Here is a 54900-nt window from a genome sequence, read left to right as displayed (position 1 = left end):
CCGGCACCGATGGCAGCGGCGCTTGTAACCGCCGCGGGGCGTCCATCTGAGGCAGGTCTGGCAGCTGCCCAGCGGACGGACCGGTCCCCAGCCATGGCAGCGGACGCATTCGCTGATCACCATGGGTCCCGCCGCCTCAGTTCGGCGGCAGGCCGCGGCGGGGCCCGCCACCGCGACGCGGAACCGGCCGGACCGGCCCGCCCTCCCGCTGTTCGCCGACGGCCCGCTGCTGCGGTTGCTCGCGCTGCGCCAGGTGCTGCTGAGGCTCGGCCACCATCAAGTCGGCGACCGTGCAGTCCAGGGCCGCGCAGATCTTGTCCAGGTCCTCCAGCCGGACAGTGACCGGCTTGCCCGACCACAGGGCCGCGACCTTGCTCAGGGAGGGGGTGAACCCGACCTCCCGAAACGCCACCAGCAGTTGCGTCGGCCGCCAGATGTCCCGCTGGGCCGCTACCATGCGCAAGTTCCACTTCACCGTCTCACGCCTCTCCAATCAGGCGTCGCACCGCTCGGTGCGACGCTGCCAGGCTCGCCTTCTCCGGGTCGGCCTTGACCGATCCCAGGTAGCCGACCGTGGTGGTCGGCCACTCGTGGCCGAGGATCTTCTGCACGTCCCACAACGGCATGCCCGACTCGTAGTTGTGGGTCGCGCACGCGTGCCGTAGAAGATGCGGGTGAAGCGTGGTGACCGGCCCGGTCAGATGCAGCTTCGAGGCGGCCTTCAGCGCCCGCCGGAACGCATCCGATCCGACCGGCGGGGCGATGGGGACGTTCAGTGAGGCGACCGCCGTTGGCAGCCGTTCCGAGGGCCACAGCGGCGCACACGGGTCGCAGGGATCGTCGGCGAACTCTCCGCGGATCTCCTCGATGTACCACCACAGCAGTTCGCGGCCCTCGGCGAACAGATACGCCTCCCGCTCGCGCGGGCCGGAGCCCCGGGCGCCCTTGCCCTGAACGACGAAGCGACCCCACTGGCCGAGTTCCCAGTGGACGTCGCCGATCCGCACCGAGCACAGCTCGGTCGCCCGGACGCCTGAGATGTACGCGATCTTCGCCATGACGTAGTCGCGTGCGGCCACCGGGTACTTACGAGCGTGCGGCAGATCCTTGCGCCAGGAGGCGAAGAACTCCGTCGTCGCCCGCTTCGACGGCGGGATCCGCAGCCCGAACTCCCCACGGTGCCGGGGCTGGTTGAACGGGTCGATGGGCGACTCGACGGCCGCTCCGAAACGCCGCAGGATCTCGCCCGCGTACCGCTGCTCCAGGAAGGCGAAGAAGCCGTCGATCCGGACCATCTTCTGCCGCATGGTCCTGTGCGCCCGCTTGCCGGGGCCGGCGAAGTAGCAGTCGACCTGCCGTGAGGTGAGATGCCACGGCACGGTGTCGTAGAAATCGCACACCTCGATGATCGGCTGCACCACCTGCCGCAACGTGGTCGCTGCGAGCCCGGCCACGTCCCGCGCCCACGTGTACTCGGCCACGGTGTCGTGGAAGAACGCCACCTCGTCCGCCTCGCTGGAGATAGCTGCGGCTCGCTCTTGCAGCGTCAGCACATCCGCCAGGCCCTCTTCTTGTGCTCGGGGTTCCTGCGGCGCCGGGGCCCAGGTGGTGGTACCAGCGACAGCCGACGACTTCCTGAATCCGCCATGGACCGGCAAATTACGCGGATTGCTCGCATATTCTGCCAGTTATCGCGGAGATCCCACACGAACGAGTGAGAGACCAGAACGTGCCAGCTACCTGCTGAGATGCGACAACATCAGCCAAGGGCCGCTCAGGGAACCCGTCGGAACTCCACTTATCTCCAGGACATCGGCGGCGGCCTGCGCAGTGATGTACTGCTCGCCGTCGGCCTCCTCGACGAGCTTGTCCAGATCGGCGATCAGGTAGCGGTCCGCACGCCCGGTGGCGATGCGGCCCTCGCGGCCCATGCGGGCGATGTCGCTCCAGTGCCAGCCGATCCGCTCGGCGGCCGCGTCCTGGGGCAGGCTCGCCTCGAACCACGCCACCCGTTCGGCGACGATCGTGCGCAGCAGCTCGACGTCGACTTCGCGCGCGGCCTTGGTGGAGTACAGCGGCCAGCCCTTGTACCGGTCGACCTCGGCCAGGACCTCCCGCTCCACGAGCACTTCGACGTCCGGCGCGCGGACCGGCTCGCCAGTGATCTCGGCGAGCATGTCGGCCAGCCGGTTGGTGCCCAGTGCCTCCGGCCACGTCTCGTCTTCGGGCGGCGCGGCTTGCTCGGGGACGGTCGCCTCTGCCGTCGTCGCGGTGCCCGTCATCGGTGTACCTCTGTGGTCTGCGAATCGGTGTGCGGGTGCTGCTCTTGCAGGGCGGCCATCTGCTCGATGGGGCGGATCGGTGGCGAGGGGCCGGTGGTCCCGGGGGCCTTCGCCGGCCCCCAGACCCCCGCGGCACCCACCGGCGCGGGAAGGAAGATAGGGGTTGCGCTGGGTGCGCGCCGGACGGCACCGCGGCCTGTGCCGTCCGGGGCGGGCGTGAACGGGCGTCAGTTCTTCACAGGCCGATCCCCTCGGTCGCGGCATCCTCGAACGCCTCACCCTCGTCCACGTATTCCCAGAACACGGGCGAGTTGGCCGACCAGCCGCCCTGGCGGCGCAACTTCTCGACGCGCTTGCCCTTCTTGCGGCCGGTGGTGACCAGACCCCGCCGGGCGGAGTGCCCGGTGATCCGGCGTCCGGCCAAGCCCGCGTACTGGGTCGACATCGTTGGCCTCCACAGAGTCAGGGCACGCCGCCTGCCCTCCCGCAGGGAGAGGTCGGGAGGGACGGCGCGGCCCCGCCCATGGAGCACCCCAGGGCGGGGCCGGACGCGGGTCTCTTCCGGGGGTGGAAGGGGAAACCCTGCTGATCACAGCCTTGCACGCGTTCCAGCCATGCAACAGGGGTCTGTCCGGAAATAGTTGATCGAGACACCGAGTGCCCGCCACCCTCGCCGGTGGCGGGCACTCGGTGTCCCCGAGCCTCTCCCGGCGCGGTGGTGACCGTCCTCCGCGTCCGCATCCCCTGACCGCGCCGCTCCGGCGTGGGGTCCGCGGCGCTGGACCAGGCCTCCAGCGGCGCCCATGTCAGGGATCTCCCAGCCCACCTGAAGCGCTCGCTGACCTGGGACCAGGGTGCCGAGATGGCTCACCACTACGCCTTCTCGCAGGCATCCGGCGTGCCGGTCTACTTCTGCGATGCCCGCAGCCCTTGACAGCGCGGCTCGAACGAAAACACCAACGGCCTGCTGCGGCAGTACTTCCCCAAGGGGACAAACCCTCGCCGAGCACACGCGGCGAGACCTGGAGGCCGTGGCGGCCGAACTGAACGACCGACCGCGGAAGGCGCTCGGCTGGGAGACACCAGCCGAGCGCCTTCGAAGAGTCCTGAACACCGCTCACAACGACTCACGTGTTGCGACGATTTGTTGAATCCGCCGATGTCCGGGGGCTCCGCGCGGTGTGCCAACCGGACACCGAACTCGCTCCTCGCCCGCCCTCGAGACTGGTAGGCCCGCATGTTCAGGAGTCGCGTATTCGCCGTCGCCGCCAGCCGATCGTCACCCTGTGTCAATGCTCTGCGGCATGATGACCGCCATGGACACCGAGATACTTGTACACGCCTGGCAGCGGCTTCTCGCTGACCCTCGCAAGTCGTGGGTGCTGTTCGAGCATGGCACTTGTGTCGTGCTGACCGCTCCGGAAGGGGAGCTTGCTGAACAGGCCACCGAGATCCTGAAGAAGTTCGGCCCTGCGCATGCCGGATCTTCCGCAGGAGACTTTGGGGTGATCGACCCCAAGGATGTCGAAGGATGGGTCGTCACCGGGCATCACAACGACGTCCTTACCTACGTCGGCCCCAATGAGCCTCAGGATCAGTCGCAGATCAGTGTCGGCCTGTTCGGACGTTCCAAGCGTCACCGGGACGGCACCGAGCTCCACGTCGTCCACGTTGAGGACAAACGAGGTTCAGCGGACCCAGCCTGAGTACTGCGGGCACCGTGCCGTAGATGCTGCATGGTGCACCACCATGGCGCGGACGTACGACGACACGGGCCCCGGCTCCCCTCGAAGGGGACCGCCGGGGCGCGCGGGTTATCTGGCCAAATAGACCAGGTCCGTCAGGCGGCGAAGGCGAGATAGGTGGCTGTGGTCAGCCCGGAGAGGGTGATGAGCTGGCGGGGCTTGAGGAGGGTGAAGGCGGCGTGCATGACGATGCCCGTGGCCGCCGCGTACGGCAGGGTCTGCGGAAGGAGCAGTGCTGGGGGCAGGGCGATCTCCAGGGTGATGGCAGCGGCTGCGGCCAGACGCCACAGGTGGATGTCGCGGGGGGTGAGGTTGCCGGTGCGGCGGCGGACGGCGGCGGGGACGGCGAACTGTCGGCGGTAGGGCAGTTGGTCGCGCACCTGGTGGAGGGTGTGGACCCATTGGGCGAGGTAGAGCCCGGAGCGGAACTGGTGGGAGCGCAGTTTTTGCCAGGCGGAGTTCCAGTAGATGTCGGTGGTGATGAGGACCAGCAGCACTTGGGCCCAGGTGTTGGCGGTGCTGGCGCCGTGCCGGAGGGTCAGTCCGGTGCCGAGGTCGCCGGCCAGCAGGAGGGCTGTTCCGGTGAGCAGGGTGTAGCGGACGGCGTTGGGGCTGCGAAGGTAGAGCAGCTCCATGGCGGCGCCGGCCAGGACGAGGGCGAGCGCTGGGCGCGGGGCGATGCCGAGGGTGAGGGCGAGGGCGGCGGCCGTGCGGGCGATGAGGGCGGGCCGGTAGGCGGTGGTCAGCAGGTGGGCCCTGCTGGGGCCGAAGCGCTCGGTGGCGAGGTGGGTGCTGAGTGAACCGGGGGCGAAGCGGTCCCAGCCGCCCTGGCCGAAGGAGAGGGTGAAGCGGGCGGTGAGCACGGCGCCGAACAGGATCCGGAAGCCGTGCAGGCGGGCGGGGTCGGTGGGGGTGTGGAAGCCGGAGGTGAGGGCGTCAAAGAACCACACGGCTGCGGGTCACCTCCATCGGCTGCTCGCCGCGGGCGGACAGGACGCGGCCGTGGCCGTCGATCCGGGTGTAGCGGCCGGTTGCGGTGAGGTGGTTCAAGATGGCCTGCAACTGGGGTGGGCCGAGGATGAAGCTGCCTGGGGAGAGGTGCTGCTAGACGTTGACCGGTTCGGTGCGGCCGTCGGGCCGGGTGCCGGTGAGCGTGGTGATGGTGAAGGTGGCCCGGCAGAACATCCGCCAGCGCAGCCAGCGGCCGGGCAGCGGGGTGAAGCCGGTGATCATCCACATGGTCAGGGCGGCGGTGACCGCGTACTGGACGGCGGTCGGCACGGATGGGTGCATGGCGGAGACCTCCGTGGCGGGAGGGCGAAAGGTGGAAGGCACCGGCCCCGGCGGTGGGCCGGGGGCGCGCGGGATGGTCAGCGCTCGGGCTTGGGGGGCCGCTGCATCAGCGCGGCCGCGGCTTGTTCGAGGGTGACCTTCTGCTGGAGGAGGGCGGCCATCACCTCGGTGATGGGCATCTCCACGCCGTGCGCGTGGGCCAGTTCGAGGATGGCTGCTGCGGACTTGACGCCTTCGGTGGTCTGCCGGGTGGCGGCCGTGGCCTGCTCGACGGTCATGCCCTGGCCGAGGTGGGCGCCGAAGGTGCGGTTGCGGGAAAGCGGAGAGGAGCAGGTGGCGACCAGGTCGCCGAGGCCGGCGAGCCCGGAGAAGGTGAGCGGGTCGGCGCCCATCGCCAGGCCGAGGCGGGCGGTCTCGGCGAGGCCGCGGGTGATGAGCATCGCCGCGGCGTTGTCGCCCAAGCCCATGCCGGAGGCGATGCCGACGGCGAGGGCGATGACGTTCTTCAGCGCGCCGCCGAGCTCGCAGCCAACCACGTCGGGGCTGGTGTAGGGGCGGAAGTACGGGGTGTGGCAGGCCTGCTGGAAGCGGCGGGCCGCGTCGGTGTCGGGGCAGGCGATGGTGGCTGCTGCGGGCTGACCGGCCATGATCTCGGCCGCGAGGTTGGGGCCGGAGAGGACCGCGATGCGGTCGGCGGGCACGCCGGTGGTCTGGGCGATGACCTGGCTGGCCCGCAGTCCGCTGCCCTGTTCGATGCCCTTCATCAGCGACACGATCACCGTGCGGGGGCCGATGAGCGGTGCCCAGGCGGTGAGGCTGGTGCGCAGGGACTGCGCGGGGATGGACAGCACGAGGAAGTCGGCGCCGGTCAGGGCAGCGGCCGGGTCGGTCGTCGCGGTCAGGGTGTCGGGCAGCTCGACGTCGGGGTGGTAGCCGGGGTTGCGGCGGGTGGTGTTGATGCCGTCGGCGATCTCGTGTCGGCGGGCGTGCACGGTGACCGTGGTGCCGGCGTCGGCGAGAACCTTGGCCATCGCCGTGCCCCAGGAACCGGCCGAGAGTACCGCCGCGCGGACGGGGGGGTGGGTCACGGCAGGGTCCTCTCGGGGGCGGCGGGCCGGGTGCCGGGCTCGCCGGACGCGGCCATCCTAGTGGCCGGGTCCGCTGCCACCGGAGCGCTTGGGGGGCGGCGCAGGGTGAGGAGCACCGCGCGGCGCCCGGGCAGGGTGGGCAGCACGCGGCCGGCTTCCTCCAGCATGCGGCGGGCCTGCTGCTCGCCGAGCTCGGCGTGCAGATGGTCGGCGTGGGCGATCCACAGCCGGTACAGCCGCTGCCACATGGCGGGCTCGTGGGGGCGTTCGTCGACGTGCTCGACCACCAGCCCGGCCGCCCGGGCCTGCTCGCCCCACGCCGGGGTGGTGCCCGAGCGCGTCGCGCGGGTCAGCAGCAGCCGGCCGCCGGGGGCCAGCACGCGGGCCAGCTCCCGGGTGGCGGCAGTGCGGTTGCCGGCGCGTCCGAGGGCGTCGACGCACACGATTCCGGCGGCCGCGCCGGGGGTGAGGCCGGTGTGCTCCAGGTCGGCGACGTGGAAGGCGGCGCGGGAGGAGGTCAGGCCGAAGGCGGGGCGGCGGGCGGCGGCCTGGTGAACGGCGACCGGGGACAGATCGAAGCCGACCAGGTGGCAGTTCAAAGCCCGGGCGAGCCACAGACCGATACCGCCGGCGCCGCACCCGGCGTCCACCAGGCGCCGGCCCGGGCCCAGGCGCAGTCGGGCGGCAAGCAGGCCGAGCAGGGGCCAGTCGCACGAGCTGGAGGGGGGTGGTCCCGGCCCATCGCCTCGGCGTAGAGGCGGGCGACCACCGTGGAGCGGGCGCGGGCGGCGTGGAAGGCGTCGTACTGGGCGGCCCGGGCGCCAGGCCCCGGCGCGGCGCCGGGTGCGCGGCCGGGCGCCGAGGTGGAGCTGTCCGGCGCCGGGGCCGTGCTGAGGGGTGTGGTGAGGTTCATCGCGGCATCCTCCTGACGCGGGAGCGGGCGCCGGGGCAGATCACCTGCACGGCGTGAACGGGACCGGCCGGCTCCACGGTCAGGTCCAGTGCCACCGGCTGGCGGCCGGTGACCTGCTGCACGCGGCGGGCCACCGTGCCGACCTGCTCGGCGAAGGACCCGCCGATCGGCTCCGGCCCCACGGCGGCGGCCAACGGCCACGGTGCGAGCCTGGAGGTCGCGGCCGGGCGGAAAGGGGCCCGGTCGGCGGGAGCGAGGTCGGTGGGCAGGTCGTCGCGGGTTCCGGCGATGACGGCCAGCCGGGACTGCGCCGCCTCGCTCACCGCCCGAGTCAGCGCGATGCCCGGCCGGAGGTGGCAGCCACCTCCGGCGAAGATCACCGGGTGATCCTCGGACCAGAGGTAGGCCACACACACCGGCAGGTCGTAGAGGTTTTGGACCATCGCGACTTCCAGCTCCAGCCCTGCGGCCGCGAGCCGGTCGAGCATCCAGCGGCCGTGCGGGTCGTCGACACTGGCCAGGTCGATCAGGGTGCGGTGCCGCCCGCCGGCCACGGCGTCCCGGTATAGCACGTCGCGCTCCGCCACCTCCAGCAGGCCGTGCAGCACGGCCTCGTGGTAGGTGTTGCCGGCGGCCAGGCCGGTGCTGGTGGCGCGCAGCAGGTCCGGCGCCCCTCGGGACGCTGGGCCCGGCGGCGGACCAGGTCCACCGGCAGCAACCGGACGGTACCGTCGCCAGGCCGGTCCGGATTGCGTGCGCGTGGCGCTGCGGGACCGCGCTGCGGCGCCGGGAGATCTGGGTGCCGGGCGGGAACCGGTGGCAGAACCCGAAGGACGATCTGCCGCCGCAGTCCGCCGCCGGGGGCGGGGTGGAAGTCGTCGGCGTCACCACGTGGGTGACCGCCGAAGTCCTCGTGCCGGAACCTGGACGCCCTCTGATCCCCTGGGGTGCCCCGGCTGGTCTCCAACCACCACGCCGCCACCTCTCAGGGTCCTACGATGAACGGGTGCCTAAGACGCTGCCCCCCGCGGTTGCCCTCTTCTTCGGCGTTGAGCGCCTCCAGCTCACGGAAGGGGAGGAACCGCGCCTCTCGCCCGCAGACGAAGCGGCCAGAGATCACGTGTGGGAGATGGCGGTCCAGGCCAACCCGGATCTCTTTGACGGGCCCGTGGTGGCCTGCGCTGGTCTGGAGCACATGGATCCGGGCGTCCTGAATTTGTCGTGGGCACGGGTTACCTACAGGCATTACGCCCTGCGCCGTGTCCCTGGCGCCACAGCCCTGCCGTCGCTGTTCGTGAACGTGCTTCAGCCCACCGATGGCGGCCGGGTGCTGGTGGCCAGGATGTCGTCCTCCACGGCTGCGCCTGGCCGTTGGCAGTTGCCGGGGGGCTCTGTGGAACCGCCGCGGGCGGGTGAGGGGCTGGCGGAGGCGGATTTGGCAAGACAGGCCGCGCGGGAGCTGTTCGAGGAGCTTGGGCTTGATGCCGGCGCGGAGGAGTTGAGGCTGTGGGCTGTGACCCGGGGGGAGAACGGCAGCGTCGGCCTGACGTATCGTGCCCCGGTTCTGCCGGAAGCGGCGGTACGGGACGCCTTTTCCGCTACTGCCGCCGCCGAGCGGGCTCAGGGGCGGGAGCCGGAGCTTGACGACATCGCCTTGGTGGGTTCCCCGCGGGAACTGAAGTTCCTGTCTGGTCCCCACGCGGACTACCTGGAGCCGCTGGTTCGGCGTTTCGCCGACCAGCTCAGGCGTTGACGCACAGAGTTCAGGTGCCGGCGAGGAACTCGCGACCGCGTTCGTCGAGCTCGGCCACGCACCGCAGTCCGCGGGCCCGGAACCGGGCGAGGTCGCCTCGCATCCTGGAGACGGCCTTTCGGGTCCGTACGGAGCGGACGCCGCCCATGTGGTCGATGGCGCGGTGCCAGGTGGCGCACGCCTGCTCGATGCTGCCGCGCTTGAGATGCATTTCGGCGCCCGCGACCAGGTCCAGGGCGACGATCCGCGCGTAGGTGGAGGATGGGCGTGCCGTGGCGGCCAGCGCGTACTGTTCGGCGGCGGCGCGGTGGTCGCCGATGGTCTCGTGGACCTTGGCGGTGCGGGAGTACACGGATGCGGCCGGCGGCCCCCATGCCAGCGCCCAGAACGGCACCTCGTCCCCGGGGGCGCTGGTCAGCAGGGTGCGGGCGTGGTCGGCGGCGGCCAGGGCGGCGCGGTGTTTGCCGTTCTTGGCCAGGGTGTGGGCGTGGACGACGCGGAAGAGGGCTTCGGTCTGGGCGTCGACGTGGCCCTTGGCCCGGTTCAGGCCGGTCTCCGCCAGGCCCAGGCAGTGCTCGGGGCGGTGGAGTCTGAGACCCTGCATGGCCATGGTGCGCATCACGAATCCGTCGTGCCCGCGAAGGCCCGACTCGGTGGCCAGGGCGTAGGACTGAAGGTAGTAGCGCTGAGCGAGCCCTTGTTGGCCGGCGTCGTAGGACTTCCAGCCGAGCAGGTGCACGCCTCGACTGGCGGCGGAGAGCATGTGCTGTCGGACCTCGTCGGTGCGGAACCGGGCCCGGCACAGCGGGGCGACATCGTCGCGGAGGTAGGTGACGAGCGCGCTGCGGCCGTGCTGTCCGCCGTGGCGTTCGTCCATTTCGGAGAACGCATTGATCATGTCGCGGACGGCGGCGACCTCGGCCATGCCGACGGTGTGACCGGTGCGTGCTGCGGCGGTGCGGGCGGCGATGTCCTGGACGTGGTGGAGTGGCAGGGCTGCGGCGGCGACGGAGTAGGCGGAGGCCGTCAGGAAGCGGCGGCGGTGCAACTCGTACCTCCACATGGGCAGCAGGGCGTCCAGGGGGTCGATCCCGAGGGACAGTCCGATGGTGTCACTTTCGGCCTCGGCTGTGGAGGGCAGTCCGAGGTCGGCGGGGGTCAGCAGGCGGCCCAGGCGTCGGGAGAGGGCGACCGCGAGGAAGCGGGGGGTATCCCCGCGGGGTGCGGAGCCGCCGATCCAGTGCTCGATGTTCGACTTGTTCGTGCGTAAGCGTGTGCCGCACTCGGCCGCGACGGCGCAGACGGCCTTGGCCAGCGCCTCGTAGGTGAGGCCGGATTCCGCGACGAGGGCTCTGAGCTGGTCGTTCGGCGTGCGCGTGGTCATGAGCACCTGCCTGGGATATACGCGATATACCGCTTGGCCTGCCCGCCACCGTACCGCTGTGAAGGGCACCCCGGTTGACTGTTCATCAGGCCCGAGCTCGGCGGCCGGCAGCCGTATCGACGCCGCCCCGGATCTGCTCCCGTGCCCACGTCTGCGAGCCCTACGGATGCTGCCCCATGCCCTGGGAGGACCTTCATGGATGAGCCGGATGACCGCTGGATCGCCGCCACCGCGGCGGCGCTGCTGGCTGCGGAACACGAGAGCGTACCGGTCGAGCCGCTGACCCGGCGCCGGCCCGGTCTGCCGCTGGAGACCGCCTACCACATCCAGGCGGCCACCGTGGCCCGGCACGTGGCGGCCGGTGCCCGCGTCGTCGGGTACAAGGCCGGCGCCACCTCCAAGGCCATCCAGGAGCAGGCGGGGGTCGACGAGCCGGACTCCGGTGTCCTCCTGGACGACATGGTGCTGCCCACCGGCAGCACCGTGCACCGCTCCGTGCTGATGCAGCCGCGGGTAGAGGCTGAACTGGCCTTCCGGCTCGGCAGCGACCTGTACGGGCCCGACGTCGCCCTGAAAGAGGCGCGGGCGGCGGTGAAGGAGGTGTTCCTCGCCCTGGAGGTGATCGACACCCGGTTCACCAGCTGGCAGATCACCATCGCGGACAGCATCGCCGACAACGCTTCCTGCGCGCGGGTAGTCACCGGCCCCATGGTGCCCGTGGACGAGGGCTTGGACCTGGCGGCCGAGCCACTCGTCGTGAGCGTCAACGGCACCGCCCTCGCCACCGGCGAGGGCCGGGCGGTCCTGGGCGACCCGCTGCTCGTCCTGGTCTGGCTCGCCGGACGGCTGCACCACTTCGGCGAAGGTCTGCGGGCCGGTCAGCTGGTCCTGGCCGGCGCCGTACACGCGAGCCTCCCGCTGGAGGCCGGGAGCACGGTCCGCGCCCGGTCGCTGCACCTGCCGCCGGTCGAGCTCCGCGTCCGGTGACCGGCCCGGCACCACTTCTTTGCGCACCCACCTCTCCCTTGACCGAAGGAGCGGCCGATGGCTGCTGAAGAACGAAGGCGCCGTGTCGCCGTACTCGGCGCGGGTCTGATCGGGGTCGACCTCGCTGGCAAGATCACCCGGTCGTCGAAGCTGGAGCTGGAGCTGGTGGCAGGCCGCAACCGCGACAGTCTGGGCCTGCGCCGGGCGGCACAGATGGGCCATCCCACGATCGCCGGCGGTGTCCGCGCCCTGGCGGAGGTCGAGGCGTTCGATTTCGTCTTCGACGCCACCAACGCCGACAGCCACGCCGAGCACTGGGCGGTCCTACGCCCGACCGGCACCACCTTGATCGACCTGACCCCCACGGGCCTGGGGACGGCCACCGTGCCGGGGGCCACGGGCCACAGCTCGGCAGCTCACCGGCATCTCAACCTCGTCAGCTGCGGCGGTCAGGCATCCATCCCGATCCTCCACGCCCTCGCCCAGCGCTGCACCCCGGCCTACATCGAGGTGATCTCCACGGGGGCGAGCGCGAGCGCCGGTCCGGCCACCCGCCTCAACCTCGACCAGTACATCGCCACCACCTCCGCCGCGATCCGGACCTTCACCGGCACCCGGGAAGTGAAGGTGATGGTGAACATCAGTCCCGCCCGGCCCGCCCCGCCGTTCCGGGTGGCCATGACCGTCCTCGCCGACACCTTCCGCCCGGCGCCGGTGCGTACGAGCATCGCGGCCGCCGCCGACGCCGTCCGCGCGTACGCGCCCGGGTTCAAGGTGACCTCCCTCGCGGTGGACCCCGGCCGGATCCAGGTCGTGGTGGAAGTGACCCCCTCCGGCTGCCACCTGCCCCGCCACGCCGGAAGCGTCGACATCATCAACGCCGCCGCCGTCCTGCTCGCCGAGCAGTCGGCCGCCGCCTCCCGATGAAGGGAACCACGCCCGTGAACAGCACGCCGAACGATCCTCGGCCCCCCGTCGTGATCCACGACCCGACCCTGCGCGACGGACACCACGCGGTCGGCCACCAGCTCGACGCCGACCAGCTCCGCGCCTACGCCACCGCCGCGAACGCCGCCCGGGTGCCGGTCGTGGAAGTCGGCCACGGCAACGGCCTGGGCGCCTCCAGCCTCCAGATCGGCCGCGCCCTCCTCGACGACACCACGATGCTCACCACCGTCCGCGAAGCCCTCACCTCCTCGAAGATGGGCGTCTTCATGGCCCCCGGCTGGGGCACCTCCGACGACCTGACGGCCGCCGTCCACCTCGGCGCCGACGTCGTACGCATCGCCGCGCACTGCACCGAGGCCGACGTCACCGAACGCCACCTCGGAACCGCCCGCGACATCGGCGCCGAAGCCCAGGGCGTCCTACTCATGAGCCACATGGCCAGCCCCGAACGCCTCGCCGAGCAGTGCGCCCTGATGGTGAAGTACGGCGCGCAGGCCGTCGGCATCATGGACTCCGCCGGCCACTACCTCCCCGGCGACGTCGCCGAGCGGATCCACGCCATCGCCTCGGCCGTGGATGTCCCGGTCATCTTCCACGGCCACAACAACCTGGGCCTGGCCGTCGCGAACTCGCTCGCCGCCGTGGACGCGGGGGCGTCCCTCATCGACGCGACCGCCCGCGGGTTCGGTGCCGGAGCAGGCAACACCCAGCTCGAAGCCCTCGTGGCCGTCCTCGACCGGCGCGGCTTCGACACCGGAATCGGCCTGCGCGAGATCCTGTCCGCCGCCGACATCGCCGCCGACCACCTGATGAAGGCCCCGCCCTCCATCGACTCCATCGCGGTCGCCGGCGGCCTGGCCGGAGTGTTCTCCGGGTTCAAGCGCCCCGTCCTGGAAGCCGCCCGCGCCGAAGGCGTCGACGCCATCGACCTGTTCCTCGCCCTCGGGGAGCGGCAGATCGTCGCCGGGCAGGAAGACCTGATCGGGGATGTCGCCCGGCAGATCAAGGCGGACACCCGATGACCCGGGCCGCCGTGGTCGCCGCGGCCGGCTCCGCGCTCCCTGCGTCCGTCGTCTCCAACGAGGACCTGACCGCGCGCCTGGACACCACCGACGAGTGGATCCGCTCACGGACCGGCATCACCCGCAGACACGTCGCTGGAGCGGAGCAGTCCACCGCCGACCTCGCCGTCCGGGCCGCCATGCAGGCCCTGACCAGCAACAAACCGGAGAGCGTGGACGCCCTGGTCCTCGCCACGACCACGCCGGACCGCTGTTGCCCGGCCACCGCGCCCACCGTCGCCATGCGCCTGGGCCTCACCGGGATCCCCGCCTTCGACCTGGCCGCCGGCTGCACCGGCTTCCTCTACGCCCTGGCCACCGGCGCCGGGCTCATCGCCGCCGGAACCGCGCGGACGGTCCTCGTCATCGGGGCGGACCGCCTGGCCAGCCTCCCCCGCCCCGACGACCGCACCACCGTTCCCCTGTTCGGCGACGGCGCCGGCGCCCTGCTCCTGCGGCGCGGCACCACCGACGAGCCGGGGGCGCTCGGCCCGGTCGTGCTGGGCAGCGACGGCACCGGCGCGGACCTGATCCGCGCCGACCACTCTGGCGCCCTCCACATGGACGGAGCCGACGTCTTCCGCCACGCCGTCGACCGCATGGCCGCCGCCTCCCGGCAGGCCGCCAACGCCGCCGGATGGGACCTCGGTGACGTCGACCGGCTGGTCCCGCACCAGGCCAACAGCCGCATCACGGGCTTCGTCGCCCACCAGCTCGGCGTCCCCGCCGACCGACAGCTCAGCAACGTGGGCGAGGTCGGCAACACCGGCGCGGCTTCCATCCCCCTTCTGCTGGACCGCGCCGTCGCCGACGGACACCTCAAGCCCGGCCACCGCACCCTGCTCACCGCGTTCGGCGCCGGACTGACCTGGGGCGCCCTCACCCTCACCTGGCCCGACCTCTCCCGGGCCCGCCGCCTGGAAGGACCCTCGGCATGACCGGTGACCTCGTCCGCATCCTGACCGACGACCTGGGGCTGGCCGCCGACCGGCTGGCCGACGACGCCAGCCTCGACTACGCCGGTTTCGACTCCCTCGCCGTCGTCGAGCTCTCGGTCCTCCTCACCGACCGCTATGGCATCGACGTCACCGACAGCGACATCACGAGCGCCGCCACCCTCGGCCAGCTCGACCGCCTCATCACCAGCAAGCGCACCGGAAGGTAGACCACCATGACCCACAGCAGCCGCCGGCCCGGACGGGCCTGGATCATCACCCCCGGCCTGCGCACCGACCGCTTCGAGGCCGCCCGCTCCTCCGGGGCATCCGTCGCCGTCGTCGACATCGAGGACTCCGTCGCCCTGGCCGACAAAGAGACCGCCCGCACCGCCTCCGAAGCCTTCTTCGCCCTCCCCGAACCGCCGTGCACGCTCGGGATCCGCATGAACAGCCTCACCACCCGCGACGGCATCAAGGACCTCGTCGCCCTCGCCGCCTATGCCTCCCGCCCCGACCTGATCGTGGTCCCCAAGGTGGAATCCGCCCGCGACGTCGAACTCGTGGCCGCCGCCCTGGACGCCGACGGCTACACCCCTGACATCTGGGCCCTGATCGAAACCCCCCGTGCCCTGAACGCGCTCCCCGAGATCACGCACGCGCCCCGCCTGGGCGGCGTCATCTTCGGCTCCGCCGACTACGCCGCCTCCGTCCGCTGCGCCCTGGACTGGGACTCCCTGCGCTACGCCCGCTCGGCCCTCATCAACGCCGCCACCGCCGCCAACATCCCCGCCCTCGACGCCCCCACCTGGGAAATCGACGACCCCAACGCCCTGCGTCGCGACGCCGAACGCGCCAAGGGACTCGGCTTCTACGGCAAGGGCTGCGTCCACCCCCGTCACGTGGAGGTGATCGACGACGTCTTCACCCCCACCGCCCAGGAGATCGCCGAGGCCCGCGCCATCGTCACGGCCGCCGACGCCAGCGGCGGCTCGGTCACCACCGTCGACGGCCACATGCGCGGCACCCCCTTCTTCAACGCGGCCCGCGCGCTGGTCGCCGAAGCGGACCGGACCTCATGAGCACCGCGCTGCCCCACGGATACCGGGCCATCGGCGACGACCGGATCCGGGAGAGCGTCGGCCTGTCCTATGGCGAGCTCACACCCGGCCTGGTCGTCGAGCACCGGCCCGGCCGGACCGTCACCGAACTCGACAGCCTCCTCGGCGCCGCCCTGAGCGGCAACGTCGCCCCCATCCACACCGACGCCCACTACAGCAGCCAGACCAAGTGGGGCCGGATCCTGGTCTGCTCCGGCGTCACCCTCAACCTCGTCGCCGGCATGACCGTCCGCAGCATCAGCGGGTTGACCACCGCCAACCTCGCCGTCGACCGCGTCCGCTTCACCGCCCCCGTCCACATCGGGGACACCCTCTACACCGAAACCAGGATCCTCACCCGCCGCCCCTCGGAGAGCAGCCCCGGCAACGGCGTCATCACCTGCCACACCATCGCGCGCAACCAGACGGACACCGACGTGATGGCCTTCAACCGGACCTTCCTGGTCCCCCTGGACGCCGACACCGTCCGCGACGCCACCCACTACTAGAAGGGCGGGCCCATGAACCATCAGCTGACCTTCACCGCGGCCGACGGCGGCCTGTGGGAGCAGTACGACCAGCTCGCCGCCCGCGCCTACGGACACCCGATCTCCGACGTCACCCACCTGCGCGAGCACGCCGACCTCCAGGTCGCCCTCCGCAGCGGCCGCGTCGTCGCGGGCGGCCTCGGCCTCCTCGTCGACCAGTTCTTCGGCGGCGCCCCCGTACCCAGCGCCTGCCTCGGCGACGGCTGCGTGGCCCCGGAAGAACGGGGCGAGCACCTGGCCACCGACATGGCCACCGAACGCCTGCGGTCCCTCATCGACCGCGGGGCGGTGATCTCCACCATCGTCACCTCCTCCACCGGCTACGCCCGGCGCCTCGGTTGGGAGGCCCCGGTCGACGTCCTCGCCTGGGCTGTGGCCACCGACGACCTCAAGAGGGCCTTCACCGGAGAGGACTTCGAAGTCGAGCACGGACTCACCGACGAAGCCGAAGACCTCCAGCACCAGCTCGCCCGGCAGTGGAACGGGCCCGTCCACCGCCCCGCCTGGTGGACCCGGTGGAAGCAGGAGAAGAGCAGCCTCACCACCTACCGCTTCGCCCGCCCGGGCCTGCCCACCGCCGGCCTGCTCACCCTTGCGACCAAACGGCACGAGCGCCACGGCATGAGCCTGGTCGTCCACGACTTCTGGGCCGCCAGCCAGCCCACCGCCGCCGCGATGCTCGCTTTCCTCGGCCGACACAACACCCGGGCCCGGACCATCAACTTCCGCCGCGGCGCCCTACCGCCCTACCCGACTCTGCTCCACGGCCTCCGCCATCACCGCGCAACCGCAGAGTCCTGGCACCCCTGGATGCTCCGCATCCTCGACGCACCCGAGGCCATCCGACTGCGCGGCTGGCCCGCCGACCTCACCATCACGATTTACGTCGAGATTGAGAATTTGATTGGCGACGGCTGGGACCGTTGCCTGCTCCACATCAAGGACGGGTCCGCGGAACTCACCCCCACGTCCGTACCTGGGGAAGTGACGCTCAGCCGGAGGCAGCTCGCGGTCTGGTACGCCGGCGGGTACCGCACGACCACCAGCGCCCGCCTGGCCGGATTCCAAGCCGTCTCCGAACGAGCTCTTGCGAGCATGATCCGAAGTACAACAGATCACGAGCCGTGGCTCCCGGACCACTTCTAGAACCACAAGCCCCCGTGAGCCAGTAGCGAAGGCTGCCCCTGCAACCAAACTACAGCCCTGAGTGTCCAGGATCCAGGTGGCCGATGCGGGCCCGGGAGGCGAGGGTCGCGGCGTAGACGTCGGCCTTGTTGGACGTCATCAGCAGCGCCCCTGGCGCCTCGTCGGCGACCGGGATGGCCAGGGGGTCGACTTGCCCGCGCGGGGCGCCATGATGGCGATGTAGGTATCTTCGTCGGAGCCGCGCAGCTCCACGCCGGAGGGCAGGTGGTTCGCCGAGCAGGACGCCCCGGTCGCGAGCCGGGATCTGCTTCGGCTCGGTCTCCTTCAGCGAGGCGCGCAGGCGGGCCGCGGTGCGGGCCCGCGTGCTTCGGGGTGAGGTCACGGACCTGGTGCAAGGTGGCCAGGTGGCGGGGGTTGTGGAACCAGCGCAGCGACACCCGCAGTCCCCACACGACCAGGGCGACGACGGCCACGTCGAGCAGTCCGGCGCCGATGGCGGAGGCGGTCGGGGAGCCGCTCCAGACCGCCGACCAGTCGGTGGCCATGCGGTAGATGGTCACCGGGGAGGCGGGCGCGGCGGGTTCGCCGGTCAGGACGGCGCCGGCGGCCGCTCCGGCCCAGCTGGCGGCGGACAGCGTCACCGCGCCGCCCAGCACGATGCCGCCGAAGGCCCATGCGCGGTCGTTCTCGGTCATCATCAGCGTCCACCCGGATTCCGCCTGCTTGGCCGTCGGGGTGGGGGAAGAGGAGTGATGATCTTTTGGGGAGGGCAGAGGTACATCGCCCTGGAGGAACATCAGGCAGGGGAGGGGCGTGGTGCAGGACGACTTATTGGTGGTGGGGTTCGATCTGGAGACTCGGCGGGAGGTGCACGTCGCCGAGCGCCCAGCGGAGCAGTGGAAGCGGCTCGGGTATCGCGGGACAGGTCAACTGGTGTGCTTCTACTGCTTCCATGGGTTCGAGGCCCCGGTAGGCACCCGGGTGCCGCTGGTTACGCGGGGCAGGGTGGGTGGGAAGGTTCGCCGGCACTTCGCGCACCCGCCTGGCCGAGCCCCGGCGGGAGGGCACGGCCCTGAGACGGTCTGGCACATCACGACCAAGCACGTCTTGGCGGCTTGGGCCCGCTCCCTGCCGGGCGTCGAGCGTGTGCGGCTGGAGCAGTGGACGGAGGATCGCGCCCGGCGGGCCGATGTCGAAGTGCTGCTGAAGGACGGCACGAAGGTGGCGCTGGAGGCCCAGCGCCAGCTGATGGCGGACGATGGATGGCTGGCCCGCCATCGGGACTACGCCCGGCAGCAGGTAGTTGATGTGTGGTTCTGGCGCCCGCGGGTGCACTTCCCACACATCGTGCTCCGAGAGGGACTGCCGGTGTGGTTCTACTCCGTCTCCAAGCGAGAAGCGGCGACCTCGCTGGGACTGGCGCATGCACGCGTGCACCAGTGGTGGCGGGCGCCGGACCTGTCGGTCTTCGCCCTGCATCACCCGCCGTGCCCACTCGACGCGCTGGAGAGGGTGACGATTCCGCTCGCCGTCCTGCACCTGGGCCACGGCGGCGTAGTGCTGCCGGCGGACCTCCGTACGCGGCTGCAAGAGTCTCAGCAGCAGGCGCGAAAGGAAGCGGAGCAGCGTCGGGCGAGCGAAGCACGCCATGCCCGCCAGGCCCGCGAGCGGGCCGCCCAGGCATCCCAGCAGGCGGTGCTGCCCATACCTCGGCCGCCAGTGGCGGTTGGCGACTTGCAGTGCGAGGTGTGCCACCGTCCACTGGATCCTCTCCTGGCGAGGAGCCGGCGTCACATCCTGTGCTGACGGCCCCAGGCGGAGCTCCCCTCCGTCGCTGATCTCACCCGCCTTGGCCAAGGTTGAGTCGCTTCAGTCGCTTGAGTACCTGCTCGGAGGCAGCGTCGAAGGGGCAGCGACTGAACGTCAGCGACCGGCCGGGCCTCAGTCACTTGGCAGGAACTGCAGGTCAGAAGCCTTTGGGTCGCGAACTAGCGACTCAAGCGACTCTGGGTGGGGTATATGGGCGAAACCGCATGTGCGCGTGTGCGTCATATATAGGAACCTTCAGTCGCTTCAGTCGCTGTTCGCTGTTCTATCAGCCTCTGACCTCGGCTTTACCCATGGAGACCGTGGACGGTGTTCAGACGCCCTGGGTCGCTGCTCCGCATCTTCAGTCGCTGAGAAGCCGGCTCGGCACGCCGCCGTAGGGCAGGTTGATCCGCCGAACAAGCGTTTTCGCTAGGCTGTGTCCGTCGTTGAGTCGCTTCGGTCGCTGATGGGGGAGTCGCATGCCTGCTGACCTGCGGATTTCTCCCAGCGACTCAGGATCTGTCCCGCCGGTCGCTGAGTCGCTGGCCATCGCACGGTGGTGTGTCAGCCACGGCTGGCCTGTGCACCCCCTGGCTGCGGGGAGAAAGACCCCGGCCTCGAACTGTGTGAGCTGTCAGCAGCGGGACCACAAACGCGAGACCTGCACCTGCCGTGCCGCAGGGCGCTGGTGCCACGGCTTCCACGCCGCGACCCTGGACATGACCCGCATTGGCCAATGGTGGGGCACACGCCCGCATATGGGCGTCGGTGTCTCTTGTGGGCCAGCCAACCTTGTCATCATCGACGTCGACGCCCACGCGGCCGAGCCTCCTCCCCGTGACAGGCTCCTGCCCGGCATTCCCATCGCGGCCGACATCGACGTCTCATCCATGACCACCGGCTTCCACACCCTGGCCGTCCTCGCGGCCTTGCGAGGCCAGCCCAGCCCCGCCGACGACGACACCACGCTGCGCGTACGAACGCCCTCCGGAGGCCTGCACATCTGGTACCGAGCCACCGACAGCCGCCGCTGGCAATGCTCCGCCGGCTCAGGCACCAACCGCGGCCTTGCCTGGCAAGTCGATGTCCGAGCTCACGGCGGATACATCGTCGCTCCTGGAACCCGCACTTCGGCCGGCACCTATCTGCCCGTGGGCACTGCCCGTACCCCGGCACCCTTGCCGGACTGGCTCGCCCTCGAGCTGGAGCGCACCAACCACCTGCCCGCCGCACACATCCCTGCCCCCAGACCTGTTCCCGCCCGAGCCAGGCAAGCGGTCGTAGCAGCCGGCGGCGGCCGCGACGCGGCGACCAAGACCCTGGCGACCGTTCTTGCCGAGGTCGCCGCGTGCGCCGCGGTTCCCGAAGGAGCGGCCTTCTCCGAGAAGCTCAACCGCGCAGCCTTCACCGTGGGAGGGCTTACGGCCGCCGGTCACCTCACGGAGCAGGACGCCGAACGTGTCCTGTTGGAGACAGCAGTCCTGGCCCGTCCAGGCCAGGAACGCCACTGCCTGCAGATCATCCGCAGCGGTATGCGCGCCGGTTCCCGGCGTCCCCTGAGCCCTGGGAGCCGTCTGTGAACACGCCCGTCGGCGGCGACAATGTCCTGTTCGACTTCGACCCCCAGGCCATGGCCGAGCAGATCATCGCCAAGACTGTCGCCGCCCCCGTGCCCTCCCAGGCAGCCGGCGAGGCCACCTACGGTCAGGGGCCAGCCACCGCGCATGGTCTGCTCCCCGATACTCTGACCGACCGAGGCAACGCCAAGCTGTTCGTACGGATCTACGCCTCTGACTTCCGGCACGTCCCCGGCCTTGGCTGGTACCGGTGGGACACCACCCGCTGGCAAATGGACGAGGACGACACCGTGCTCTGGGCCGCCGGCGACCTTGGCGAGCACATCGCCACCACCGACCCGCGCGGTCTCCACACCGCCGAAGCGCTCAAGAAGCACCGCAGACGAGCATTGAGCACCTCCGGCATCAACGCCATGCTCGCCCAGGCGAAATCGGCCCCCGGCATGGTCCTCAACGCAGCCCTCCTGGACGCCGACCCCTACGCCTTGTGCACCCCAGCCGGCATCGTCGACCTGCGCACCGGCCTGGTCCGCACCCCCGACCCGAACAAGGACTTCCACTCCCGCTCCACCACCACCGGCCCAGCCGCCGTCCCCACCCCGCGCTGGAACCGGTTCCTCACCGACACCTTCGGCGACGACACCGACGGCGCCGAAATGATCCGATTTCTCCAGCTCCTCCTTGGCTACTCCATCACCGGCGACGTCGGCGGGCAGGTCATGCCCTTCCTCTTCGGCGCGGGCAAGAACGGCAAGTCCGTCCTGCTCGACGTCCTGATGAAGCTCCTCGGCGACTACGCCGACGCCGCGCCCCCCGGCTTCCTCATGGCACGCCCCTACGAAGGACACCCCACCGACCTCGCCGAACTCCACGGCCGGCGCGTCATCGTCTGCTCCGAGGTCAAACCCGGCGACAAGTTCGACGAGGCCCGCGTCAAGCTCCTGACCGGCGGCGACCGCATCAAAGCCCGCCGCATGCGCCAGGACTTCTTCTCCTTCGCCCCCACCCACAAGCTCTGGCTGCTCGGAAACCACCGCCCGGAAGTTGGCACCGGAGGCTTCGCCTTCTGGCGCCGCATGCGCCTGATCCCCTTCGAACGCACCGTCTCCGACGACCGCAAGATCGACAACCTAGCCGACATCCTCGTGGCCGAAGAGGGCCCTGGCATCCTCAACTGGCTCATCGAGGGAGCACGCCGCTACCTCGGCGGCGACAAAGACCTCACCGGCCCCGACAAGGTCCGCATCGCCACCAACGCCTACGCCGAAACCGAGGACCACACCGGCCGCTTCTTCGACGAAGCCTGCATCCTGAACCCCGACGCGCGCACCGAACAGTCCAGCCTGTATGCCGCGTACAAGGCCTGGTGCCAGAGCGAAGGCTCCCCACCCGTCTCCAGCCGCGCCTTCGCCGCCCGAGCCCGGGAGCTCGTCGGCCTGTCCTCCCCAAAAGAGATGATCTTGTCCAATTCGCGGAAGTACTACCCTGGTATCGGACTGCTCGCCGACGAGGAGATGGCATGAGCGCCCTGATCAGCGACGACGAGATCAAGCACGAGACCGAACTCGTCTGGCTCGAGGACATCACCAACCTTGACTACGTGCGCCAAAGCCTCGACCGCCTGCCCACCCGCAGCGGCAAACCGGCGTACTTCCGCGACGGACGCATGGTCGGCTACGCCATCCTCGGCCCCAAAGCCAAAGCATCCCGCGCCTCCGGCACCTTCCGCCGCCGCGTCTTCTGGCTCCTGCCCCACGACCGCGACACCGCCCCCGACGGCCTCTACGCCACAGGGGCGCCGGCCGAAGCCGTCGATCCCCGAACGGTGACCGCCGGCAGCCGAGGACGGAAGACCGAACGGTCCGAAGGAGGCCCCCCTTCGGCAGCCATGCAGGAGCTGGGGATAACGCTTCCGCTCTGACTGCCGTCAAGTACGGGCGGCCGCTCAGGGCTAACCTCAGTCCAGCGGGCAACGTCGACTTGGGTGTGCACGGACCCGCACGGCCGAGCCGACGTCGAGTGAGGTAAGGCCCGTGCGCATGCCGGTGACCTCTGACAGCAGACGCTATGAGGTCGGACACCCTCGGGCTGCTTACTGCTGCTCCTCCACGTCCGTCACTTCGACGGTTAGATTCGCCGCGCTTGTTGACGTGGATAGGGACGTGGGGTGGTAGGAGACGGAGGTCTGGTTTGTCAGTTCCATGGTCTGGACGATCGATCCGTCCTCCGAGCCGCGCACCTCATAGGTAATCGCGTAAGACTTCCCCGGATCCAGCGGTAGCGCCCCGACGTAGGACACCTTCGGTTCCACAGTGACGTTACATCCGGCGGAACCGAAGCATTGCTTCGAAGTGGTTTTCAGGGTGACGCTAAAGTCTTCGGGCGTGGGAACGACGTTGTACGTTTCCTTGGGCGCATTCGGATCCTCGTGAGTCGCAGCTGCCTCCACCGGTGTGGTGCTTCCCGGAACGGAGTGCGTTGCTGTCTGAGTTTCTCCACCAGAGGGGTGAGAGTCGCCGATGGTGAGCAAAAGGATTAGCGCCACGACGGCGCTCGACGCCACGCCTAGGCCGAACCCCATCAGGAACGGGGCTCGACGCTGGCGCGGGGAAGATGGAGGGGGGATGGTGGGCATCGGAGGGATCGCACCAGTCTGCTCACTCACAGTCGACCTCTTCACCTGCTGGACATGGCGGCATGCGGTTCGTCGCACTTCATGATGCTTCAACTAAGTCGCCCGCGTGCGGCTTTCGGTGACATGGACCACCCCCTACTGCACACGAGATACCCCTCCACGGCTCGCCCACCAGGCAGGTGCACTGGACAGGGCGCCGCCCACCCAGAGCCTGTGCCGATGTGCAGGACGGCAGGGGGCGCTTGATGCTAGCCACGATGGAAGCGCCCCCCTCGCAGCAACAAGGGGGGCGACGGGCCTTCCGGACAGAAAGGCGTATCGGCGCCGAGGCACCTACTGCCTTCCATTGGAGGGGCCCCAGCCCGACGGCGCAAGCAAAACGGGGAACGTTCCGCTGACCGGTACTTTCCGCCAGGGGTGGTGCGCTACGGCGCACGGCGTACGTTGCGCGCCCCTCCTGTCGTCGGGGCGCGCGCCGGTGGAGGCGAATGTTCCCGCTTCTTGATTTCACGCGCCTGGTACTGGACGCGGACTCCATGCTGGTTCCGGCTCGCTCACATGGCGTCAGCAAACGCTGCGGGCCTTCCGGACAGACAGCAGCGAAACAGGCTGAGGACACGCATGAAGCACGGCAAGGTGATCACCGCGGTGGCGGCACTCGTGGTGATCTTCACGTTAAGCGTGGTGATGCTCGTGATGGGGCAGCCGGTTGCGGCGATCACCACCCTCATTCCTTCGATGGCCCTCGGTGTGCAGCACATCGTGCAGGCCACCGCCCCACCCGCCCCCACGCTCCCACCCGTGCTGCACCCCGCTGAGGAGCGAGAGCGGGAGCAGCACGGATGACGACACCTCCCGCCCCTCAGGGCATTCCCCCACGCGGCAAGCCCGGCCGTCGACTCGGCCCCATCCTTCCCGGCACCGGACCCGCGCACAGGGCCTGGCTCCAGCCGCTGCGCGACGCCTTCTACGCCAGCGGAATGACACTCGGGGAACTGCACCAGCGAACGGGATGGCCCAAGTCGAAGCTTTCGGAACTCCTGCGGGCCGCTGGACGCTACCCGCGCTGGTCGTTCACCCGCGACGTCATGACGGGACTGGACTGGTCCGGCATGACGTACAAGGTCGTGCGGCTGCAATGGGTCCAAGCGGCCCGTGAGGCGAACAAGCGCACAGCCTGGATCACCGCATGCCTGGCCCAGAGCGGAGACTCCACCCTGGCCGACTCCGACGCGGTCCCGCTGGACTACTACGCCTTCCGCGAGATGCACCAGGACCACTACACCGCCTACGCCCTGACCTTCCTCCGCGGCCCCGCTACCGCTGATAAGGCTGTGAGGGATGTCTTCACCCTGCTGCTGTTGCTCTGGCCGGACGCCCTTGGCAGCGAACGGCTCGAGCAGTACGCCTGGGAGCTGCTGCGGGAGACGGTCCTGGAAAGGGCACCGAAAGAAAACGGCCGACCCACGCTCGTCGATGCGGCCTTCGACACCCTCGCTTTGAAGACCAGTACAAATCCCATGCACCAGATCACCGAATCTATGACCCTCTTCCGGGCCATCAGCCACCTACCATCCCGGCAGATGGACGTCACCGTCCTCAAGCACCTGCGCGGTCTGACCGATGCCCAGGTAGCCGATGAAATGGGCCTGTCCCTCGCGGCGGTACGCTCCACAGCCCGCCACGCGAGGCGCACCCTCAACGCATTGATCTACTCCCAGCATCACCAAGGAGGGACACCCCGGTGACCTCACCCATCGACGAACTCCTCTCCCGCGCCCGCCTCATCGACCGCCCTTACGTGCCGCTGGACATCACCCACACCAGCAAGCCCTCCGCCTGCCCCCAGGTGTCCACCACCGCCCCGGGTCCAGGAGCTGGTGAAGCTGACCGTCGCGCGGCGGCCGAGGATCTGACCGCGCTCTGTGAGACCGTCGTGAGTGACGACGCGGCCGTTGCCGCTCTGGGAGAGTTCCTCACCGAGCCCTTCGGCGCCCGCGTCCTCGGCTGCATCCTGCAACTAACCGACGCCGAGGACTCCGCCCGCTTTTGGTGGCAGTACGCCGCCGGCGCCGGCGACGCCGCGGCCTCCTACTGCCTCTACCTCCACCACCTCGCCCTCGGCGAGCAGGACCAGGCCACCTGGTGGCACCAGCAAGCCGCCCCCACCCCACCACCGACCTCTGAAGAACACCAGCCGACGCAGTTCGTCGACCCCGAACGCAACATCGCCACCGACGCAAGCCTCCCCACCACCCTTCGCGTACTGAAAGCCCTCAAGATCCACACCGGCCACGCCAAGGATGAAACGCCCACCGTCGAAGCGGTCATCGACTACGTCTCCGCAGCCGTCAGCTACGTCGACGACGATGTCGAGCTGCCCCTGCCCGACCCCGACTTCACTGAACACATCCGCGCCCTGACCACCCACACATCCCACCGGCCGCCCGGCTCGCGGACAACGTCCCCTCTGCCCGCCCGCTCGCCTCGTAAGACGTCCGCGATCGCCACGGCCAGACGGCGCACACTCCGCCACCCCGACCAGTTACACCCCGCCCCCCGGACCAACCTCTGACCGGTCAGGGCTGCCGACGGGGCTGCATGGTGCCAGGGTTAGGTTCACAAGATGGATATCGATATCGAGGGGCTCGCGACGGGAGCTGGTCCGGCGATCCGTGGCATGGTAGAGGACCTGGGCGGTGACCTGGGGGCGTTCAGCGTGACCCGCTGGCGGCTGTGCCGCTCCTGGGTGACTTCGTCAGGTCCGCGTCCGGGGCGGCGCCTGGAGGGCCGTCCCCAACCCTGCCGTACCCAGGGGGTGGGCCCGTCATCGAGGTCCGCGGCGCTGACGGGCAACTGCGCCACGTGGATGTCATGTCTCTGGTGTTCGAGGAACTGCATCCGGTCCCCCAGCGGATTCCGCGCCTGGTCCCACACGCCGTGGGCTTGGCCGGCCACGCGCCGCATGCGTGAACCGGCTACAGGGCGGCCTCAGCCCCAGGTTTCGCGGCTGATGAGGGTGGGGCCGAGGTGGCGGGCGGCTACGAAAATGATGGCTGGTACGGGACCTTCTTCCCTCGCGTGCTTGTAGGTATGGACGATGCAAGTGTGTACCAGATGGACCGGTCCGCCGGGCGCCCAGCAGTCGTTGGTGGACCGGGGCCGGTTCTGTGGGCGGGTGAGGGCGAAGCGGACGAGCATGGTGCGGTGGTCTTCAACCAGGAAGTGGTCGACGATGGCCCGGTTGCCGAAGTCGAGGCGGTCGAAGACGACGGCGACGTCCTCGAGCCTGTACGGCGCCTGCTGCAGGGCTGGCAGCACGTCGAGGACCGCGTCACCGCGGGCGAGCAGCCTGGCGCGCTCGTGTGAGTTTCCCCAGGGCGGCGGGTCAGGGTTCCTGTACTTCTCAGGGACCTCTTCTGAGCACAACAGGGTGCCCACGTAGGGGCCGGTCCCATCGTGCCTGACTGCTGACGCTGCCCCAGTTCAGGCTCGCGTTGACACAGAGTTCGCCTGCCATAAGTGCCCAGGGAGTACGCACTATCCGCTCGCGCGCCAGATCGACGAACCAGACGGCCGAAGCCCTCCAGAAGCAGCAGTAGTCGCGGCTCGGCGGAGTGCGAGGACCGAGCCCCATGTGCAGGCGTTCCTTGCGATCTTTTTGATCATGCTCAGTTGCGGCACCCTGAACACCTACCGTCAAGCGCGGCGCACCCGGCTGGAGGACCCGCGCCTCCAACACGCTCTCCACTATTTTTCCGTGAGCATGTTGTTGGTCTGGGGATACGTCGTCTGCTTCGCCCCGGCCATCGTGGCTGCTGCCCTCGGCTCTCAGGCCCTCGACGGTATCGGTGTCCTCGGGGCAGGCTTCGGCTCCGCGGGTGCCCTCACCACCAGCTATGGCATGACCGGTGCTGCCGTCCATGCGTGGCTGCGGGAACGACGCGACCTCCGTGCGCTGCAACCTCTGTGGGAGTTGGTCGTCGCCGGCGTGGACCGCGATTTGGCCTTCAGCCCCACCAGCGCTTACAGCGGCCGTCTGATGAACGTCCGCTTCATGCTGCACCGCCGCGTCATCGAGATCCTCGACGGCGTCCGCACCGTGCGCCCTTGGATCGCCGAGCAGCCACTGCACACCGTCGCGGAGCTGCGCAGAAGTGGGCGATTCAAGGTCGCAGAGGAAGACCTCGAATCCATTATCACGGCCGTGTTGCTCAAGGACGCCGTCGGCGCCGTCCCGGCCGCTCGTGTCCCTTCCAGGAGAGAACACCGCGGCGGCCGACGAGCGGGCGCGGCTCATCAGCGTGTTCAGAGCGCTCAACCACCCGCTCACCCTGGCTGCTCAGCGGCTGTACTCGGCCGAGCTGCTCCCTGAGCCGACCGCTCCTGCCGGCCGGCCAGGTAGCCTCCGCTGAGGCTCTCTAAGCAATCCGGCCGTGTCCACGAGCCGGGCAACCATCGGTCTCTTGGGGAAAATGGTGCAACGGGCGATAGTTCTCGGCGGTAGCTTCGCGGGCCTTCTGGCGGCTCGCATTCTCAGCGACCACGCCGAAGAGGTCGTGATCGTGGAACCGGAAACGCCGGACGACAGCACACCCACCCGTGGTGCGCCACACCGGGCTCAGTTGCACGCCCTCCTCGCCATGGGACACACCCAACTGGAGCGCTGGCTGCCCGGACTGACCGAGGAACTCGTCGAGGGCGGAGCACTTCTGGGAGCCGGCCCAGCGGTGCGGTTCTACGTCGATGGAGTACTCAAGCCCCCGGTCGCGCGGCTCAGCATGCTCGGCGCGTCGCGTCCCTACCTCGAGGGGCACGTCCGCCGACGCGTCACCGCCCTCCCGCACGTGCGTCTCCACAGCGGCGTGGCCCGCGACCTGGTCCTCAGCGGAGACCGGGTCGCCGGCGTCAAGGTCGGCGTCACGGCTGGCGCGTCCGAGGCGATCACCGCGGACCTTGTCGTTGATGCCATGGGCCGGTCCAGCCGGCTCGGCTCGTGGCTTGAACGCCACGGATGGGGAGCAGCTCCGGTCGACCGCATGCGGGTCGACCTCGGCTACGCCACTGCCACGTTCCGGCGTGGGACGGAACTCCCCGGCACCGTGATCGCCCACTCGACACCCGGGCCGGCCAGCGACTACCAGCCCGCGATCGTCGAGCCAGGAGCGCTGGCGGCGATCGAGGGCGACCGATGGAGCGTCGTGCTGGCCGGTTACGCCCGCCACGCTCCCGGTACCAGCAAGGACGAGTTCCTTACACGTATGCGCCGCTGTGTTTCACCGTTGAGGACGGTCGCGGACTCGTGCTCCATGGACAGTGCGGTCGAGCCCTTCCACTTCCGGGAGAGCCAGCGGCGCACCTACACCGACCTCAACCGGTTCCCCGGCGGTTTGGTCGTGGTCGGTGACGCCCTTGCGTCGGTCAATCCCGTCTACGGGCAGGGGCTGACCGTTGCCGCCCTTCATGCCTCCTGCCTGTCCGCGCATCTGAACTCGGGAGCCGACCCGCATGCCCCCGCCTGGGGGTACTTCCGCCGTTCCGCAGTGATCGTGGACGCGGCATGGCGGCTGTCCACCACGGCCGACCTTGCGCAGCCGCACGTTCTCGGACCGTACCCGCGCGGATACCGGTTCCTGCGGTGGGCGGGGGACAGGATCACGGAGGCCTCCGTCGTGGACCCGGTAGTGAACGAGGTCTACATGAACGTCCTCCACATGCGAGCCCACCCCAAGGCGCTGACACGTCCGCGTCTGCTGTGGCAGACCGCACGCGCCCTGACGGCATCACGGCACGGTGCCGCCCCAGCCGGGGCAGAAGCCGGCTCGAACCGGTCCGTGGCGCGTGGTGAGCGATGACGACCAGCTGGTCACGGACCCTGGAGCGGGCGCGCATCCCGGCCGGACCGCTGCGCCGGGACTACGAGGCGCAACGCCGGACCGTGGCGCGTTTCGCCAGGGCGGAATATGTCGCGGCCCGGCTGTTCCTGCCACCTGAACTGGTACCCGACGTCCTCGCAGCCGTCGCCTTCATGCACGAGACGGATGACCGCATCGACCGCGGGAACCACCAACAGCGTTCGGCAGCGCTGCGGGCCTGGACGAGTGAGGTGCACCAGGTGCTGCGCAGTGGAGAAGCGCACCGCCCGGTGCTGCGAACGCTCCTGCACACGGCCGCACGGCACCCCCAGCTCACCGGGTACGTGCAGACCTTCCTCACCGGTGCCGAGGCCGAGGTCGGCTGGCAGGGCTTCGCGAATGAGTCGCAGCTGCACGAGTACATCGAGGCCTATTCTCTGCCCGCGTTCATGCTCACCGCGTGCCTTCTCGGTCAGGGCGCCCCGAGCCCGGCGTTCCGGGCAGGGTGCCGGGACCTCATCGAAGCGATGCAGCGTCTGGACTGGATGGAGGACTTGGCGGAAGACCTGCCGCTGGGGCGACTGGGCATCGCACGCACCGAGATGACTGCCCACGACGTTACGCCTGCGGATCTGCTTCCCCAGGCGGACAACTCAGTCGCGGTGGGACGACTGCTCGCCGGCCAGGTGGAACGTTCCAGAAGCCTGCTGACCCGGGCGCATGGCCTCGACGCCGAAGTTCTACCCGCTGCCCGCCCGTTTGTCCGAGCGCTGATCGCGGTGCAGTTCTTACGGCTTCGGGCGGTCGAGTCCAAAGGCCCGGCGCTCCGTGAAGGACCTCCGCGGACCCCGGCAGTGGCTGCCTTACGCGTACTGGGGCGCGAGTACCTGCGCAGCCAATCCGCACGGCAACAACTGTTGTCGAGGAGCTGACGGGCGCGGGCTGCCGCGCCGTACCGGCCCGCTGGCCACGGACGACCGCTCCGGTGACGGGTCGACGGGTCCGGGCTCTCGAAAGGTGTTTCACGGCGGCCCGGACCGCGCCCGCCCCGCTCCAAGCAGCACCTGATCGCCGACCGTCATGAAACCCCGCTCGCCGTCACCGGCAGCACATTCCTTGGCGACCTCATCGTGAAACGATCGGTCAGCGCTTGTGGCCGTCATCAGCGTCGTGGGGCTCGGAGCGTGCCAGACCCAAAAGGCCCCGGATCAATGGCACGACGCTTCGCCGTCGGTTGCCCGGCAGGGACGAGATGGTTCGCGCTCCTGCGTCGGATCGGTCTGCTCGCCTACCGGACGAAAGGCACGCGCGTGAGCGGGGTCGGCGGCCAGGCCAGCGAGTTCGTCCGCATCCTCCCTCCAGCCTTCGACGACGACCTCCACCTGCGTACAGGCCCATCCGAGCGGTACATCCGCGGCGTGCGCGGCATCGACCCGGCCGGCCTGCCCCTCATGAACCGTTTGGCCCGCTTAGCCTGCCGCTCCGCACGCCGTCCTGCCAGACGCCCCCGCTCCCGCCGGCCGCGCTCGATCCCCTGTTGCACCCCAATAGGGGCTGGTACTTCTACGGTTTCCCCTACCGGTATTCCTACGCTTCCCCCCTGAGAACCAGCTTTCCGGCGGAAGGGCCGACGCACCCTCCAGCGAGTCGGGCACCGCAAACAGCGGCGCCGACTGAATGCCGTCGGACGCCGCTTCCAGCTCGCCCGCGAACTCAGCGTCCAGGTGCCCTGGCTCGGCCGTGCGAGCGTTGACCGGATCGCCTGGGTCGTCCGCGACGTGGCGGATGCCGGATGGACGGCCACTGACGTCATCGCCGTACTCGGCCTGCAGGACCCGGCCCGCCGCGTCCACCGGCCGTCCGGCTTCCTCGCAGCTCGCCTTCGCGGAGCCCACGCCTTATACAGCACCCCTGAACGCCGCGCTTCTGTCGTCGCCTGGTGGCGGGAATCGCGCCGCGCCGCAGAGGCCCGGCACACCGAATGGAACGGCCCGTGGCAGGCGCCCACCAGCCGCGTCGTCGCAGCGGAGGTCAATGCTGCCATCGCCGCAATGCACCCGCCGCCGGACGACGACATCATGCCGGTCTACGAAGTCGGCCAAGACGGTCTCGTAGCCCTTGAGCAACTCACCCGGGAAGAAATCATCGGCATTCGCGCCGCCGCTGAGAAGGACCCTTTGCTCGTCAAGACCACCATCGCCGTCTGCGGCGAGGTATATGCCCGTCGACTGTTCACCCACCGTCTGGTTGGCCAGGTACGGCGTCTTGACAGGGCTGGAGGCCTTGTCCCGCTGACATGACCGCCACCGGCCACCAGGACCTCCAAGGCCCGCAGGGCGGCACGGCGGCCGGCGGGCTGGTGGCCGGTCAGGCGCTGTCCGAGCTGGGGCACTCGACCCTCGGTAGTTCAGACGGCCGGGGTGGCGGCCGCTCCGGCGCGCGAGCCGGTAGCCTTTGCGTCGGTCAGCGGCTGCGCCACCAGGGTGTCGCGGCGGGAGTCCCGGCCAGCGCAGTGTGTCCTGACCGGCGTTGCCCAGCCCGGCTGGCCGCCGTGAGCCACCGTGTTGTTCGTGACGGCCCCGCAGCCCGGCCCTGGCCCCGCTCCCGGGACCCGGCCGGGGGAGCGGGCGCCGGACTGCGGCGGCCTGCTGCGGGAGATCGCCGCCTATCCGCTGCGGCTGTACGACCTCCTGCGCGGCCGCGACCACATCTGGTGCTGTACGCGGACGGGGCGGTGGACGAGCGGTTCGACACCCCTCGAGGCGGTGGTGCGGGAGGCGTCCGGGGGCCGGGTGGACGCCCTTCGCGGTGCTCGCCGACGGCACGCCGGCTGGCCCGGTACGGCTGCCGGTGTACCGCGACGGCCGGGGCGCGTTCGGACGGCTCTACGGGGCGGCTGGCACAGGCACGACGGCGTTCGTCGTCCGCCCGGACGGCTACCTGGGCGCCCGGCTCTCCCCGCCCACCCCGGAGGGCCCTTGGGCGGGATCCTCAGGCCTGTGTCTGCTTCTGTTCTGGCCGCGGTCGGTCGGATCCGGTCCGCTCAGTTGCGCCCTTTGTGCATGGGGGGGAACGGTAACCATCAGACGGGAGTCGCCGAATTGGGCATGGGAGCGGTCGGGCCGGCGGCTAAATCAGCTTTCCGAGATCAACCCCACATGCCCATGGCGATTTCGTCGAAGAGGGCCGACCATGGGCTGTCGCTGTGCAGAGGTGTCTCATCGTATTCAGCGATACGCTCTTTCATCTGTTCCACTGCTTCGATCCTGGCCTGATAACCGGCATCATCATTGGGTAGGCCCTTGTACCGGTCTTGCCATTCTTTCAGGATCATAAGTGACTGTACTAGCGATGACGCGTCACCGTGCAGGGGTACATAAGAATCCTCGCCCTCGGGAAAGGCGTAGATCTTTCCGTCGCTAGGGTCGATGGCGACCATGGCGTACTGAAATTCGCCCAAGACTTCCCATTCTTCAGCTTCAGGCGGGCATTCCTCCCCTTGCATCTCGAATTCACGTTTCAGGCTGTGAGCGCACAGGGTCCGGGTGTGGCCGTCTAGGTCCAGTTTCGGCGAGAATGTCTCGTTTGAGGGGATCCCAACCCGGGACAGGAAGAGTGCAGTGTCCGCGTGTAGCCGCTGGTGAGCGGAGCTGGGGAAGTAAGTAACCCCGGTCAGCCCGAAAGTGTGCAAGACGTCATCGGGTGTAATGGAAGTCAGCATCTCAACCGCCTCTCGAGTTACGGGTGGCCTTGGGACTTGTGGCGCTTCTGCAAGTCTTCCATGTATTTACGGTGTTCCGCATCTCTCTTGTACAGGCTTTTCTCGGTCTGATCATAGTCGTTGGCGTGGGTGACTTCCAAATTCGGGTTCTTTGACTTGAAATGGAGATCCAGCCATTGATCGCATTTGGGTGACAGCTGACATGGTTCTCGTTCTGTGTACACCTCCTGGAGGCCTGCTTCGCGACCATTCTTGAGTAGCGGATACCCGATTGTTCGCTCGGAGTGCGGACCCTGGCTGTCACCAACGAGAATCATTTCCCGACCGGTGTCCGGATCGACGTAGCGTCCTGCCGCAAAATTCGTTCCGCGGTAGTCGTTCTTGGCGTACCGGGCTATCTCGGTTGCGCGAGAAAGGTCAGTGCTGCCGGGTTGAATCTTGGTGGAGCTGACCTTAGGTCCTTTTCGCTTCTGAGGAACGTTCCAGTCGTGCTTCTCTCTTGGTGCGGGACGCCAGGCAGTTCCATCCTTTTTATCTAGGATGTTCCAGATGCCTGAGTCATCGGATTTGGATAGCTTTTCCGTGTCGCCGCTGGGGAGCAGTACCTGTACGGAGCCGTCGGCGTTGAGAAGGTACATGGGGACGTCGTCGGCATCATGCTTGTCGACCTTGCACTTGTCGATCTTCTCCTTTGCGGCAGTGTCAGTTCCCTTGTGATCTCCCTTGCTCTTGTCGATCTTGCCACCGTGGTCTTCGAGAGTCTTGACCATCTCGTCGGCCTTCTTCTCGACCGCGTCTTCGGCCTTATCCATCGCGGTGGCGAGCTTGTGGAACCGGCTGTCTTTCTTGACGGAAGTCTTGCGCTGCGCGCCGCCCTCCTTGAAGGTCCCCTTCTTCTTGTCGAAGTTGGTGGCGGTCTCCTTGTAGCCGCCCGCAGCCTGTTCGAACTCGTCGAACTCAATGACCAGTCCTTGGGCCATCTCGGAGCTGCCCGACGCCATGACGTCGTAGGTGCCGCCCGTAGTGAACAGCTTCTCGATCTCGGCGAGGACTTTGCCTTCGATTTTGTCGGTGACGATCGTGGTGATCTCGTCAATGGCGTAGTCGATGGCCTCTTGGATGATCAAGCGTGCCGCTCCGATGGCTGCGGCGGACAGCAACCCGCTGAGGCCGGCAGTGAAGAACATGCCGACGACGCCGGCGGTAGCCGTGGCGGCGGTGGCGGTCAGCTTGGTTATGATCGCGATCTTGCAGCCGAGGATGAGGTCGGCACAGGAGTCCAGAGCGCCGGCGAGATCGTCACATCTGTTGGCGAAAGTGGCGAGGTCTCTGGTGGTGAGGGTGCCCCAACGTCGGTCAATGGCCTTGACCGTCTCGCCTTTGCTCTTGCCGCCAACGATGTGGGAGCAGGCTTTGTTTCCTTCCTTGACCGCGTCGCGGATGCCCTCGGCCAGGTTGCGGTAGTCCTTGGCCGAGGCCTTGACTTCATCCTCGTCGATCTGTGGCCAGTCGACACCGACCAGGTCGAGTACCTCCACCAGGTCATCCGGTAGCTGCATGCCCATCGTTACCCCCTTGCTCAACCGCCCAACTCTCCGGGGCGTGGTGATCAACCGTCAAGTTCCGGCAGGGGGGCCCGTGAAACCAGTCCGGCCAGGGGGCTTGGGCCCTCAAGTCTCCGGATACGCGGCGAGGCAGGTGAGGGCCTGGTCCGTCCCGACGAACAGCCGGCTGTCCTCGGCCAGGGCCACCGCGTGGACGGGACGGCCCGGCCGGAACCTGCGCTGAGTACCTGTTTCCCAGTTAATGCAGTCCACTGTGCCGTCGCTCCATGCGACTGCGACCGCAGGTCCTTCTGCTGTTCGTGCGGCGTCGAGGTATACCACGGGGAACGGACGTTGGAGCACAGGTGCGGCCAAGGGGGGATGTCCGGGAGACCAGACACGCACCGTGCCATCAGCTCCGCCGCTGTAAATGACCGGCATGGCCGCTTCACCGTCGCCGGGCAGATGGAGACCGGCTACGGCGGTTACCGGTCCCTGGTGCAGGGACATCGCATCCGACGCCTCTCCGTGCACGCTGACCGTGCCCTTCCCGGTGCCTGTCACCACGAACCCGGTGGCCGGTCCAGGGATGGTGGCAAGAGCGGTCGCCGTGTGCTGTTTCAGCTCTGCAAGGAGGCACTCCACGTCAGTAGGGTGGGCTTCAAGAAGAGCTGCAAGCCCAGACGTTGTGGGCTGCGCGGCCCATGTGGTGTCTGCATCCACGTGGCCACTCTCGTCGAGCAGGAGGAGGGTGCCGTCCGCCATGACAGCTATGGACCGGCATCGTCCGCTGACGGTCGCCGTACGCCCGCGGGCCGTCGCATCACTCATGCTCACCACCCGCACGGTTTTCTGGTGGTCGGCCACCAGGAGGCAACCGGCCAGCGGGCCAGCGCCCGTCGCCAGGGCCATGGCCGGCCCTGGCCAGGGCGGGGTCACATCTCCTCGGACACGACTCCACTCCAGTCGCCATGGTGCACCCTTGGCCAGATCCGCAAGGGCTGGAGCAAGTCTGGGGTCGGCGCGGTCTCCCAGCACAGAGGCGAGCGTCAGGGCGCGTGCCGCCGGCGGCTGCTCTTGGCACAGGGACTGTCCCGCCCGAAGCCACGCCGAGCGCAGACCGCCGTGATCCTGCTCATCCTTCTCGTACACGGCGGTAACCGTCCATGGGTCGGCTGAGCAGATGGCGACCGGGTCGGAGAGATCGACCCGCACACTGTCAGTGGCGGGCATGACAGGAACGGGGGCCGCCGTCATGTGCGCCCGCCATTGCTCGTACCGGGCCTGGTCCCTCCACTGATCGAGATCCAGGTTCATCTCCGCGCAGGGGGTCCGGCTGAGGAGACGGTGAGCAGAGCTGGCGGTGCAAGTCTCCACGATGAGCCGCACGTTGGTTAGCGGGGCCAGGGAGAAAACGAGCTCGATGGCGCTGTCCGCGTGGAAATCCGGCAGGACGATGACGGTGCGGCGGCCATCTGCCCCCAACGCCGCCGCGAGATGCTCCGTAGTGCTGGCTGTCACGCCAAGTTGGTTCGCCAGCGCCCACACAGTGCTCTGCAAGCTGTCGCCAGCCGAGGGCACGACAGCGTGAACAGCACGTTCCGCGGGGGCGTTCTTCTGAGTGCCGTGGTGGACGAGCCAGGCCAGCAGCGCAGACTTTCCACACCCTGCCGAACCGGAAACCAGGCACAGACCAGGTGCATGCGGATCGACGAGCCAGCCAAGGAGGGCCGTAGCGGCAGGTTCCCGGCCGGCAGCCGGGCGCTCCCAGGGCATCATACGCGCCTCGCCTGTTCAGCAGCGTGCCTGATCAACTGCTGCAGCCCCTCTTCACGGGACTCCGCTGTGTCACCGTAATCAAAACTGTGGGTGAACTGCGCCTGCGGAAAGACGGCCCGCATCCAGACCGCGCAGTAGTGCCCCGGCATGAGACACGGCTCCAGTTCGCAATAGACACGCCGGATACGACTTGCCTCCACACCATCAGCGGACAAGCGATGCCAAAGGGCCTCTTCGGGATGCAGACGCCCAGGCCCTGCCGCCTCCGTGACCACATGCCTCTCCCCGGCGGCATCCACATACTCGAACGCTGCCGAGAAGGGAAAGTTCAGCGTGTGCCGAATGTCGTCAAGCACCCGTGGCCACCACGACTCCCGCTGCTCAAAAGCCGCTCCGTCGACACGCCGAAGTTCCGCGTTCAAGTCGCGGAAGACAGCCGCCGCTTCCTGCAACCCCGACGACGCGGCGATGACAGGCTGCGCACGGTCCAGGGCCAGAAGTGAAGCATTGAGCGCGGCGAGATCTGTGTTGACGAACATGTCATCCGCCACGTCTTCCAGTACGACGGCTTGCACAGCGCCGTCAGGACGGACACACATGTGTGCCAGCCCGTCGAAGCCGATACGCAGCCACGATTCCAGGGCGGCGGGCGCACGAGGCCCCGAAGACTGTGCTGCCACAACTCCAAGTCGTACCGGCTCATGCGTAGCAGCAGCCCGCCAGTAAGGCCGGACCCCGCACGGCACTCCGACCTCAGTCAACAGGGCCCTCGCTGCGTCCGGAAGGCGTGCGTCCCAAAGGCTGTTCGCCTTGAACTGCCTCATGCCCTCCTGGCCGAAGTGCTGAAGCAGCTCGTCGGGGCTTTTGGGGGCGGGTGAAGACATGTCTACCTCTCTGCAACAACCGGGCTGTGGCCATGACCTTAGTCCCGACACGTTTAGCAACGGGCCTGGCAGGTGCCTCCACAGGCGGCGGGGACCGGAACTAGCTCCCTCAGAGCCGTTGGCCGCCGCCGAAATGCCCGCAGCATGGGGTGCCACACTGGCCGGTGCGTAGCACCGGCCCGTGCAGTCCGGCGAACCATCTGGGTGGGTGGGCGGATCCTGCTCCTGCTGGCACCAATCGCTTACGCACGTGGTCGGTACGTCGTTCGAGGACGCCAGCCTCATGTTCGCACCCCGTTTCCTGCACGCTTTCGCCGAGGAGCCGATGGCAGAGCGGGAGCGTACATGCCCACCGATCAGAGCCAGCCGCGTCTCGTCGCGTGGAATCCCGCCTGGAAGCGGCTGGCGGCTTCCAGACGTTCCATCAGCGACGACATCATCCGGCGGACGGTACGCAGTGAGACGCCCAGCCTCCGCGCAGCCACTTCGTCGGTCTCACCGGCCGCGATGATCTTCAGGAGCGCGCGCTCGGTAGGGCTGCAGCCGTGGTCGTCTTCCGGCGCCGGCTGCCCGAAGGACGTGGCGGTGACCCACATGTGCTCGAACAAGGCGAGAGCAGTGCCCACGATGCCCGGGCTCTGTGCCTCGAGGGCTCCTTCTCGTGGCTCCTCCGGATTGAGCGGGAGGATTGCAGTCGTGCGGTCAATCACGCCGTCGGCTCGGCCTGGATCCAGGCCTCGGTCTTATTGCCCTCGTCCCGGGAGATGAGTGATCGCGTACGCTGCGCTTTCGCAGCATTCGAGGGGGGACCATGCGCAAGATCCACAAGCTGTTGCTCGCAGTCTTGGCGGTCGTGATCGTCGCGGGGGCGGCGATGTTCGTCATACAGGACCGGAAGGAGGAGGCGGAGCGTGCGGCGGAGCGGGAATCGCTTCGCCTTGCCGCCGAGAGCATCTTTCAGGCCAGGGCCGACAAGAAGGATGCGGAGTGGCGGCGGCACGCCGCCCCTGCGGGACGTGTGTGGAGTGTGGCACGGGCGAAGGTCACTTTGAACCGGGTGGAGATGCAGGGGAAGCGCGCCAAGGTCTGGATCCAGGAAATCACCACGCCCTACACGACCGCCAGCTCCGGCGCCGATCAACGGCCTGACGTCCCGTACGCGGGGCAGTACGTCTATGTCTTCGAACCAGCCAGCGACACCTGGACGCTTGTCAAGGACGTCACAAGGCAGGAGCTCATCGGCGACTGACCAAAGGCTCGAGAACGAGCCCGAAGCGACACGGCTCTGCCCCGGCATCCGGACCCGGTCGAGGACCATGAACGGTGCAGACGTTGCCGCGGGCATCGGTAGGCTACGGCGAAGCCGGAGGATGTCCCGGGAGGGCGGCTGTCACCGAGTGGCTAGCTGTGGGCCTGTTCCTTCGGATTTTTCATTCTGGGCCGGTGCCCTCGCCGCGCACCTCGCCCGCTCCGGCGCCAGCTGACCGCACCACGCTCTTCCGGCCGGGTTGTCCTCTGACATCGGAGCTGGACCGTTTCCCACTGGAGTTCGACCACCTCGTCATGGACGTTGTCGGCGATGCTCGAAGTTTGCAGAGGGCGCCCCGCTGCCAGTCGCCTATTTCCTGCCGACGATCTTCTTGCCGGCGTCGATGCCCTGGCCGACAGCCGGGACGCTGGTGGAGGTCTTGACGCTCTGGGCGTCGATCACACAGGCCGACGGCTCGCCATCCCGTCCCTCCTTCTCCCGCAGCAGCTGCCGGAGCAGGCCGTTGAGCTGGACGAACACACCCTCGTCCGCCCACTTGGCGAAGTAGCCGTAGACCGTGTTCCAGTACGGGAAATCGTGCGGGAGATAGCGCCACTGCACCCCGGTCCGGTCGACATACAAGATCGCGTCGATGATGTCGCGCAGATCGTGCTGGGGTGGCCGGCCGAAGTCCAGGGCCCTGCCCCGGCGCTCGAAACGCCAGGCCGCCAGCACCGGCTCGATCAACTCCCATCGGGCATCGGACAGATCACTCGGATACAGACGTCGCTTCGCCATGCATCCGGAGTACTGCCGCAGACCGAGTGCGCCCAGGCGCGCAACGATGACGACGGAAGCACACAGTTTGAAAGCCGGGCATCTCGGGATGAGACAGGAACGAGCCATCCCTCGCCTCAACGATCACCCCTCCAGCCCATCGATCGCAGCCACACCCACCTCCCCCTTCCGTACCACGATCCCGCCATCCGCGAATCATCAGATAACAACCTGAGGCAGGTGAAAACGACCTCTCAGCAGCGACCAGTTCCTCGTGGTCACCGACACCACCACCCAGTAGCCTCACCCTGAGCGCCACGCCCTGCCTTCCGGCGGGGCGTGGCGCTCCGTTCCGGACTTCGATCACACTTTGAGAGACGTTTCCGGTCACTTCTTCAACGCGGGTGGATTTCCCTCTGCAACTCGTGTTCGCATGTGCGTTCGAAAGGTGTTGGGGCGTGCGCAACTCGCAAACGCAGAGGGAGTTTGAAGAAGTGAAACTCTTACGTACGTCGGCGTGGCAGCATGTTGCTACTGGTGCCGCGCTGGCGCTACTGGCGGGGATGGGCACCGCAGCAGCGGCCCCTACCCCGCCTACACCGGGCCTGGCTGCATCTCCGGCGGCGGTGGCGGCAGCCGGGCCGCAGGACCTGGCCGCCATCGCCGCCGGGGGTGATCGGCCCGTGTCAGGCAAGACACCGTCGGCCGGTCCCAAGTTTGCTAAGTCGGGCACCTATTGGCGGGTCATCACCCCGCAGGTGGTTCTGCGGAACACCGTGACCGACGCGGACGGAGACACCGCCAACCTGACGTTCCAGGTGTACACCACGAACGCGGACGGCACCCCGAAGGCGCAGGTTGACCTCGACGGGTCGGGTCAGCACGGTGTGCTGGTGTCGCCGTATGTGGCCTCGGGTGGCACGGCGAAGGTGACGGTGCCGTACGGCAAGCTGAAGCCCGGTGTGCTGTACAAGTTCCGCACTTCCGCCTTTGACGGCAGTCTGTACGAGACCACTTGGTCTCCCTGGGCGGACTTCCGTATCGACCCGTACACGAAGTTCCCCGCGCCGCAGACGACGTCAACCATCGACCCGCTGGCCCAGGCCGACATCGAGGTCACCCGTACCGACCCGGGTGCCGTTGCTCTCACGGGCCGCAAGGCCCCCGGTGAGCGGTCCTGCTCCACGGTCGATACTCGAGGCCGCAAGCTGTGCATCGAGATCACTCCGCCGTCAAAGCAGAGCGAGGAGCCCGCAGCATCCCCGCGAGCTAGGGCCGCCGGCCCCGTCGACCTGGTGTCGTGGTGCGGAAGCAAGCCGCTCGGCAAGGACTACATGACCCGCAGCGAGGCGTGCCTGAAGAACCTCGGCTCCGCCACGCTGATCTTCCTGGACGCCGACCCGGATCTGCCCGCCCTCGGCCTGGCCACCTTCGACCTGCAACAGCGAATCAAGACGTACCCGAACAAGGGCGCATCGGGTTCGGACTTCGCCGAGTTCGACCAGCAACTCGTGGCGATGCCCCGCAGCATCGACGCCGCTCTTCAAGGCGTCAATCTCACCTGGCTACCCACCAACAACTGCTCCTCCTGCACCACCTCGCAGACGCGATGGACCGACATCAACGGCGCCGCCGCCACCGGCCACTGGAGCTTCTCCGAGGTAGGTCCGCTCAATGCCCGCTACGGCACCGTTCAGACCACCTGGTCCGGTACGGGCAAGGAGATCATCGACCTGGGATGGGCCATCCGGGGCACCGTGGACGCCAGCCTGACCTCCTCGGCGACCGCCGACTTCGGCACCAGCGGAGACACACGCGTTCGTGAACTCGCCCCACGCTGCGACGACATCGTCAAGGGCTCGGCGCCGGGCTGTGTGCTGCCGTACTTCAATCCGAACTGGACGGTCGACACCAACCTGTACCCCGCTGCCGGCGCGTACTACTGGTACATGCAGCAGGTAATGCCCGATCACGCCGGCTCGAAGCGGTGGGACAGTCTGATGCACTACCTAGGACCCGACACGCCGGTGAAGAACAGCACCGGCGGAACCTGGACCTCGGACAACAGCCGCACCCGCGTCTGCGACAACTCCTGGAGTGTCCACCCGTCCGACGCGTCAGTGGGATCGGTCGACTGCGACGAATTCGCCATGGCCTCGACACACGAGTCCGGCGGCTACCCGAAGAGCGTGAACCTGGTGACATCGGGCAGCAAGTGCGCCCAGCTGTACACCGACAAGATGGGCGACGGTTCGGCGAACTTCGGCATCCTCGCTGACACCCGCACGGCCACGAACGGGCCGAGCGGTACGGAACGGTGCGGGCGTGCGGCAATCCCCAGCGTTCAGAACCAGCGGGCGTTCACCGGGTTCCCGGCTCCGTCGTGGCGGATGCTGGACGGCGACGGGTTCTTCGTAACCCTTCCGGGATACGAGCACTGCACCTCGACCGCGACGACCTGCACGTGGCGCAAGATCGGCTGACGTAGCCGGAGCGCCAGCAGGCGAAGCACCAAGGGGGCCAGCCCAAACGGCTGGCCCCCTCCTCGGGTGCGGTCAGTCGCTCAGGGGCTGCCACTGGTCTTCCTGCGCGGGGTCGATCCTGCTCCCCCATACCAGCGCCCCACCGACCCGGCCGGGCTTGTCCCGCGTGGCCAGGGCCGGCGCTTCGAGCATGTCGGCGATGTCTTCCAGGTAGGTGACCAGCGTGTCGAGCTCCTCGCCGGGGCCTTCGTTGTAGCGGGACCAGCGGCCCAGGTAACCGGTCGCGGCGTCCAGATACAGGCCCGAGGTGCTGTCAGCCGAACCCAAGGCGACAACCGGAATCCAGGTCGGCTTCCACACAGTGATCCGGTCATATTCGGGACGGCGGGCGTTGAGCGTGTCCTGGTGGGCCTGGGAGTCCATCTGCTGCCGGTAGAAGGCAGCTACGGCGTCCAGGGTCATCAGGGCCTGATTGCCGGGCAGACAGCCCGCGCCGTTCACCCCGTCGTCACCAGCGTTCAGCAACCACAGGGCGCCCAGGTCTGCGGGTATCTCGATGTTGAGGTCCCGTTCCAGGGCGGCGATGGCGGCGGAGCTGGCGCCACCGCGGAGCGCGGCGTAAGAGTCGGGAGCGTTGCGCTGAAGCCAGCCGGTCACGCGCTGCCAGGCGTCGGCAATCTCCCGTACGGTGACCGCAGCAGTGGCAGCAGTGGCAGCAGTGGCAGCAGTGGCAGCAGTGGCAGCACTGGCAGGATCGGCAGACAGCTCCTGCTCCTGGGCATTCTCGGCCGGCTCGGCCGGTTGGGCGGAGGGGGCTAAGTTCACATACCGGATCTCGATCCGGTCAGGCTCACGGATGTAGCCGATGGCCAGGGCAGGGCAGTCCTCGAACAAGTCGCCGTCGATTGTCACGGTGAGGATGCCCGGCAGACTGGAGGGTCGGCCCATGTCCGGGTCGTCGGCCAGTTGGCCGCCCAGAACCTTCAGGGCGTAGGGGACGCCGTCCCCGAATTGGCTGGCGGCGTCGCGTACGTGAGGGGGGATTTCGACGTTCACAGCCTGGTCCTCCTTGCTGGTCGGCTGGCGGGCGGTGCCCTCACACACTAGGACGCCGCTTACGGGCAGGGGGTGAAAACGTCCTGTCATACAGCGCCCTTGTCACCGGATGTGCGCGTGGCCGTCGAACTCGTGTCCCGGTGTGCTGCCGAGGCCTGGCAGGCTAAACCTCGTAGCCGCCGTCCCGGCACGCCCGCCGCCATGACCTCATCCGCTTCGCTACGGTCTTGGTCGCGCCGCCCCAAGCCGTACGGCGACGTCCTGGTATTGATCGGAGGCCATGGCACCGGCGAGCGGCAGCGGCGAACATCTCGCCTCTCTCCCCAGCGAGGCCAGTCCTTCCCCTCGTTCATCGTGCCGGTTTCAAAACCGATCGGGCGTGTGCAGCGCTGCCGCTGGTTTCCAGGAGCCACGCACCGCGCCGGTGTTCCGGTAGGACACGGCCTCGGGCGGGGGGAGGGGCGTACGGGGCCTCCGGCTCGGACGTGGGCCCGTTCGTGGTCTCTCCGGCCGGTTGGCGGCGGGGTGGCTCAGGAGTAGGTCATCGGGCAGCCGTGCCGCAGGGAGTACTGTGCGGCGCGCAGGTAGAGCGCCACGTAGAAGGCCGCGTCCCGGTCCTCGGCCCACGGTCCTGGCCGCACCTGGGCGGTCTGCTTCGCACCGCCCTGGAGGAACCACAGGCTCAGTGCGAGGTTCTCGCCCCCCGGTATCGCGTCCAGGGGCAGTCCGACGGCGCCGGCCAGCCGCTCGGCCAGGGCGAGCACCCGCGGGCCCCGGCGACCGCTGTCTCCTCGCCGGTGTACGCGGTGCCGACGGGGAGCACGATCTTCTCCTCCAGCGCGAACGGAACCAGCACGCTCCAGTCGAGGAGGGCCGACAGCTCCGCGTCGGTCAGCCGCGTCCTGCACAGCGCCACGAAGCCGTCCATGGACGGGCTGACCTTTTCCTCGAACCAGCCCGGCTCCTCCCGTGCGGCCTGCCGCGGCTCATAAGGGGGAAGCCCCCGCCGCTCCAGCTCGGTGTTCAGCGCGGTGGCGACGTCTCCGTACCCGTCCTCCCCCGGCCGTGACCAGTCCTGCGCGGCGACACTCACCAGATAGATGCCCATGATCGCAACGTATCGGCCGCCACCGACAACGTCGGGAGTGCCCGGCATCGGCTCCGGCAGCGTCCACGTCACACCGGATGCCCTCCACGGATGCCCGCCTTACTTCCAACGACCAGCCCCGGGCCGACTGACCGGCGGCCACGCGACAGGCGAACGTCAGGGGCGATGACCCTGCGCTCGGACCGCAGCGGCCGCCACACCCCGCTCCAACGCGGCGGCCCGGCCGCCGCCGGCCCGCGGTGTCGCCGGCGCCGTGACACCGAGCGCGCCCAGCCGCTCCCGCTGCGCCTCGCTCAGCTCCGCCCACGTCTCGCGCTGCCGTTCGAGCCACCGCCCGACGTCCGCCCCGTGCCCGGTCACCGGGACGACCGGGCCGCGCCCCTCGGTGGCGGGGCTGTGCCGGTGGCCGGCCACTCGTCTGACGGTTCGCGATAGGTACACCATTTAGTACGCCTTACGCCCATTTGGCCCCTGACGGAGCATGGCGGAGCACACTGGATCCATGGACATGACCGAGGCCTTTGCCACCACGGTGGCGGGGGTGGTACCGGTCATCTGGCTCGTAGGTGCCGTCGAGCTGCACCAGATGACCAAGCGTGAAGCGGAAACGGTAGAAGAGATTGAGCGGATGTTCGCAACTGAGCACCAGCTCATCGAAGAGGCTCGCGAGGACGTCTCGCTTGACGAGCTGACGGAAATCGCTGATCGGTTCGTGGGAACCCAGGTGGCCGCGCATGACAGGTTCCGCAGCAGTGGTTGGACCGAGAATGCCTCCTGGGCGTGCTGGTCAACGCTGACAGCCTTCATGGTTCTTGCTGAGGGGTGTGCCCTCTGGTGGTTGGGCGGCGGTGGGCGGGCCGGAAGCGAGGGAGTGGCGTGGTTCTGCTTCGTCGTGCTGATGATCGGCTTCATGACCGTCACGCTGACTCCGTTGATCTCGGGCTACCGGCGCGTGCGCCGGGCCAGGGAGCGGTGGGAGGGACACATTGACGTCATCGCCAGCTTCAGCGTCAGGCAGGTCGAGCGCCTCCGGCGTGAGGTTGGGCAGGCTGACCCGGGACGCGACTGAAGCTGCAAGCTGCGGCGTCCGCTGGATGAACGGGCGGCACTCCTTCCTGGGCTTCGGTGCAGGGGTGGACTGGCTCTTCTCAGCGGAACGAGCGGCCTGGCTCCGCTCGTTCCGGTCGCGCAGCTCGTTCAGGGACATGCTCATCTTCAGTGCCATGACGGCGCTCTGTCTCGGGGTTGGAATGGGGCCGGGGCGGTCGGCTTGCTTGACGGTGGGCGGCCGCCCCGGGGCTTCAGCGGGGCCGGGCCCCTGTGGGTGGCGTGCCTTGGAGGCGTCGTGGGCGACGGTCCCGGCCTGGCCGATGACCTCTACGCGCCGCCCCTATTGTCATCTGCGCTGCGCAAGGTTCGGGGCCAGTGATGGTTGGTATGCGGTGGCGCTTGGCCGCGCCGCCTACCGCCTGGGGCATGGCAACGGCAGGTGGGTGGCTGCGGGGCGAAGTTCACCGACGAACGGCGATGCTGGGGTCCCATCTTGGACCACCCTGGAACGGACTGGGGCACGCCCGTGTTGACGCGTACATATGGCGTGCGGATGGCGTACCTGGCGTGGGCCGACTGTCTGGGAAGGGGCGCCGGAGTGCTGTCCCTGCGGGTAGTGGGCTGCCCCGCTGCCTTACCAGAAATGGTTCTGGGGGGTAGGGAGGGTGGGGGTGCCGTCCGGTTCAATGCCGTGCGGCCATAGCCGTGCCCATAGAGGTTCGACGCAGTAGTGGGGGGAGACGGCGTCTCCCCGGTCGAGTGCTTCGCGGGCGGTTCGGGCTGCTCCGTCGATGTCGTGGGCTTCGTACTGGAAGCGGGCGATGTTGGTAAGAGCTTCGGGGTGCCCGTATCTAGACGCGGCTTCCCAGAGGTCTTGGGCTTGCTCTCTGTTGCCCGCTGCTTCGCGGCGCACTGCCAGGTCGGCAAGTGTGCTGGTCAGCCCGTACTCGGCGGCGGCTCGCGCGTAGTGCTCTGCCTGGTCGAGCAGGGCTGCCTCTTCTCGCATCATCGCCAGGTGGCTCAGGCAGGTGGGGGCTCCGTTGGCTGCGGCGTGGTGAGCGAGGTCGGATGCCTCGATGGTCAGTCCGGCCTCTTCGTGCCGCAGCGCGATCTCGGCGAGCGCGTCCGGCTGGCAGCATTCGGCGGCCTGCAGGGCCAGGGCCGCAGCTTCCTCGTAGTCGGAGGCTTCGGCAGCGGTGAAGGCGAGGTCGGTCAGGGCCCGGCAGGTCAGGTGCTCGGCTGGCCAATTGGCGTCCTTGTCGAGCCAGTCGTCCTCGGGGGACTGCATGTCCGAGCCGATGGCGGGATCGGTCCAGGGCATTTGCCGGGCGCGCTCTGCCAGAAGACCGGCGTAGCGCAGCCGCCATCGGGCTGAGGCTGCTGACGCTAGCGCGCTGACATCGGTACGTCGTGGCAGATGCTGCAGGGCCGCCTCCCAGAATGAGGCCGGCGGGCACAGGTGGCTTCGTGTCCGCCGGCCGTGCTGCTCCATGTAGTCAGCCAGCCGGAAGCAGCAGTCGCCGCGCCAGCCTGTGGTGTGGCGTGTCCGATGCAGCAGTGCTGCGTCGCCGTGGACGGGACGCCTGGTGTAGGTGAGGGCGTGTTCGAACCAGCCGTCGTCCAGAGACTGGAACACTGAATGGGGCATGTAGCCGGTGGCCGCCTCCTCCAGGAACGTTGCTGGAAGGTCAGACCCGCAGCCCAGGCGACGCGCGTCCATGGCGGCGTCGAGGACCGCCCGGGCACCCGGTCCGGCATGCCTGTGCCGGTCCAGCAAGGCTGGGACACCGGCCAAGAACTGGGTGATGCGGCGGTCAGATGCCCCTGCCAGAGCCTGTGCAAGGCGCTCGTCCGACTCCGCAGCGTTGCGCAGGGCGACGAGGTCGTGTGTGGTGAAAGCGCCCGGCACGTGAACCTGTCGGCCCGTCAGCAGGTGTCGGCTCTGGGCGTGCGGATCGTACTCCGGCCTGGTCGGCAGGGAAGTCAGCTGATCCCAGTGCACGGGCCAGAGAGTGCCCACCACCAGGATCGGAGCGCGCTCGCTGTCGGTCAGCAGAGTCCGCAGGGCCGCGGCGATCCGGTCTCCGACCTGGGGAGGGGCCAGATAGTGCTGCGCTTCGTTCAGCCACACCACAGTTTTTGGCCCGATGGAGGCTAGGCCGGCCAGGGCTGCCTCGGCTCGGGTGGGGTCGAACGGGTGCCACAGCCGCCAGTCCTCGGCCGCCAGTGGCTGGACGGCCTCCCAGCACGCACGGGTCTTGCCGGTGGAGGACTCGCCCACCAGCACGCACAGCTGGCTCCTGCCGCCTCGCGCAGCATCTACGACCCGCCGCAGATGGGCGTCGTGCTCGCGCGGTACGTAGGCGGGCAACTCATCGTCCCCGGCGGCGACACGGATGGCGTGGTGCACTTCCAGGTCGAGCGGGTGGCACTCGCTGATGAGACGAGCGGCTGGTGCTTCCTGGCTCGTGCTGCTGCCCGGCTGCGGAGAGGGGAGGACGTAGACGTGCGCGACGGCGTTGTGGTCACCGCTGATGACCGCGCCGATGTCTCCGCCTGCGGCTACCGACTCCTTGCTCGCCTGCACCCGGCCACCCGGCGCGGGGGGTTTGCCTCCACCGCCGTCCTGTGTCCCGTGGTCCCGGCGGTCCCACATGGGAGTCATGTGCGGTTACCATCCCCGGTGATGACCTCACCGATGTCTCCCGCGGCGGCAGCGCTGCCCGCTCCCGAGGCGCGCACGCCGCCGCTCACGGGCGGACTGCGGAGCGGCGTTGCCGGGGATGACACCGCTTCGTTGCGATGGCCGGTGATGACGCGCCCCACGTGTCCGCCCGACGCCACGGCACCGTCGCGCGCCTCGACTGAGAGGCGTCCAGAGCCGGCGAGCGCCCACACCGAGACAGTGAGGCCCACGAGCCCGGCGACCGCCCCCATCACGCTCCCAAGCCGATCCGCAGCTGCGAGGTCCATGAAGACGGCGACCGCCACCAGACATGCGGCCGCTGTCCCGCAGACGGTTGCGCACCCAATGAGTGCGTACGTCTTCCACTGCTGCATAGGTTCATCAAACCGCCGTCGAGAGCCGATGTCCGCGAAACATCCAATTCCAACGAGTCTTAGTTCGCTTGGAGTTGACGCAGGATGCTGGGGGGCCGCTCACAGACGGCGCCAGGCCGTGCTCGCGCTGCACCTGCAAGCGAAAGCCTTTACGGGTGGTTCTGGATGTCGCGTGTGCAGCGTGCGCGCGGTCCATGCCGGGGCCGGGCTGGGCCCAGGAGCCAGTGGGGCTGAGGCACCGTGCAGCGGTGTCCGACTTCTGTGTGTCGGCCTTGTGCAGGACAAGCCGAGGCCCCTAGGTTCTGTCGTCAAGTGTCACGCCCACATCAGAAGTGAAGCGAGGGTGACGGCGGCTTCGTAGGACTAGGCGTTCTTGTCGTACCGGGTGGCGATGCCGCGCCATTTGCTTGAGACGGTTGAAGCAGCGTTCCACGACGTTGCGGTGCTTGTAGATTGCGCGGTCGAAGGCCGTTGGGCCGCCGCCGCCGCTGCCTCGCCGGGCCCGGTTGCGGACCTGGTCGGCCCGTTCGGGAATCGTGTGCGGGATGCCCCGACGGCGGAGCCAGGTGCGGATCGCCCTCGAGCTGTAGCCCTTGTCGCCCAGGACGGGGGCGGGCCGGGGTGCGGGGGCGTCCGGGTCCGATCCGGGGCGCCCGGATCGCTTCCACCACGGTGGCGAACCGGGTGCAGTCGTTGGTGCTCCCGTCGTCGCGCCCCTGGATCCTGGTTGCGTCCAGCGTTGAGCGGCTTGTCGAGACGGTCGGGGAGGAGATCACCGAGTGCCTCCTCGCCATCGCTGAGCAGGCTGCATTGCCGCCCAGGCACCGGCCGAGCCTGCGCTGGTAGCCAAGCCCGCGGCGGTGTCGGCGCCTGAGCAGCCGCAACCGGCCGACTCGGCTGCGTAGGTCAGCCACGCGGCAGTGCGGGGAACCGGTCGTAGGCCGGATCGCCGGGGGACAGGATGGACTCGATCCGCTGGGGAGGGATTGGCGATCTGTAGAGGACGTCGGCGTCGGCCGGCTCGTGGCCCAGGGCCTTGCCGACGAAGACGTGGACGACGGAGGGGAAGACGCTGTGCCCCTCCTGGACGGGGGCAGCAAGATCCAGCAGGGCGGTGACGACCGAGGGGGCTCCCAGGCTGCGGAGCTTCTCAGCGAGAGCGGGGGAGCCCTCGCAGTGCTGCCAGTAGATGGCCTCGCCGCCCCAGTAGGTCAGCAGCCGGTGGATCCCGCCGACGTCATGGGCCTGGGGCGCGGCCGACAGGGTCAGGCACACCTGGCCCTCACGCCTGTCCCACCCGCGCTGTCCGGGGACCGCCTCGTTCACCGTCCGCAGCCTCTCATGCTCCGCCGCTGTCAGGTGCCCGAGCGCGAGAGCCTGTTCCAAGCGGTCGTTGACGAGGTGGGCGTCGAGCAGCCGCAGGCCTTGGGCGCGGATCGCGTCCTTCTCGTGGTCCAGCAGTCGGGTGTGGTGGCGGGCCCGGATGAGGTGCCCTTCGAGCTCGGCGAGGACAGCGTTCTCGTACGACAGGAGGTCGAGGTCCTGGTAGTACTGCGGGGGGTGGCCTGAGCGGCGGGCATCGTCGGCGAGCCAGCCGACAAGGTTGGCGAGCGGATCGGGCCAGGTGGCAGGGACGTCCACGTCGATGATCGGCAGGTCGGCCGGTTCCATGGTCATGTCCGCCAGTGTGCAGCCGCCCAGAGCGCGGCGTCCTGCGTTTTCGGGCCCGGTCCCCGCACCTTCTCGGCTCCAGGCGCCGTCACGGTCTCCGGCCGAGCTCAATGTGGGAAAACTGCTGCCCGTGGGCACAGCGGCCAACTACTTTCGGGCCGTATGAACGAGACTCTCCCCCTGCGTGAAGCCGTGCTGTCGTGGCTCGAGCACGCCCGCGACCTGCCGCCGACACCCCAGGCCATCACCGATGTCGCGCTGGCGGCCCTGCCGCAGTGGGAATCTTTGGAAGACGCGGTTGCTGCTGCGGTGCCCAGGGACGAGCACCCCGACCTCTACGGCAAGGTAGACGGGGACCGGATCCCGAGCTTTTCCGCCCTGTTGGGCGAGTCGGGCCTGGGCGAGGCGACACGCCTGCTCGCCCAGGGCGCGGATGTGCCCCTTGCCGAGGTTGCCGACAGCTTCGTCGCCTTCTGCACCGGACCGGCGCCGGTTCCCGAGCGATGGCTGCTCCTCAACGCCGACCTCCCCCGCGGGACGCGGATCCCATTGGGCCAGTACACCCTGCAGACCTTCACCCTGGACGAGCTGCGCCGAGCGGTCCCGATGCCGGCGATCCATGGCCTGCTGCCCCGCAGCCTCGACCTCGATCTAATCGCCGAAGCGCCGTTCCTCCATATCCCCGATCCCGGCCGCAAGGTCACCCGCCGGCCGACCTGGTTCGACTTCACTGGTCCGCGCGCGGAAGCCCAGCACTGGCGGGCCCTTCTGCCCCTGATGCTGTGGGACAGCGAACTCCTGCGCGTGGACTCGACCTTCACCGTCGCGCGCGGACGCCGCTTCGACCTGAACCCCCAGGAAGTACCGACCACCATCAAGATCTACGACGGCTCACACGGAAGAGAGCAGGAGTTCGAGGTCCGCGACACCGGCGACTTCTACGTCCCGGCCACAGACCTTCCGGCCATGAGGGCCTTCTGCACCGCGATCTCAGCAAAGATCGACGCGGTCATGGCCGGCGCGTCACATCAGCGGCGCATCCTCAACCGTCGCGCCCGGCGCCTCGAACGCGCCGCCCGCCACCTCCTGACCGCCTACCAGCGCACCTACAACGACTACACCGTCTGGGAGGTAGAGGCCGACGAACTGCACCTCGACTACGTCATCGCCCTGGAAGCCCTCCTGATCAGCCCCAACGACGAACGCCAAGGCATCGCCAACAACATCCGCTCTCGCGCGTCCGCGCTGTTCCTCACCCCCGAACCCCAGAAACAGGTCGGGGACATCGTCCAGCGCGCCTACTCGGCCCGATCCACGTACGTACATGGCGACGTAATCAAAAACCAGACAGAACGGGAGAAGATGGAAGAGCTGCGAACTCTCAGACTCCTGACCCGGCAGATCATCCTGCGCTGGCTCGTCCTGACACCCTCCGACACCGACGACCTCGCGCCCCTGCTCGACGACGCCGCGCAGTGCACAAGCTGCAGAGACCGCATCGACCAGCCCCTGCGGGACTTCTTCACCACCACCCCGCCCAGCAGCCTGCCCGCCGACATCAACGCCACCTAACCCCCGGCGGGGGAGTTCCGCAGCCTGCCCGCGCCGTACCCCAGACGTCCGGGCGGTACAGCCTGCCGCCGGAGTCCAAGCCGCGCCGGTACTCGGTCCGAGGGGCGGCCTTGAAGGGATTCTGTGCCAGCCGCGCCTGCTGCTCGGGCAGCAGCCGTACCCGGGGGGCCAGCTTCTCCGCTGCTGGGACCACCGGCCGCAGTGGCTGTCCATCAGCACGCCTGGCGCGATGTCGGCGCTATGCCTTGCCGGCGGCTTTGAAGCGGAAGCCGAAGAGGCCGCCCTCTTCGTCATCGGTGAGGCGGGGACTACGGATGTGGGGCTCGGGGTTGAATCCGCGCTGGGCAGCGGTGCTGAGGGTGTCGGTGTTGAGGGTGACGATGTACTGCATGTGCTCTTCCTCCGTCACTTCGGCTGCTAGCGCGAGGGCTCGTGCGACCTGGCGTTCGTCGACGCCGTCGTAGAGGTGGCTGTCGTGGATGAGGAAGTCGGGGCCGCGCTCGTGGCGGTGTGCGATGACGGCCAGGGTGAGGTCGAAGCAGAAGATGACCATGTTGTTGATGCCACGGCTGTCGTCGGCGTCGATCCGGGGCGTGATGCTGAGGCTGGTCCGGCCGGCCTCGATGGCGAGATAGGCTTCGCGGCCCTCGCCGTACAGACGCTGGGCGTACCGGGAGAACAGCAGGATCGCTTCGTCTGTCTGCTGCCGACGCTCTCGGAGGTCGAGGTCGACGGCCTGCTGCAGTTCAACGCTCTTGGCGGTGATCTGGCGGGCGCTGGCTTCGAGGGCTTGCGCTGCGTCGAAGCGGTGGCGAAGAGCACCGAGAGCGGCCTCCTCCCGACCCAGGGCTGTCTGCAGGGCGGTCAGCGCTTCCAGCGCTCCACCGTCCGCCAGCTCGCGCAGGAGGCGGGCTTGGTCCTCGCCTAGGTCGGCACGTTCCTGACGCCGGGCGGCCAGGCGAGCGGTGAGTTCCTGGATCTCCTCCTCCAGGAACCTGCGCCGGTTGCGTACGACGGAGTGGTGGAATGCCTTGACGTCGTCGAAGCGACGCCGGACCTGGTCGTTGAGGATGACTCCGAGCTCGCGGTAGGCCGGCTCGAGGTAAGACACCTCAACGTCGGTCGTCTCGGTGACCGCGCTCTGGAGTTCTTCGAGGTTGTGCTGGTCGATCACGTCTTCTTGGGCGAGCTGCTTGATCCGGCGGCTCACCTGGTCAGCCCGCTCCTTGAGCCGCTCGTACTCGGGGACAACCTGGAAGGCGGCAACCTGAGCCCGCAGGCGTTCGACCTGTGCCTCGGCGAGAGTGATCTGGCCCCTGAGATCGGCCGTGGACCCGACGATCCGTCCCCATACGGGATCGTTGACAGCCTTCCTCAGCTGATCTCTGGTCGCCTTGCGGGCATTGAGCTCGCGGTATCCGTTGACCAGCTGCCAGTCCAGCCCTAGGAGGTAGGCAAGGTTCGACGAGGCTTCCGCGGCGGCCTGCCGGGAGAACGTCCGGGTCGGCTCGTTGAAGCCGTGAGCGGAGACGCGACGGATGAGGAACGACAGGAGCGTGCGACCGCTCACTCCGGGATGGTCTCCTTCCAGCCCGAAGAGGTCCCGCTCGATAACGCGATTCCACTGCTCCATGGACAGCTCGACATCCTGGCTGTCCGTGAAAAGCGTGTCGGCGGGCACGCCGGATACATCCTGGCTCAGCCGCACGACCTTGGGGTTGTCTCCGCGTCGTCGTACCTCGATCGGATCGTCCTGCCACGGCCAGTCCATAGCGAGGCTGAAGGTGATGTGGCGCAGTGCCTTGTTCGTAGCCAGCGACCCAGCGGATTTGGCTCCCAGGAGGAAGTGGATCAGCTCGATCACGCTCGACTTGCCAGCGCTGTTACGGCTGTCGGTCTCAGCCGACGACGAGGTGGTGTCCGCGACCAGCAGATTCAGTCCCGGCGAGAACTCCACCGTCTTGAACCGCGCGTCGTCAGCGCTCAGACGGCGCAGCATCCGTACTCCTTGTGACGAGAACGTCCTGGACCAGCTCCACCGCACCCATGGCGAAGAGAATGTCCAGGGCCAGAACGAACCACTCGAACGATACCGGCGAGGTATGGGCCTGATCAGCGCGCCAGCTCTTCAGCCGCGCCCACGTCTGGCTGACGGTCCGCGGTTCATCGAGCTGGAGGAGAACCTGCGCACCGACGGCGAGTAGGCAGCGGTCAGGAGCGATTCCCTTCGTCGGAGTGATCATGCGGTCAGTCCGATGCCCGGTTGCCAGCCGGCGGGCGGCGTCTCGAAGATGTCACATCGTTCGAAGAAGTGTGCCAGGACAACAAGGGCAGCGCGCAGCACCTTCGGTCGCGGCTGGGCGTTCCCCAGGAAGTACATCTTGAGCTGCCAAAGAACGTCGTCGGCATCGCTGTAGTCGCGACGCACCTGCTGGTAGTACAGGCGGAAGCCCTCCGCGACCTCATCGTGCTCCAGTTCACTCCGGGTGCCGGCATAGAACGCGTCTACCAGGTAGCTCTGGCGCATACCCCGCAGGAGGTCCTCCCGATCCGCTCCTTCGATCCGGTTGAAGTCCAGCTTCTCGACCGGCACGTCAGGCAGAGACATCAAGGGGTTGGACTCGGCGCGGATGTCCTGCAGCTGCTTCAGCAACGGTGCCAGGTCCTCCATCCCGATGCCGAAAGTCCTGTCCTTGATGGGAATCTCGCAGCGGAGGACGTCCTCGGCCGCCATCTGATCAAGCTGCATGCACTCATGCCACAGCCGCCGGGTGCCCATCTGCTCGAACCGCAGCGAAGGCATGTTGTCCCGCGCGCTTGCCAGCAGAGATGTCACTTCCGGATGCACACCCCGCCTGTCGTTGTGCACGAAGACAAAGGTGTCGAATTCGCCGTTTCGCTTGGCGACCGCCCCTGAGAGGTCCCCGTCAAACTTCTTGCGGATCTTGTCCGGCTTCACGGTCTGCGGTGCGTAGCAGGCGTACAGCTTTCGCGAATGCAGGCTCAGGCCATCGGCCGACCTGTCACCCAGACTGCCAGCCGTGCGTACGTCGAGGAAGTCTGGATAGCGCAAACACATCAGCCGATGGAAGAAGTCCTCGAACTCGTTCTCGTAGAGCTCCGCCATCAACTCGAGGAACTTGACGTGTGCATACATCCGCTGCTCAAACAGCATGAACCCCCCTTGCGCACAGCTGCCAGCGTAGCTGTGTGTGACTGCACCCAACACCCTTTGATCAGATCCTGTGGCTGCTCACGCCCAATCCGTGCCCTCCTTCCCAAGCAGCGGGCGAATTGCGGGCTCCAGCCCCGGTCCTCGTCTGACAGGACTTTCTCGTGCTGCTGCGGTGAGCGAGGAGTTCGCCGGACGGTGGGGCACGGGTGTGAGCCCCGCCCGCGTCTCCTCCCGGGCGGAGCGGGGGTCTCGTGAGGCAGGGGAGTGGTCAGAGGTTGTCCACGTAGCTCTCTCGCTCGGAGGGCGGCCCGAACCTGTCGATGGACCAGCAGGTGTAGTTCCCGCCCTCGTACAGCGCCTCGTCGCACTCCTCGGGGTGCTCCCGCGCCCGCCGCTTCGCCGGGGCCGCCAGCGTCGGCGCGGGCTGCGGGGCAGGCGGCTCGGTGGCGGCCTCGTGCTGGGCTTCGATGTTCAGGCCGGGGGTGGGTGTGGTTTGGCGGTAGGAACGCCCTTTGTGCGCGTTTGGTACGCTTCACGCCCACCGCGCCCCCAGTTTTCGCAGCGCCTCGAGCTGCTCCACCGTGAGCTTCTCCCGCCTAGCGCGCATCGGTTCCGTTTCGCCGTCGACGTCGGTCTCGACGACCGCGCCGCGCGGGACCGGCCGGTCACCCTCCTTCTCCACCCACTGCGTGAGGGCCGCGAGGCCTCGCTG

Annotated in this window: 53 protein-coding genes and 3 pseudogenes; 27 read left to right on the top strand and 29 right to left on the bottom strand. The window is 68.6% G+C overall.

Annotated features, from left to right (window positions below):
* Positions 1–136: 136 nt before the first annotated feature.
* The 4 genes from ACZ7LK_RS29050 to ACZ7LK_RS29035 form a co-directional block, all read right to left on the bottom strand.
* Entirely contained in the window at positions 137–457 is a 321-nt protein-coding gene (locus ACZ7LK_RS29050) for a helix-turn-helix domain-containing protein (RefSeq protein ID WP_189594303.1), read from the bottom strand.
* A 22-nt stretch (positions 458–479) separates the two neighbouring features.
* Positions 480–1553 (bottom strand): tyrosine-type recombinase/integrase, encoded by a 1074-nt coding sequence (locus ACZ7LK_RS29045; protein ID WP_471144187.1) that lies wholly within the window; start codon positions 1551–1553, stop codon positions 480–482.
* Between the two features lie 183 nt (positions 1554–1736).
* The gene (locus ACZ7LK_RS29040) at positions 1737–2282 is read right to left on the bottom strand and encodes a hypothetical protein (RefSeq protein ID WP_471144186.1); all 546 of its coding nucleotides are present in this window, start codon (positions 2280–2282) and stop codon (positions 1737–1739) included.
* Positions 2283–2517: 235 nt separating this feature from the next.
* Entirely contained in the window at positions 2518–2727 is a 210-nt protein-coding gene (locus ACZ7LK_RS29035) for a hypothetical protein (RefSeq protein ID WP_471144185.1), read from the bottom strand.
* A gap of 360 nt (positions 2728–3087) precedes the next feature.
* On the opposite strand from ACZ7LK_RS29035, the pseudogene ACZ7LK_RS29030 reads away from it, so the two are divergent.
* Both ACZ7LK_RS29030 and ACZ7LK_RS29025 read left to right on the top strand, forming a co-directional pair.
* Positions 3088–3433, top strand: a pseudogene (locus ACZ7LK_RS29030) (IS30 family transposase); the annotation flags it as partial.
* A 156-nt stretch (positions 3434–3589) separates the two neighbouring features.
* Positions 3590–3988 carry a hypothetical protein gene (locus ACZ7LK_RS29025; RefSeq protein WP_471144395.1) on the top strand — a complete coding sequence of 133 codons (399 nt, stop codon included), beginning with the start codon at positions 3590–3592 and terminating at the stop codon, positions 3986–3988.
* 134 nt (positions 3989–4122) lie between these two features.
* Here the strand turns inward: ACZ7LK_RS29025 and ACZ7LK_RS29020 are convergent, their stop codons facing one another.
* From ACZ7LK_RS29020 to ACZ7LK_RS28995, 6 genes are all read right to left on the bottom strand, one after another.
* Positions 4123–4977, bottom strand: a complete 855-nt coding sequence (locus ACZ7LK_RS29020; protein ID WP_471144184.1) for a hypothetical protein — start codon at positions 4975–4977, stop codon at positions 4123–4125.
* On the bottom strand, positions 4964–5089 hold the full coding sequence (locus tag ACZ7LK_RS29015; protein ID WP_471144183.1) for a hypothetical protein: 126 nt from the start codon (positions 5087–5089) through the stop codon (positions 4964–4966). The genes ACZ7LK_RS29020 and ACZ7LK_RS29015 overlap by 14 nt, the downstream gene beginning before the upstream one ends.
* Before the next feature lie 42 nt (positions 5090–5131).
* Complete coding sequence (locus ACZ7LK_RS29010) at positions 5132–5320, bottom strand: hypothetical protein (protein WP_471144181.1); 189 nt, start codon at positions 5318–5320, stop codon at positions 5132–5134.
* A gap of 77 nt (positions 5321–5397) precedes the next feature.
* Complete coding sequence (locus ACZ7LK_RS29005; RefSeq protein ID WP_471144179.1) at positions 5398–6408, bottom strand: NAD(P)H-dependent glycerol-3-phosphate dehydrogenase; 1011 nt, start codon at positions 6406–6408, stop codon at positions 5398–5400.
* On the bottom strand, positions 6405–7058 hold the full coding sequence (locus ACZ7LK_RS29000) for a class I SAM-dependent methyltransferase (protein ID WP_471144177.1): 654 nt from the start codon (positions 7056–7058) through the stop codon (positions 6405–6407). The genes ACZ7LK_RS29005 and ACZ7LK_RS29000 overlap by 4 nt, the downstream gene beginning before the upstream one ends.
* 259 nt (positions 7059–7317) lie before the next feature.
* Positions 7318–7959 (bottom strand): YcaO-like family protein, encoded by a 642-nt coding sequence (locus tag ACZ7LK_RS28995; RefSeq protein WP_471144393.1) that lies wholly within the window; start codon positions 7957–7959, stop codon positions 7318–7320.
* A gap of 368 nt (positions 7960–8327) precedes the next feature.
* Here ACZ7LK_RS28995 and ACZ7LK_RS28990 point away from each other — a divergent pair, with 368 nt between their 5' ends.
* Complete coding sequence (locus ACZ7LK_RS28990; RefSeq protein ID WP_471144175.1) at positions 8328–9074, top strand: NUDIX hydrolase; 747 nt, start codon at positions 8328–8330, stop codon at positions 9072–9074.
* A 10-nt stretch (positions 9075–9084) separates the two neighbouring features.
* Here the strand turns inward: ACZ7LK_RS28990 and ACZ7LK_RS28985 are convergent, their stop codons facing one another.
* Entirely contained in the window at positions 9085–10458 is a 1374-nt protein-coding gene (locus tag ACZ7LK_RS28985) for a hypothetical protein (protein WP_471144173.1), read from the bottom strand.
* A gap of 195 nt (positions 10459–10653) precedes the next feature.
* On the opposite strand from ACZ7LK_RS28985, the gene ACZ7LK_RS28980 reads away from it, so the two are divergent.
* From ACZ7LK_RS28980 to ACZ7LK_RS28925, 12 genes are all read left to right on the top strand, one after another.
* Positions 10654–11445: a 2-keto-4-pentenoate hydratase gene (locus tag ACZ7LK_RS28980; RefSeq protein WP_471144172.1), complete on the top strand. Its 792-nt coding sequence runs from the start codon at positions 10654–10656 to the stop codon at positions 11443–11445.
* 57 nt (positions 11446–11502) lie between these two features.
* Positions 11503–12372: an acetaldehyde dehydrogenase (acetylating) gene (locus ACZ7LK_RS28975; RefSeq protein WP_471144170.1), complete on the top strand. Its 870-nt coding sequence runs from the start codon at positions 11503–11505 to the stop codon at positions 12370–12372.
* Between the two features lie 14 nt (positions 12373–12386).
* Positions 12387–13415 (top strand): 4-hydroxy-2-oxovalerate aldolase, encoded by a 1029-nt coding sequence (gene dmpG, locus ACZ7LK_RS28970; RefSeq protein WP_471144168.1) that lies wholly within the window; start codon positions 12387–12389, stop codon positions 13413–13415.
* Positions 13412–14392: a beta-ketoacyl-ACP synthase III gene (locus tag ACZ7LK_RS28965; RefSeq protein ID WP_471144167.1), complete on the top strand. Its 981-nt coding sequence runs from the start codon at positions 13412–13414 to the stop codon at positions 14390–14392. The genes dmpG and ACZ7LK_RS28965 overlap by 4 nt, the downstream gene beginning before the upstream one ends.
* Complete coding sequence (locus tag ACZ7LK_RS28960) at positions 14389–14619, top strand: acyl carrier protein (protein WP_471144165.1); 231 nt, start codon at positions 14389–14391, stop codon at positions 14617–14619. Before ACZ7LK_RS28965 ends, ACZ7LK_RS28960 begins: the two co-directional genes overlap by 4 nt.
* 6 nt (positions 14620–14625) lie before the next feature.
* On the top strand, positions 14626–15471 hold the full coding sequence (locus ACZ7LK_RS28955; protein ID WP_471144163.1) for an HpcH/HpaI aldolase/citrate lyase family protein: 846 nt from the start codon (positions 14626–14628) through the stop codon (positions 15469–15471).
* Complete coding sequence (locus ACZ7LK_RS28950; RefSeq protein ID WP_471144161.1) at positions 15468–15998, top strand: MaoC family dehydratase; 531 nt, start codon at positions 15468–15470, stop codon at positions 15996–15998. The genes ACZ7LK_RS28955 and ACZ7LK_RS28950 overlap by 4 nt, the downstream gene beginning before the upstream one ends.
* A 12-nt stretch (positions 15999–16010) precedes the next feature.
* The gene (locus tag ACZ7LK_RS28945; RefSeq protein WP_471144160.1) at positions 16011–17183 is read left to right on the top strand and encodes a GNAT family N-acetyltransferase; all 1173 of its coding nucleotides are present in this window, start codon (positions 16011–16013) and stop codon (positions 17181–17183) included.
* 813 nt (positions 17184–17996) lie between these two features.
* Positions 17997–18989: a competence protein CoiA family protein gene (locus ACZ7LK_RS28940; protein WP_471144158.1), complete on the top strand. Its 993-nt coding sequence runs from the start codon at positions 17997–17999 to the stop codon at positions 18987–18989.
* Between the two features lie 482 nt (positions 18990–19471).
* Positions 19472–20572: a bifunctional DNA primase/polymerase gene (locus tag ACZ7LK_RS28935; protein WP_471144157.1), complete on the top strand. Its 1101-nt coding sequence runs from the start codon at positions 19472–19474 to the stop codon at positions 20570–20572.
* Positions 20573–20622: 50 nt separating this feature from the next.
* Complete coding sequence (locus ACZ7LK_RS28930) at positions 20623–22092, top strand: DNA primase family protein (protein ID WP_471144391.1); 1470 nt, start codon at positions 20623–20625, stop codon at positions 22090–22092.
* Positions 22089–22490 (top strand): DUF6009 family protein, encoded by a 402-nt coding sequence (locus tag ACZ7LK_RS28925; protein WP_471144156.1) that lies wholly within the window; start codon positions 22089–22091, stop codon positions 22488–22490. Before ACZ7LK_RS28930 ends, ACZ7LK_RS28925 begins: the two co-directional genes overlap by 4 nt.
* A 171-nt stretch (positions 22491–22661) precedes the next feature.
* Here ACZ7LK_RS28925 and ACZ7LK_RS28920 read toward each other — a convergent pair whose 3' ends face one another.
* Positions 22662–23234: a hypothetical protein gene (locus tag ACZ7LK_RS28920; RefSeq protein ID WP_471144154.1), complete on the bottom strand. Its 573-nt coding sequence runs from the start codon at positions 23232–23234 to the stop codon at positions 22662–22664.
* Positions 23235–23825: 591 nt separating this feature from the next.
* Here ACZ7LK_RS28920 and ACZ7LK_RS28915 point away from each other — a divergent pair.
* From ACZ7LK_RS28915 to ACZ7LK_RS28880, 8 genes are all read left to right on the top strand, one after another.
* On the top strand, positions 23826–24050 hold the full coding sequence (locus ACZ7LK_RS28915) for a hypothetical protein (RefSeq protein ID WP_471144152.1): 225 nt from the start codon (positions 23826–23828) through the stop codon (positions 24048–24050).
* A complete protein-coding gene (locus tag ACZ7LK_RS28910) occupies positions 24047–24952 on the top strand; it encodes a sigma factor-like helix-turn-helix DNA-binding protein (RefSeq protein WP_471144150.1) in 906 nt (301 codons plus the stop codon). Before ACZ7LK_RS28915 ends, ACZ7LK_RS28910 begins: the two co-directional genes overlap by 4 nt.
* Positions 24949–25779, top strand: a complete 831-nt coding sequence (locus ACZ7LK_RS28905; protein WP_471144149.1) for a hypothetical protein — start codon at positions 24949–24951, stop codon at positions 25777–25779. The genes ACZ7LK_RS28910 and ACZ7LK_RS28905 overlap by 4 nt, the downstream gene beginning before the upstream one ends.
* A gap of 533 nt (positions 25780–26312) precedes the next feature.
* On the top strand, positions 26313–26573 hold the full coding sequence (locus tag ACZ7LK_RS28900; RefSeq protein WP_471144147.1) for a hypothetical protein: 261 nt from the start codon (positions 26313–26315) through the stop codon (positions 26571–26573).
* A gap of 268 nt (positions 26574–26841) precedes the next feature.
* Positions 26842–27579, top strand: a complete 738-nt coding sequence (locus ACZ7LK_RS28895) for a DUF6545 domain-containing protein (protein ID WP_471144146.1) — start codon at positions 26842–26844, stop codon at positions 27577–27579.
* Positions 27580–27679: 100 nt separating this feature from the next.
* A complete protein-coding gene (locus ACZ7LK_RS28890; protein ID WP_471144144.1) occupies positions 27680–29059 on the top strand; it encodes an FAD-dependent oxidoreductase in 1380 nt (459 codons plus the stop codon).
* Positions 29056–29991 carry a phytoene/squalene synthase family protein gene (locus ACZ7LK_RS28885; RefSeq protein WP_471144142.1) on the top strand — a complete coding sequence of 312 codons (936 nt, stop codon included), beginning with the start codon at positions 29056–29058 and terminating at the stop codon, positions 29989–29991. Before ACZ7LK_RS28890 ends, ACZ7LK_RS28885 begins: the two co-directional genes overlap by 4 nt.
* A gap of 792 nt (positions 29992–30783) precedes the next feature.
* Positions 30784–31359, top strand: coding sequence for a hypothetical protein (locus ACZ7LK_RS28880; RefSeq protein ID WP_471144140.1), 576 nt, complete (start codon positions 30784–30786; stop codon positions 31357–31359).
* Positions 31360–32207: 848 nt separating this feature from the next.
* Here the strand turns inward: ACZ7LK_RS28880 and ACZ7LK_RS28875 are convergent.
* The 5 genes from ACZ7LK_RS28875 to ACZ7LK_RS28855 form a co-directional block, all read right to left on the bottom strand.
* A complete protein-coding gene (locus ACZ7LK_RS28875; RefSeq protein WP_471144138.1) occupies positions 32208–32780 on the bottom strand; it encodes an SUKH-4 family immunity protein in 573 nt (190 codons plus the stop codon).
* 17 nt (positions 32781–32797) lie between these two features.
* Positions 32798–34345 (bottom strand): nucleic acid/nucleotide deaminase domain-containing protein, encoded by a 1548-nt coding sequence (locus ACZ7LK_RS28870; protein ID WP_471144136.1) that lies wholly within the window; start codon positions 34343–34345, stop codon positions 32798–32800.
* Positions 34346–34450: 105 nt separating this feature from the next.
* Positions 34451–35845: a WD40 repeat domain-containing protein gene (locus tag ACZ7LK_RS28865; protein ID WP_471144134.1), complete on the bottom strand. Its 1395-nt coding sequence runs from the start codon at positions 35843–35845 to the stop codon at positions 34451–34453.
* 254 nt (positions 35846–36099) lie between these two features.
* Entirely contained in the window at positions 36100–36987 is an 888-nt protein-coding gene (locus ACZ7LK_RS28860) for an SUKH-4 family immunity protein (protein WP_471144132.1), read from the bottom strand.
* A gap of 356 nt (positions 36988–37343) precedes the next feature.
* A complete protein-coding gene (locus ACZ7LK_RS28855; RefSeq protein WP_471144130.1) occupies positions 37344–37595 on the bottom strand; it encodes a response regulator transcription factor in 252 nt (83 codons plus the stop codon).
* Positions 37596–37798: 203 nt separating this feature from the next.
* Between ACZ7LK_RS28855 and ACZ7LK_RS28850 the strand changes: the two genes are divergently transcribed.
* Positions 37799–38236 (top strand): hypothetical protein, encoded by a 438-nt coding sequence (locus tag ACZ7LK_RS28850; RefSeq protein ID WP_471144128.1) that lies wholly within the window; start codon positions 37799–37801, stop codon positions 38234–38236.
* A 372-nt stretch (positions 38237–38608) separates the two neighbouring features.
* Here ACZ7LK_RS28850 and ACZ7LK_RS28845 read toward each other — a convergent pair.
* A pseudogene (locus tag ACZ7LK_RS28845) lies at positions 38609–39034 on the bottom strand (transposase); the annotation flags it as partial.
* A 437-nt stretch (positions 39035–39471) separates the two neighbouring features.
* Here ACZ7LK_RS28845 and ACZ7LK_RS28840 point away from each other — a divergent pair.
* Complete coding sequence (locus tag ACZ7LK_RS28840; RefSeq protein ID WP_471144126.1) at positions 39472–41496, top strand: hypothetical protein; 2025 nt, start codon at positions 39472–39474, stop codon at positions 41494–41496.
* A gap of 72 nt (positions 41497–41568) precedes the next feature.
* Here the strand turns inward: ACZ7LK_RS28840 and ACZ7LK_RS28835 are convergent, their stop codons facing one another.
* The 3 genes from ACZ7LK_RS28835 to ACZ7LK_RS28825 form a co-directional block, all read right to left on the bottom strand.
* On the bottom strand, positions 41569–42552 hold the full coding sequence (locus ACZ7LK_RS28835) for an SMI1/KNR4 family protein (protein ID WP_471144124.1): 984 nt from the start codon (positions 42550–42552) through the stop codon (positions 41569–41571).
* Between the two features lie 682 nt (positions 42553–43234).
* Positions 43235–43660, bottom strand: coding sequence for a hypothetical protein (locus ACZ7LK_RS28830; RefSeq protein ID WP_471144122.1), 426 nt, complete (start codon positions 43658–43660; stop codon positions 43235–43237).
* Between the two features lie 156 nt (positions 43661–43816).
* The gene (locus ACZ7LK_RS28825; RefSeq protein WP_471144121.1) at positions 43817–44074 is read right to left on the bottom strand and encodes a helicase associated domain-containing protein; all 258 of its coding nucleotides are present in this window, start codon (positions 44072–44074) and stop codon (positions 43817–43819) included.
* A gap of 88 nt (positions 44075–44162) precedes the next feature.
* On the opposite strand from ACZ7LK_RS28825, the gene ACZ7LK_RS28820 reads away from it, so the two are divergent.
* Positions 44163–44729 (top strand): hypothetical protein, encoded by a 567-nt coding sequence (locus ACZ7LK_RS28820; RefSeq protein WP_471144119.1) that lies wholly within the window; start codon positions 44163–44165, stop codon positions 44727–44729.
* 615 nt (positions 44730–45344) lie between these two features.
* On the opposite strand, the gene ACZ7LK_RS28815 is transcribed toward ACZ7LK_RS28820, so the two are convergent.
* From ACZ7LK_RS28815 to ACZ7LK_RS28800, 4 genes and pseudogenes are all read right to left on the bottom strand, one after another.
* Entirely contained in the window at positions 45345–47297 is a 1953-nt protein-coding gene (locus ACZ7LK_RS28815; RefSeq protein WP_471144117.1) for a hypothetical protein, read from the bottom strand.
* 74 nt (positions 47298–47371) lie between these two features.
* The gene (locus ACZ7LK_RS28810) at positions 47372–47770 is read right to left on the bottom strand and encodes a hypothetical protein (protein WP_471144115.1); all 399 of its coding nucleotides are present in this window, start codon (positions 47768–47770) and stop codon (positions 47372–47374) included.
* A 363-nt stretch (positions 47771–48133) separates the two neighbouring features.
* A pseudogene (locus ACZ7LK_RS28805) lies at positions 48134–48474 on the bottom strand (transposase); the annotation flags it as partial.
* Positions 48475–48676: 202 nt separating this feature from the next.
* Positions 48677–49447 carry a hypothetical protein gene (locus ACZ7LK_RS28800; protein WP_471144113.1) on the bottom strand — a complete coding sequence of 257 codons (771 nt, stop codon included), beginning with the start codon at positions 49445–49447 and terminating at the stop codon, positions 48677–48679.
* Positions 49448–49603: 156 nt separating this feature from the next.
* Here ACZ7LK_RS28800 and ACZ7LK_RS28795 point away from each other — a divergent pair, with 156 nt between their 5' ends.
* Positions 49604–51013: a hypothetical protein gene (locus tag ACZ7LK_RS28795; protein ID WP_471144111.1), complete on the top strand. Its 1410-nt coding sequence runs from the start codon at positions 49604–49606 to the stop codon at positions 51011–51013.
* 238 nt (positions 51014–51251) lie between these two features.
* Here the strand turns inward: ACZ7LK_RS28795 and ACZ7LK_RS28790 are convergent, their stop codons facing one another.
* From ACZ7LK_RS28790 to ACZ7LK_RS28775, 4 genes are all read right to left on the bottom strand, one after another.
* Positions 51252–53012, bottom strand: coding sequence for an ABC-three component system protein (locus ACZ7LK_RS28790; RefSeq protein ID WP_471144109.1), 1761 nt, complete (start codon positions 53010–53012; stop codon positions 51252–51254).
* Positions 52990–53256, bottom strand: coding sequence for an ABC-three component system middle component 6 (locus ACZ7LK_RS28785; RefSeq protein WP_469884819.1), 267 nt, complete (start codon positions 53254–53256; stop codon positions 52990–52992). Before ACZ7LK_RS28785 ends, ACZ7LK_RS28790 begins: the two co-directional genes overlap by 23 nt.
* Positions 53253–54188, bottom strand: coding sequence for an ABC-three component system protein (locus ACZ7LK_RS28780; protein WP_471144107.1), 936 nt, complete (start codon positions 54186–54188; stop codon positions 53253–53255). Before ACZ7LK_RS28780 ends, ACZ7LK_RS28785 begins: the two co-directional genes overlap by 4 nt.
* Positions 54189–54720: 532 nt before the next feature.
* A partial coding sequence (locus tag ACZ7LK_RS28775) for a hypothetical protein (protein WP_471144106.1) occupies positions 54721–54900 on the bottom strand: 180 nt, incomplete at its 5' end.

The sequence above is a fragment of the Streptomyces sp. NPDC039423 genome, from assembly GCF_055598725.1.
This window is presented reverse-complemented; position numbering and strand designations above follow the sequence as displayed.

Coding starts and splice junctions, on each gene's coding strand:
- ACZ7LK_RS29050 (WP_189594303.1), bottom strand. CDS start 457: ATGGTAGCGGCCCAGCGGGACATCTGGCGGCCGACGCAACTGCTGGTG.
- ACZ7LK_RS29040 (WP_471144186.1), bottom strand. CDS start 2,282: ATGACGGGCACCGCGACGACGGCAGAGGCGACCGTCCCCGAGCAAGCC.
- ACZ7LK_RS29035 (WP_471144185.1), bottom strand. CDS start 2,727: ATGTCGACCCAGTACGCGGGCTTGGCCGGACGCCGGATCACCGGGCAC.
- ACZ7LK_RS29025 (WP_471144395.1), top strand. CDS start 3,590: ATGACCGCCATGGACACCGAGATACTTGTACACGCCTGGCAGCGGCTT.
- ACZ7LK_RS29010 (WP_471144181.1), bottom strand. CDS start 5,320: ATGCACCCATCCGTGCCGACCGCCGTCCAGTACGCGGTCACCGCCGCC.
- ACZ7LK_RS28985 (WP_471144173.1), bottom strand. CDS start 10,458: ATGACCACGCGCACGCCGAACGACCAGCTCAGAGCCCTCGTCGCGGAA.
- ACZ7LK_RS28980 (WP_471144172.1), top strand. CDS start 10,654: ATGGATGAGCCGGATGACCGCTGGATCGCCGCCACCGCGGCGGCGCTG.
- ACZ7LK_RS28975 (WP_471144170.1), top strand. CDS start 11,503: ATGGCTGCTGAAGAACGAAGGCGCCGTGTCGCCGTACTCGGCGCGGGT.
- ACZ7LK_RS28965 (WP_471144167.1), top strand. CDS start 13,412: ATGACCCGGGCCGCCGTGGTCGCCGCGGCCGGCTCCGCGCTCCCTGCG.
- ACZ7LK_RS28960 (WP_471144165.1), top strand. CDS start 14,389: ATGACCGGTGACCTCGTCCGCATCCTGACCGACGACCTGGGGCTGGCC.
- ACZ7LK_RS28955 (WP_471144163.1), top strand. CDS start 14,626: ATGACCCACAGCAGCCGCCGGCCCGGACGGGCCTGGATCATCACCCCC.
- ACZ7LK_RS28950 (WP_471144161.1), top strand. CDS start 15,468: ATGAGCACCGCGCTGCCCCACGGATACCGGGCCATCGGCGACGACCGG.
- ACZ7LK_RS28945 (WP_471144160.1), top strand. CDS start 16,011: ATGAACCATCAGCTGACCTTCACCGCGGCCGACGGCGGCCTGTGGGAG.
- ACZ7LK_RS28935 (WP_471144157.1), top strand. CDS start 19,472: ATGCCTGCTGACCTGCGGATTTCTCCCAGCGACTCAGGATCTGTCCCG.
- ACZ7LK_RS28930 (WP_471144391.1), top strand. CDS start 20,623: ATGGCCGAGCAGATCATCGCCAAGACTGTCGCCGCCCCCGTGCCCTCC.
- ACZ7LK_RS28925 (WP_471144156.1), top strand. CDS start 22,089: ATGAGCGCCCTGATCAGCGACGACGAGATCAAGCACGAGACCGAACTC.
- ACZ7LK_RS28915 (WP_471144152.1), top strand. CDS start 23,826: ATGAAGCACGGCAAGGTGATCACCGCGGTGGCGGCACTCGTGGTGATC.
- ACZ7LK_RS28910 (WP_471144150.1), top strand. CDS start 24,047: ATGACGACACCTCCCGCCCCTCAGGGCATTCCCCCACGCGGCAAGCCC.
- ACZ7LK_RS28890 (WP_471144144.1), top strand. CDS start 27,680: ATGGTGCAACGGGCGATAGTTCTCGGCGGTAGCTTCGCGGGCCTTCTG.
- ACZ7LK_RS28885 (WP_471144142.1), top strand. CDS start 29,056: ATGACGACCAGCTGGTCACGGACCCTGGAGCGGGCGCGCATCCCGGCC.
- ACZ7LK_RS28875 (WP_471144138.1), bottom strand. CDS start 32,780: ATGCTGACTTCCATTACACCCGATGACGTCTTGCACACTTTCGGGCTG.
- ACZ7LK_RS28870 (WP_471144136.1), bottom strand. CDS start 34,345: ATGGGCATGCAGCTACCGGATGACCTGGTGGAGGTACTCGACCTGGTC.
- ACZ7LK_RS28860 (WP_471144132.1), bottom strand. CDS start 36,987: ATGTCTTCACCCGCCCCCAAAAGCCCCGACGAGCTGCTTCAGCACTTC.
- ACZ7LK_RS28850 (WP_471144128.1), top strand. CDS start 37,799: ATGCGCAAGATCCACAAGCTGTTGCTCGCAGTCTTGGCGGTCGTGATC.
- ACZ7LK_RS28830 (WP_471144122.1), bottom strand. CDS start 43,660: ATGGGCATCTATCTGGTGAGTGTCGCCGCGCAGGACTGGTCACGGCCG.
- ACZ7LK_RS28820 (WP_471144119.1), top strand. CDS start 44,163: ATGGACATGACCGAGGCCTTTGCCACCACGGTGGCGGGGGTGGTACCG.
- ACZ7LK_RS28810 (WP_471144115.1), bottom strand. CDS start 47,770: ATGCAGCAGTGGAAGACGTACGCACTCATTGGGTGCGCAACCGTCTGC.
- ACZ7LK_RS28800 (WP_471144113.1), bottom strand. CDS start 49,447: ATGACCATGGAACCGGCCGACCTGCCGATCATCGACGTGGACGTCCCT.
- ACZ7LK_RS28795 (WP_471144111.1), top strand. CDS start 49,604: ATGAACGAGACTCTCCCCCTGCGTGAAGCCGTGCTGTCGTGGCTCGAG.
- ACZ7LK_RS28790 (WP_471144109.1), bottom strand. CDS start 53,012: ATGCTGCGCCGTCTGAGCGCTGACGACGCGCGGTTCAAGACGGTGGAG.
- ACZ7LK_RS28785 (WP_469884819.1), bottom strand. CDS start 53,256: ATGATCACTCCGACGAAGGGAATCGCTCCTGACCGCTGCCTACTCGCC.
- ACZ7LK_RS28780 (WP_471144107.1), bottom strand. CDS start 54,188: ATGCTGTTTGAGCAGCGGATGTATGCACACGTCAAGTTCCTCGAGTTG.